Here is a 42,552-nt window from a genome sequence, read left to right on the forward strand (position 1 = left end):
GTAGGGGCCGGACCACCGTTTGGTCGGCTTGGCATTGCGCCTGAGCTCGCGGCTGATCGTCGATGCTGATCTCTCAAGCCGCGCCGCTATGCTTCGCACCGATAGCCCTTCCCGGTGGAGAAGGTCGACCGTCATTCGCTCCCGCAACGAGAGCTGAGAGTAATGTTGTCCCATCGCAGCAACACCTTACCAGGTGTTGCACTTCAATCGTGAGTCCAAGGAGGACCTCAGGACGAGAAATCCCCCCGGCCCCTATCAAGCTCCCTGAAACAACAGAGTCCGATATCCCCCCCTCGCCCCTTCCGGCCCGAGGTCCTCGCCTTCGCAAGGATGACAATTTATATATATGGATCAGCGGGATAGGCCGCGCGCGAGCTTCGCTCCGGCATCGCGCGCCGCAATCGCCCGCCCCAATGGAGGGCGAAACCGAGCGCCCACACGCGACGCGTAACTCTTTGTTTCATATCAATTAACTGTCATCCTCGCGCAGGCGAGGACCTCAGGACGAGAAGTCGCTCCGGCCCCTATCAAGCTCCAAGAAACAACAGAGCCCGATATCGCCCCCTCGCCCCTTCCGGCCCGAGATCCTCTGCCTTCGCAGAGGAGGACAGCATGATGGGAGCGGGAGCCTCTTTCGCTCACCGACCGCGCGCCGGAAATGCAACGCAACTCTTTGTTTCATATCAATTAACTGTCATCCTCGCGCAGGCGAGGACCTCAGGACGAGAAATCGCTTCGGCCCATATCACGCTCCATGAAACAAGCGAACCCGATATCACCCCCTCGCCCCTTCCGGCCCGAGATCCTCTGCCTTCGCAGAGGAGGACAGCATGATGCGAGCGGGAGCCTCTTTCGCTCACCGACCGCGCGCCGGAAATGCAACGCAACTCTTTGTTTCATATCAATTTCCTGTCATCCTCTGCGAAAGCAGAGGACCTCAGGACGAGAAATCGCCCCGGCCCCTATCAGGTTCCATCCCCCTACCCCACCCGCACCGAATAGACGTTCCCCCGCCCCCGGTCGATCGGCAGCGGCAGCGTCAGATAGCCGTTCCTGGGGTCGCCGACATAGTCGAGATAGTCCTCGGCGAAGGCGTTCTCGGCCAGCACCGGGGCGCCGGGGGCAAGGTGCGGCTCGATCAGCTTCAACACCGGCAGGTAGAGCGACAGCGCGCCGTCGAGCAGCAGCATGTCCACCGGGCCGCCGACGTCGGCAAGCGTTTCCAGCGCGTCGCCCTCGCGAATCTCCACGAGGTCGCCCAGCTCGGCGGCGCCCAGGTGGAACTGCGCCCGCACCACCTTCGACGTCTCGACCTCGCTGCCGATCAGCCTGCCGCCGCCATTGTCGCGCAGCGCCGAGGCGAGATAGATGCTGGAAATGCCCATGGACGAGCCGAACTCGACGATCCGCCGCGCCCGGCAGGCCCGCGCCGTCATGTAGAGGAAGCGGCCGTAGGCGGGCGACACCGACAGGAAATTGCCGGACAGCCCCTGGCAGACGCCCCGGTAATCCGCCCGCTCCTCGGCCAGAAGGTTGGCGATCGCCTGCCCGGTGGGGGCCGTCGCGAAGGCCTTGGCCATCGCCTCCATCAGCCCGAGGTCGGAGGCCGCCGCGTCGCGGTGCAACCGGTCGAGCGCGCCGGTGACGGGGGTGTTGGTCAGGGCGTTCATGGCCATCCTTTCGGCTCTGAGGTCCGGATCGGTCCCGGCGGCATCGCCAACGGCCGGGCGGGTCTGGAAAAGGGAACTGCTGGAGCCAAATTAACCCGCGCCCGGCGTGGCGTCATTACGAAGCCCTGACAGATTATTATTCGATCTTGCCAAAGATGCCGCGCCGGACAATCCTTCCGGCATGCCCATACTCACCGAACAACGCCACACCACCGACTGGCTGGACCCCGACACCGTGCACCGGCCGGTGGTGATCTACGGCTTCGTCGCCGACCGGTTCAGCGACATCGAGCTGCCGCCGCACAGCCACGCCAAGGGGCAGTTCATCCTGGTGCAGGGCGGCGCGCTCACCTGCGAGGTCGACGCCGGGCTGTGGATCGTGCCGCCGCGCAGCGCCATCTGGATTCCCGGCGGCATGCGCCACGCCGTCCGGATGAGCGGCATGCTGGAAGGCTACAACGCCTTCGTCGATCCCGCGCTCGGCCTGGGCCTGCCGCCGGCCTGCTGCGCCGTGTCGGTCACCCCGCTGCTGCGCGAGCTGATGACACGCGGCGCCCGGCTGCCGCCGCTCTACGAGGAAGGCGGCGTCAACACGCGCCTGCTCGCCGTGCTGATCGACGAGATGGCCGCCGCCAGCGTGGAAGACCTCAACCTGCCCATGCCGGCCGACCCCGCCCTGCGCCGGCTGGCCGACGCCATGCTGGCCACCCCGGCCGACCGCGCACCGCTGGCCACCTGGGCCCGGCGCGCCGGCCTCAGCGAACGCACGCTGGCCCGCCGCATCGCCGCCGAAACCGGCCTCAGCTTCGGCCGCTGGCGCCAGCGCCTCTCCATCATGCTCGCCGTCCAATGGCTGGCCGACGGCACCCCCATCCAGCACGTCGCCGCCAACCTCGGCTACGAAAGCCTGCCCAGCTTCGTCACCATGTTCAGGAAGACGCTGGGCATGGCGCCGGGGCGGTACATGGCGGAGCGGTTCGGGTGAGGTAGGGGGATATTAGTCAGACGCTCTTGGGGTAAGGTCTATCACTACGACATCAATTCGGCGGCGTAGCTCTAAAGGCATCTGTTCAACTATCGCCTGCTTCAGCTCCCTCGGTGTGCGAAAAATTGTGTTTTTACGGCCCGCTACCAGTTCATCCGGACCGAACCAAAGCACCAGATAGATGCCTTGCTGCTCCGCGTCCCGATTGCTGGAGTATCGTGTACTCAGTTGTTCTGCAGCCGCAGTAAACAGCGCACTGTGCCACTGGCCTTTCACTTCTATTGTCAGAAGCCGCCTCTTGCGCTCGATCATGGCAAGAGCAGCGATATCGCAGCGATTGCCCCCAGCCATATGGAATTCTATCGCGTCAGCCATGTTGCTGGCACGCAGATGCGCACGCAGTTGGTCAACAATGAGACTGCGAGCAGTGTTCTCGTCCACTCGTGTCCCCGCTGGGTAGAACGTCCTGATCGTGTCCGTTTCGGATGTTCGGATTTGCGCCTCAACGTCTTGCAGCATTTCGACCGCAGCGGCGCGCATGTCCTCAACGCTGGCAATGCCTTGCTTCTCTAGTAACGCCGAAATTTCGGAAGGTGAAGGCGCTCGGAAATGCTGTAGCGCGTGACGCCGCGCCGCTACTGCGCGAACGCCGATAAGGTCGGCGCGGTACGCGATGAACCGGTCGTCCTCCAATAACTTGTCAAGGATAGGCAGGGCTTCGTCGGGCGGACCACGACTGATACGGCCGGGGATCTCGCGCAAGTAGCGATACGCCCGCTCCTCCTTCGGACTGTCGCTCCCATATGAATCCGGTAGATCTACCGGAGGCCATTCATCAACGAAAGCCTCCAGTATCTGATAGTTCTTCCGGGGTGATAGGGGAGGCGAGTCGGCGCCATCTTCGCTGCCAAACCGATCCATGCGCGCGGCAATCAAAAGCAAGCTATCTCGATTTTGCTTTAGGATGTTCCACGCAACATCACCTTCCAGAAAAATAAAAGCGTTGAGCAGCCAGAACTCACGACGATGAATGTCGCGTTCCAGAGCACCACTTGGAAGTGGCGCCGCATGCTTGAGCAGACGTTCCCGAACTATCGAGAGAAGCTCATCGCGTGGCGCGTGACTGGCAGCGATTTCAAAGAGCGAGGTTTCGGCATGATAGGGCATGTCGGGATAGCTTCGGAGCCATGCCGTTGAGAGCTTAGCACTAATTCCCTGAAACGCCCCTTTGTAGGTGAGCCACCCGACGTTCGTTGGGGAGTCGGGCTCGTCGTCCCTGAGGGTTGGTTCGATGTACCGCTTCGCGAACGTTTCGATATCACTCGCTGTCGTGAAGATTAGACGGTCTATTTCAGCCTCGAAGGCCTCCGCCTCGCCCTCAGCCATACCCACAATGTTCCCAGCCTGCGTTTTGGCGGCCTCCAGTATTCTTTGCTGGATGCCGTCCAAGTTCCCCTTCTCTCGATAATGCAAGAGGCAATGAGCATACAGCGCCATGGCAACACCGCCCCACTTATGCGCCGCCAAGCTTTCAAGCGAAGGCACATGCTCGTTTAGGAACGGAAGGCAGTTCCGCAGGGCTTTATGCGCAATCTCAACATCGCCCACAAAGTCCGCCAGTTTATCTGGCTCGTAGAGATAGCGATGCGCAATGTGCTGCAGCCACCACCAATGCTGTCCAGCTTCGATAGCCGCGCGGTTTTGGCGCAGACTCTCAAGCCGACTGGCCTCTTGCTCTGCAGCAAGTTTTTGGTGGCGTTTACGGCGTCCCTCCCAACTGTCGCGGGTGCGGCGCCAATATGCCTTGGCAATACGATCTCGTGACGCCCAGACCCGCATGAAATCAGAATTGTTGTTGGCTTGAGCGCGCATAGTTTTCCGGTGTGCGTCCGGGCCGCGGTGCTGATTATATGGAGAGTGTGGGCGCCATAGCGCATCCCACAATAATGTGTTGCCTTCCGAGAAAGCGTCCGCGATCGCGGCGTCGATATCTTCTAGCTCGTACCGAACTCCCGAGTGTGTGCGGTCGGCATAGAAAAGATGGTCTAGTCTTTCGGCGATGTCGCTAGAGGTCGCCCCAAGAAATGCCACTTTCTGAATAGCGCGACGAAGCTTGTGATCCTTCCTTAGCACCGCAACCGCCGCGCTGGCATCAGCTTCGATGTGACGCGTGAAACGAAGGTCCTTAACCCAGCTCCACACGCGCCTAGCATCATATGGGCCCGGCACTGTCGTAAAGTATCGGTCTAGTAGACCGCCAACGACCTTACTGATGCCATCCCGACAGTGACATCTGTATTCATGCCGTGGCATGCACGTGCAACTGATGTCTGAGGTGATCGCGTCGAGTAGCATTCCAATATCATGGAACTTAAGCTCCCGCAGCAAGTGCTTGATGAAGTATCTGGACATCCCATCGCGCCGAGCTGCGGTATCAGCTTTCGGAAATAGTGCAGCGCAAGCACGAAGCAAAGCCAGCAGGCGGCCTTCCCCCACAACGTCGCCGGATTTCGCTTCTACATACTCAGCAAGGGCTTGGAGCGCGGCTGGGTCGCCTTGTGCGATCAGCGTCTCGAAATGCTCTCCAACCGTATAAGTGGATATCTGGACAAGCAGCCGCATAGAGAAAATCCGGCTGTATGAGTCCGTGGTTGGATCCAACAAGATGGCTTCCAGCTCCGGAACCAGAGATGCAATGGCCGAAGTACCGTTTAGTAGATCAAGAACCAGCGTCCGGAGATTATAGGACCCTCCCACGGCTAGTATAGGACGGAGAGCGTCCACAACATCTTCTGAGAAAAAGTTGCCGACGTTGAATGAGCGCCAATAGTCACCACGTCGGAAATAAGGATCGGTCTCAGCCACTTCTTGTAGTTTACGTATCAGGTGAATCTTGTTGGCCGTGTGAAGTTGCGCAGGGTCTCCGTTCGACAGAACCGCGTATGGATCGAGGTCAATTGCCGCACGTTGCACTCTGTCGCCTCCCAGAGCGGCCATCCAGCCAAGCATACCTCTCAGTTCGTCTCGGACGACGCCGTTTGGCGCAATAATCGCAAAGCAGCGACGCAAGGAAAGACCGCTTCCCGCGTCGGCGATATGTTCCGTCAGGTAGTTCGCGCCCAAGTATTCCGCTAATATTCGATGGAATGGTTCATGCTCATTTGCATCGCCAGCGGGGCGAAACAGCTTCGAATCAAGCAGATGGTCTAGTCCGCCTTCAACCTCGCCGTCCACGATGTCGACGTAAGGGAACTCGCGATCGTCGATTTTCTCGACACGAGAGACGCCAGAAGCACCAGAGAGCAAAAGTCGCGCGAAAACGCTACCGGCTTGACGAACCAAGGTTGCCGCCTCCGGCCTGCCGCGCATTGATTGACTTTCGTTGCTTTCTTGAGCGAGCCTTCGCGCGGCGTCGGAGTACGCCCGCTGTTTACTGTCAAAGCGGCGATTGTTTTCTATATATCCGTAGCCGAAAAATTGGAGAAATTCTGGGTTGGAAAGCAAGGGATTAAGGTCACAACGACTTGCCTCCCGTACAAAATCGTCAAAGTCCTCCTCTGGGAACACATAAGCGAAAAGCGCTCTTTGTTCGTCTAGATTGAAGGCGTCGAGATGCACCGTCTTGGGCTTTGTGCCGAAGCACTCTTCAACATACTTAGATCGTGATTTTTCCCACTCACCCGATCTGCTGGAGAAAATCACCAACCCATCCGCATGTGCCTGGGCTTTCTCCACGATGTCATTCAGTGCTTCTCCCCCAATCTTCGCCACTTCATCCATGGCGTCGATCACAAGCGGACCCCGCTTCGGGGTATAGTGAGTGTTACGGAATCTGCTAGCACGAACCCATTTGGCTCCCAGGGAGGTCGCCATGCTACGCATGACGCGCGTCTTCCCAGCGCCGGGTTCCGCGAGAACAATAATGGGGCCGCTCTGAAGCAGTAGCTCCGCTTCAGTCAAAACCTTATCACCAAGGCGAAAACGACGCTTGATATAGAACTCAGACATCGTCACTGCATATACCATACGCCTTCGCGTACCCTAAGGCTGTTGGACAAGTATCCACCCGTTTAGCGCGTCCCTCTAACATGTTGCGTTCGGATTTTGTGGCTTTCCACCACAGTGAGACGTCGAGTGGACGCGCGTCAGTAACCCATGCGAGAACATTACGTTTTCTGGTGCTGAGTGCTGGAGTTTGACAATCAAGAGCAGCAGTCAGTCTCGCTGTCGCTTCGACAATGCGCGCTACGCCACTGCCTTCGCCACCATGTCCGGATGCAAGCCGATCACCCTCACATAGGCGATGGCGAAGTCTGGCGCGGTTGCCCTTGCCTGTTCCCAGTCGCGCAGGGTGCCGACGGGGACACGGAAGCGGTTGGCGAATTCGGCTTGGGTGAGGCCGAGGCCGGTGCGCGTCTTGCGGATCAGGCGGGCGCGCTGGGCTCGGTCCAAGGCCTCGACCGTCACGTCGAAATCCTCGGCGTCGGTGGGATCAGCAGGCAGCGCGATAGGATCGTTCTTCACCTTTGTTGCTCCTTCTCACCGAGATGAAACGCGGCAGGTCGTCCCGCCAGACAAAGACGCCGGTGAACAGCTTTCCCTCGACGATCCCCACCACCTTGAACCGCTCCTCACCGTCGATCTCGCGGATGGAAGGGATGATCAGGTGGTCGTCGTCCTCGAAGATGCGATCGCCAAAGGCCAGCGGCAACTGATGCTTCGCGCGATTGGTCGCGTCTTTGGCTGGATCGAACCGTTCCGACGTCATAGATGGGAAGTATACGGGATTTCCGTATAGGCTGCAATGGGAGTTGGTGGGAGCCCGATATCGGCGCTGCGCCTCTTTCGGCCTGAGGTCCTCTGCCTTCGCAGAGGAGGACAGTTTGATGGGGGCGGCGAGGCGCTGGCGCGCTGGAGATTGATATCGGCGTTGCGCTCTTTTCTGCCTGAGGTCCTCGCCTGCGCGAGGATGACAGCGTGATAGGAACAGGAGACCGGACGTCGAGCGAAGAGCTCTACGCTAAACCTATGTTATATATAAATTTCCTGTCATCCTCGCGAAGGCGAGGACCTCGGACAGAATGGGGCGATTGGCTGATATAGGGCGGCACTGGTGCGGTGGGCTGGGCGAGGCTTCCGCCCCTACGCCCCCTCACGCCCCCCCCTACGCCCCCACCTTCCCGCTCGCCGCACTAAACGACGCGATCACCGCCTCCGCCAGCATCACAAACCGGGCCGACGGCCCATCCGGCCCCACGCTCCTCCGGTTCACCCTCGCCCCCTCCAGCAAGAGGCTCAGCGTGTCGGCCAGCTTCTCGGCTTCGGCGATCCCCGCCTCCCTGCACAGCCCCACCAGCTTTTCGCGCTGGTCGTGCTTGAAGGTTTCCACCACAAGGCGGGCGGGGTGGTCGGGTTCGGGGAGTTCGAAGGCGGCGGTGACGAGGTCGCAGCCGCCGGCTTCCATGCTGGCGTAGGAGGCGACGGCGCGCACCCAGGCGTGCAGTTGCGCCAGGGGGTCGCCGGGGTGGTTGGTTTCGAGGTCGCGCCAGAAGGGGGCGGCGGTGCGGGCCGTTTCGCGCAGGCACTCGGCGATCAGCTCGTCCTTGGAGCCGAAGTGGCGGTAGAGCGTCATCTTGTTGGTGCCCGCTTCCTCGGCGATGGCGTCGACGCCGACGCCGCGGATGCCGTGCTTGCGGAACAGAAGCTGCGCCGTGTCGATGATCCGCTCGCGCGGCCTCTTCACGCACCCGCTCACCATTTCGTCATTATCCATCATGCCAAGGCGCCTTGACGCCCATGTTACCGATCTGTAACGTCCGGGGTGTTACTGACAGGTAACACCCCCTTCCCAACGCGTCAAGGCCAGCCCCCACCGGGTGCGGCAACGACCCCCTACGCATTTAGTCCAGGCATCGGGCCGAAAAGTGGCCTTCCGGTTTTCGGACCAACCCGATGCCAAACGAAGAACCAAGCATCGGGCCGAAAAGTGGTCCCCGGTTTTCGGACCAGCCCGATGCCAAACGAAGAACCAAGCATCGGGCCAAAAAGTGGCCTTCCGGTTTTCGGACCAACCCGATGCCCAGCAAAGTCTACCCCTACCGACCGCCCGGCGCGCAGGAGACCTGCCATGAAGCACGAACTCACCCTGGACGAACTCCTCCGCGATCCGCTGGTGCTCACCGTCATGCGGGCCGACCGGGTTCACCCCGAGCGGCTGCGCCGCGAGCTGCGCGCGGTGGGCGATCGCTACCTCAACGGCGGCAGGGACGAGACGGTTCCCTGCTGGATGGCGGCCGCCACCGGTCGCGGCGAGGCCTGCGCATGGTAAACTTCTTCACCGGACGGCCGATCTTCGCCTCGGCCATCGCCATCATCATGGTTCTGGCCGGCGCCATCTGCTACGTGCTGCTGCCCGTCGCCCAGTTTCCGGAGATATCGCCGCCGCAGGTGGTGGTGTCCGCCCACTACCCCGGCGCCGGCGCCCAGGTGGTGGCCGACACGGTGACCACCCCGCTGGAACAGCAGATCAACGGCGTCGAGGGCATGACCTACATGTCCTCGTCGAGCTCCAACGACGGCTCGTCGACCATCACCGTCACCTTCGACGTCGGCTACCCCATCAACACCGCCGCCGTCGACGTGCAGAACCGCGTGTCGCAGGCGGCCTCCTCGCTGCCGGCCATCGTCAACCAGACGGGCGTGTCGGTGAGGAAGCAGAACCCCAACTTCGTCCTCATCGTCAACCTCACCTCGCCCGACGGCTCGGTCGATCCGGTGGCGCTCAGCAACTACGCCGCCCTGCAGATCCTCGATCCGCTGAAGCGGGTGCCCGGCGTCGGCGACGTGCAGGTGTTCGGCGAGCGGCGCTATTCCATGCGCGTCTGGCTCGACCCCGACAAGCTCGCCAACCTCGGCCTCACCGCCGTCGATGCGCAAGCGGCGATTGCCGAACAGAACGTGCAGGTGGCCGCCGGCAAGATCGGCCAGGCGCCCGCCCCCGCCGGCACCGCCTTCGAAATGCAGGTCAACGCCGTCGGCCGTCTTTCCAGCCCCGAGGAGTTCGGCGACATCGTGCTGCGCGCCGATGGGCCGAGCGGCGCCGTGGTGCGCCTGAAGGATGTCGCCCGCATCGAGCTGGGCGCGCTGCAATATTCCTCCTCCGCCTTCTTCGGCAAGGACCCCACGGTGGCGCTCGGCGTGTTCCAGATGCCCGGCTCCAACGCGCTCGACCTGCAGGCCGGCGTCAAGGCCAGGATGGAGGAGCTGTCCAAGCGCTTCCCGGCCGGCATCGCCTACGCCATCCACTACGACACCACCACCTTCGTGCAGGCGTCGATGGACGACGTGTTGAAGACGCTGGGCGAGGCGCTGGTGCTGGTCATCGCCGTGGTGTTCGTCTTCCTGCAAAGCTGGCGCACCACCGTCATCCCGGCCATCGCCATTCCGGTGTCGCTGATCGGCACGCTGGTGGTGATGGAGCTTCTGGGCTTCTCGCTCAACATGCTCTCGCTGCTCGGCATGGTGCTCGCCATCGGCCTCGTGGTCGACGACGCCATCGTGGTGGTGGAGAACGTCGAGCGGCAGATCGAGGCCGGCCTCAAGCCGCTCGCCGCCACGCGCAAGGCGATGAGCGAGGTCACCGGCCCCATCATCGCCACCACGGCGGTGCTGATGGCGGTGTTCATCCCCGTCGCCTTCATTCCCGGCGTCACCGGCCAGCTCTACAACCAGTTCGCGCTCACCGTGGCGATCTCGGTCGGCATATCCGCCTTCAACTCGCTGACGCTGAGCCCCGCCCTGTCGGCCGCCTTCCTGCGCCACCAGGGGCCGGTGCGCTTCCCGCCCTTCCGCTGGTTCAACGCGGCCTTCGGCGCCATGTCGCATGCCTATGCCGCCAGCGTCGGCGTGCTGGTGAAGGCGCGCTATCTGGTGCTCGCCCTGTTCGTCGTCACCATCGGCGCCACCTATTGGCTGTGGAGCCGCACGCCCTCCACCTTCCTGCCGGTGGAAGACCAGGGCTATTTCTTCGTGGTGGTTCAGTTGCCCGACGGCGCCTCGCTGGAACGCACCAACGCCGTGGCCGAACAGGTGCGCGACATCCTGGAAAAGACGCCGGGCATCGAGATCGTCGGCGCCATCTCCGGCCTCAACTTCCTGACGTCGGCGGCGCAGTCCAACGCGGCGGTGGAGTTCGCCATCCTGAAGCCGTGGGAAGAGCGCGGGCCCGAGCAGCACGCCTCGCGCATCGTCGAGGAAGTCCGGCCCAAGCTGATGGCCATCCCCGACGCCTTCGCCCTCAGTTTCGATCCGCCGTCCATCCCCGGCCTCGGCGCCACGGGCGGCTTCGAGTTCCAGGTGAAGGACCTGACGGGACAGGGCAGCCAGGCGCTGAACGACGCCACGCAGGGCCTGCTCGCCGCCGCCCGCCAGCAGCCCGAACTCAACGCCCACCAGCTGTTCTCAAGCTTCGGCACCTCGACGCCGCAGTTCGTCTACGACCTCGACCGCAACAAGGCCAAGCTCCTCGGCCTCAGCCTGCCGGATATCTTCAACACCTTGCAGATCTATCTCGGCTCGCTCTACGTCAACGACTTCAACCTGTTCGGCCGCACCTTCCGCGTGACGCTGCAGGCCGACCAGGACGCCCGCTCCTCGGCCACCAACCTGACGCGCCTCTATGTGAGGAATGCCAGCGGCGGCATGGTGCCGCTCTCCACCCTGGGTGAACTGAAGCCCACCGTGGGTCCGGAAACCGTGCCGCACTACAACTCCAACGCCTCGGCGCTGATCAACGGCGGCCCGGCCCCCGGCTTCTCGTCGGGCCAGGCGATCGCCGCCATGGAGCGGGTGGCGAACGAAACGCTGCCGCGCGACTTCGGCTACGAGTGGACGGGCATCACCTTCCAGGAGCTGAAGGCCGGATCGGCGGCGACGGCGGTGTTCATCCTCGCCATCGTCTTCGTCTTCCTCATCCTCGCCGCCCAGTACGAAAGCTGGACCATGCCCTTCGTGGTGCTGCTCACCGTGCCGCTCGCCCTGTTCGGCGCGCTCGGGGCGATCCAGTGGCGCGGCATGCAGATCGACGTCTACTCGCAGATCGGCTTCGTCATGCTGATCGGCCTTGCCGCCAAGAACGCCATCCTGATCGTCGAGTTCGCCCGCCGGCGGCGCGACGACGGGCTCGGCATCGTCGAGGCGGCCACCGAGGCCGCGCGCCTGCGCCTCCGCCCCATCCTGATGACGGCGCTGGCCTTCATCTTGGGAGCGGTGCCCTTGATGCTGGCCACCGGGGCGGGCGCCGCCAGCCGGCAGTCGCTCGGCACCACGGTGGTGGGCGGCATGCTGGCGGCCACCGTGCTCACCATGGTCTTCACCCCCGTGTTCTACGTGGTGATCGAGCGCCTGCGCGAGCGGTGGAACCCCGCCGCCGTCGAGCGCGACGCCGCCCACTTCCATCACGCCCATCATCCCGTGGCCGCCAACGAGGCCGACGACATCGACCTGTCCAAGGCCGCCGAGTGATACCGAGATGCATTGAAAATGCCTCTCGGTATTCGGCTTGCCGATTTCTCATACCACTGACGCAAATGAGAAATCGGCAAAGATTTCAATGAGCGGATGCGTCAGCATCTTCGCGAATTGGTTTGACCGGAGTTTCCGCCATGTCCTTGCTCAAGAGACGCCCCTTTGCCTCCCTCCTGACACTGGCCGTTCTGGCCGGCGGCGCCAGCCTGTTCCACCCGGCGGTGCGGACCTACGTCGAGGCGCGCCTGCCCCTTGGCGACCTCCTCGCCCCCCCGGCGGCCGCCACCCCCGCCGCCCCGGCCATGCAGGCCATGCCGGTGCCCGTCGAGAAGGTGGCCAAGCGCACGCTGCCGGTCTATCTCGACTATCCCGCCCGCACCGAGGCCATCCAGTCGGTGTCGCTGCAGGCCAAGGTCACCGGCTACCTGAAGGAGCGCGTGGTGGCCGACGGCGCCGACGTCAAAGCCGGCGACGTGCTCTATGTCATCGACGACCGCGACGCCCGCACGGCGCTCGCCGAGGCCCAGGCGCAGCTCGAGCGCGACACCGCCCAGGGCGACTATCTCCGCTCCAGCCTCAAGCGCGGCGAGGAGCTGTCGCAGAAGGGCTTCCTGGCGAAAGACGGCTTCGACCAGCGGACGAGTTCGCTGCGCCAGGCCGAGGCGGCCATCGCCATCGCCAGGGCAGCCGTCGAGGCGGCCGAGCTCGACATCGAGCGGTCCACCATCCGCGCCCCCTTCGCCGGCCGCGTCGGTCGCAGCGCGGCGTCGGTGGGCACGCTCGTCACCTCCGGCCAGACGGTGCTCAACACGCTGGTGCAGCTCGACCCCGTCTACGTCGCCTTCAACCCGGCCGAAAAGGAGCTAGCCGCCATCAAGGCCGCGCTCGGCAAGGGCGAGGTGACGGCCGAAATCACCCTGCCCGGCCAGCAAGGCAGCAAGCCCTACGCCGGCAAGCTCACCTTCATCGACAACCGCCTCGACGCCTCCACCGGCACGGTCGCCGCCCGCGCCACCATCGCCAACACCGCCTTCGACCTGTTGCCCGGCCAATACGTCCACCTGCGCCTCTCCGTCGGCAGCCAGCCCGACATGCTGATGGCCCCGCAAGTGGCCCTCGGCTCCAGCCAGCTCGGCAAATTCGTCTACGTCGTCGGCAAGGACAGCATGGTGGAACAGCGCATGGTGGAGGTGGGCCGCACCGACGGCAACCAGATCGCCATCCTGTCAGGCCTCACGGAGAAGGACCTGATCATCTCCGGCAACCTCCAGAAGATCTGGCCGGGGGTGCCGGTGCAGCCCCTGCCGACCCCGGAAAAGCTCGCCTCGCGGTAGTCCCGCCGACACCCCGCGAGCGACATCCGCCGCCGGTTCGAAAGAGCCGGCGGCGGTGGTGTGTTTGGGGGGCGGTATCCTTCATGGGTGTTGCAAGGGCGGCCGATAGTGCCCGCGCGCCTCTTCCTGCCCGAGGTCCTCGCTTTCGCAAGGATGACAGCGTGATGGAAGCGGGAGAAAGCTGGATAGGGCGGCGAGCCGAAATGGAAAGCGAGGCTACGTCCAGTGATACGACGCACTATCAACCTGAAACATATATATAAATTGTCATCCTTGCGCAGGCGAGGACCTCGGGCAGAAAGAGGCAATCGGCCGATATAGCGTTCCCCTTCCCTCCATATAGATCCGTCATCCTCGCGCAGGCGAGGACCTCAGGCAGGATGGGGCGACCCGCCAATATAGCGCGCCCTCTTCCCTCCATATAGATCCGTCATCCTTGCGCAGGCGAGGACCTCAGGCAGAAAGGGGCGATCGGCCGATATAGGTCTCCCCCTTCCCCACCTCCCGCATTGCTGGCGCACCACCCGTCAAGCGTGCTACGCCTTGCCAAGGAATTGAGTGACGCCACCATCCGGAGTGGACGCTTGACGATGACGACGGTGACAGGGCCCGCGACGAAGCTTCCCGCCTATTGCAAGTGGCTCGGCCTCTATTACGTGCTCGTCGGGATCCTGATGGTTCTCCCCGTCTTCCTGAACGCCGCCCACATCCAATGGCTGCCCTCTCCATCTTTTGCCATCACGATAAAAATGGTCGCTCTCGTTGTAGCCCTTGCGACCTCGCTGTCCTGCTGGCTGATGTTCCGGCATATCGGCAGAATCCGGCAAGTCGACAGGGATGGCCAAGGCACACCGGCCGTCCTTCTATCGTGCCTTTTCCTTGCGGTTTGCGGATACTACTCGACAATCACGACAGTCCCCCTGGCCGCCGCCACACTCGCTGGCGACGACATGGAAATGACGTTCGTGGTCAAGGACGTAAAGCCCTACCCGATCAAGCGGTGCGGATATGCCGTCGAACTTGAGTACCTGTCGCCGCACTACGGCACGCTCTGCAACTTCCCGCCCGAGTTTACCGATAGCCTCAGCCCCGGCACGCAGATCGTCGTGACCGGACGCGGAACCTCGTGGGGCCTGTTCGTTGAAAGCGCCCGAAGACTGTAAGCGGCATTGAGAAAAACCAGAGCGCGCCGCGCTATCCGCTTGTGCCCCATATATATAACTGTCCTCCTCTGCCCTCGCAGAGGATGACAGCGGATGGAAAAGTAAAGGGTGTCTCGCTACAAACGCAAAGTTTGCAGTTTAGTCTGGCCCGATTGCTTCCAAGGGACTCGAAAGCCACCTTCAGCTATTCGCGCTTGGCCGAGTACCAGTGGCCACCAAAGAACCAACTGCGCCGCTTTCAGCCAATACTTCTTTTCTGACCACTGTTTGTCCAGAACAAACACTGTGTGCCCGGCTCGGCGGAGTGCTGCCCTCTCCGCGTCGTTGTTCTTCGTGAAACGATCGATAGAAACAATGACCCAAGCTCCGTCGAGCGAGGTGATCCAGTGGATATCAGGCGTGTTCGGCGCAAACCGATCCCTTAGGTGGATGACTTCTGAGACATCAGGCTCTGTAGACGACAACTCCCGCATGGCGTGGGCCATGTGTGGAGACAGGTTATTGTCGAAAAAGACCTTCAAGCTGCCAGCCGCTCCTCAAATCGTATCGCAGCCTCGACCTGCCGTGGATCGATATCGAAGATTCTAGCGACTGCGTTCTTGTCGTCATCCTCGGCTTTATACGCAGCATAGAGCGTGTCCGTCGGTATTCCAGCGCCGCTGAGAATAGGGGCGCCAAACTGGATCGCCGGGTCCAGGACCACCGCCTTTCCCTTATCAGGGAACCACCTGCGGGCAGCATCGCCTTCGTAGTCGATCCCGGCATATAGAGACGGTGTGACAATCTCGGAGAAGACGTACTGCCTACCGGCAGGTTCTATTAGGTGCGTACCGCCAGCAGCATCGATCGCTTCAGCGAAGATGCGCTTCCCATCGGTGAGAAAGCGCCTCATGGTTAAGGGATACTCACCACCGAATCTCTCGCGAGCAGCGTCTGCAGTTGCACGAATGACGCTGACATGAACCCCGTGTTTGACAAAAGCATTCACTAACCTGAGCTCAAGTAGATCTCGAAAACCAATTGTGGGCTCAGGAAGATCTTCATCCGCAAGCTGCGTACGCCAAAGCGGCTGTGAAATCCGACTCTCGCCACGATATTTCCTGCCGTACCCCAGCAGCCAACGGCGAACAGAGCGTGGATTCGCCCCGACAAGCCGTGAGGCTTGCGGCAAGCTATACAGGCCAGTTCCAATAAGCGAGGTATCAGCGGTCATTTCAGCTTTCGAGCCCAAATTCGGAAAAGAAGCATCAATGGGCTAGCTTCCATATGGGGGGGATCGCAAGCCCGATGCAATAGGCGAAACGGGTTGGCATGCTCACGATCAATTCAGAGGGGAACACGCGAGGCCAATACCCCGTCAGCGTTCCCGGCGGTTAGCCTCCCCTCCCTCAAGAACGCCACGAACCGCCCCCGGAACACCCCCACCGCCTCGTCCCCGCAGCTCAGCCCCGCGTCGATCTCGATCCGCGCCTTCTTCCGGCTCTCCAGCGTCTTCACGAACCCCGGCCAATCGGCTTCGGCGCTCACCGCGCCCGTCGCCACGAACTCCCCTCGTATCGGCCGCAGATACTCCATCGCGTTGGAGTGGATGACGATCTCGGACGGCAGGCCGGCGTCGATCAGGCGGACGTGCAGCGTCGACCAAGCCGCGAGAATGCAAAGGGTCGAGGCGCTGCCGCCGAAGCCGGTGCCCTTGGGATTGATGTTGGGGGCGAGCGGGGCGGACAGCGTGACGGTGTCCGAGGTGACGGCGCGCACCGACATGCCCATGGCCTTGGTAAGCGGGATCTGCTGGTGCAGATAGATTTCCAGATCGTCTCGTTCCATCGCGTGGCCGCTCCAGCGCATCTGCCCTGACAGGGCAAGGCGGGAGCAAGCTATCCCAACGGCGGCGCCTCTTCCTGCCTGAGGTCCTCTGCCTTCGCAGAGGAGGACAGCTTTATATATAGGAAACAGCGGGATAGTGCGTCGTTCTCTGGATAGAGCGTCGCGCATCGGATGGCGCAACGCTCTTCGGCTGGTCTCCTGTTCCCATCATACTGTCCTCCTCTGCGAAGACAGAGGACCTCAGGCAGGAAGAAGCAATAGGCCGATATGGGGCTCCTCCACCACGGAACCATCGTCGCCACCGCGCGCCCCTGTTTTCCACCGCCGATATGTGCTATGCATACGGCATCATGCGACGCGGCCTCGTGTCGTGATGCGCCCTGCCCACACCAACACGTGGTCCCCCAGATGTTCATGTCCACATTCTTCCCGCTGATCTGACCGACTGACAGTCGTGCCGGCGCGCTTGCGCCATTCGGATCAAGACGGCCCCACTGATATGGCGGCCGAAGGAATGAGTGTGTTCAATGCCTTCTAGCAATCCTATCGGCCTGACCTCCGGTCAGGTCCAGAGCTTCATTGACGACGGTTTCGTCAGGATCGACAACGCCTTCAGCACGGACCTTGCACGGCAATGCAGGGACGAGCTATGGGCGGAGATCGGCCTGTCGCCGAGCGAGCCCGAGACGTGGGTCCGCCCCGTCATTCGGGTGGCGTCGAAATCCTCGCGCCCCTTCGTGGACGTCGCCAACACGCCCCAGCTCGTGAAAGCCTACGACCAGTTGGTCGGCGAGGGTCGCTGGCGCGCGCCCATGGGCTTGGGAACCTTCCCCATCCGCTTTCCCTCGCCGGACGCCCCCGGCGATGACGGCTGGCATGTGGACATGAGCTTCGGCGACAGCCCGGACTTCATGGAGTGGCGGGCCAATGTGAAGAGCAGCGGACGCGCCTTGCTGATGCTGTTCCTGTTCTCCGATGTCGGCCCCAACGACGCGCCGACCCGGATCCGGAAAGGCTCGCACGCCGTCATCGCGCGCGAGCTGCTGCCCCATGGCGAAAGGGGCGCGACGCTGAGGCAGTTGTCGGCGGACGGCTACGCCTCCACGGAAGGCTGCGAGGAGGAACTGGCGACCGGGGCGGCAGGCACCGTCTTCCTGTGCCACCCGTTCGTCGTCCATGCGGCGCAACCGCATCGGGGCAAGGAGCCGCGCTTCATGGCCCAGCCGCCGCTGCTGCCGAGGGGCGAGTTCGATCCCGCCCTGCCGCCCTCCCCGGTGCAGATCGCCATCCGCCGGGCCTGCGGGCTGACCTTCCCCGAGGTGGGAACGCCGGGGTAAGCCAGGTCGCCTCGCGCCGAGGCGCGGACATCCGCAAGCACCATCCGCCGCCGGTTCGAAAGGGCCGGCGGCGGTGGCGTGTTGGGGGGCCTTCGGCCCTGTCGTTGGGGAGCCCGATATTGCCCTCCGCGCCTCATTCTGCCTGAGGTCCTCGCCTGCGCGAGGATGACAGAAAATTGATAGAAAACAATGATTTGCTCATGCTTTCAGTACACTTCCGGAACGAAGGCTCCCCACCCGCATCATGCTGCCATCCTTGAGCAGGCCGCTTGAGCTCGCGCACGAAATCAGGGTCCACCTCAAGCCGGAAATGGCGATCGGCCGATATAAGGCTCCACCTCCCTCTATATAGATTTGTCATCCTCGCGCAGGCCGCTTGAATTCGCGAGCGAATTCAAGGTGTACCTCAGGCAGGAGGAGGCTCGCCGCCGATATAGGGCTCCCCTTCCCTCCTCACTCCACCACTCGCAGCAGTTGACAAATCCCGCCCCCGCGCTAGCCTCCCTCCATGGCCACCACGCTCTCCCTCTCGACGTCCTCGACCACCGCCGCGCGGCGGTTGGTTGCGTCATGAGCTAGCGTGGCTTCAGACGAGACCGATCGACCCGCCGGATGCGAGCGGGTCTTTTTGTGCCTGCCGCGTCCCGCCCGATGGAGGACGACAGCATGCAGAAGGATCGCATCGACGCCGCGTTGGCGGCCGGCCGCAAATGCCTTGCCACCCGCTTCACGGGCGCATCGCACCTGTTCGTGGCCGGCTCGATCCTGCGCGGCGACGGCAACGCCTTCTCCGACATCGACATGGTCGTCCTCTATCCCAGGCTCGAGCGGGCATGGCGGGAGTCCTTCCATCTCGACGGCTTTCCCATCGAGGCCTTCGTGCAGGATCCCGAAACGCTCGCCTACTTCTTGCAGAACGACGCCGAGCGCGGCGTTCCCGTCATGGTCGACATGGTGGCGAACGGCGTCATCCTCGGTGACGCGCCGGCCGAGGCCGCCGTCCTGCAGCAACGCGCGCGGCAGGTGCTCGCCACCGGGCCGAAGCCGCTCGCCGGCGCGCCGCTCGATGCCCTGCGCTACACCCTGACCGACCTTGCCGACGACCTGCGCGCCGAACGCCCGCCCGCCGAGATCGCCGCCACCGCCGCGCAGCTTTACCCGCGCCTGATCGACCTGATGTTGCTCGGGCGTGGCCATTGGACCGGCAACGGCAAATGGGGCCCTCGCCTGCTCCATCGGCTCGACCCGCGCCTTGCCGAGGCGGCCACCGAGGCGTTCAAGGGCGCGGTGCTCGGCAAGCCGGCCGCGCTGCTGTCGCTGACCGATCGGGAGCTGGCCCGCCACGGCGGCGGCTGTTTCGACGGCTACCGATCCGATGCGGCCATGAGCGCGCGGCTGCCCTCCGGCGACGTCCCCCATTGACGGCGCGGCGTTTCATCACGATAGGTCGGGGCGAACAGGCGGGCACCGCCACACCCACGACAGGAGCGAACCGTGAGCCAACCGACCTTAGAAGACGCCATGGAGCAGGTTTACGCCTCCCTGCAGGCGGACAACTCCGATCTCGACCTGCACATCGCCGCGCTCAAGGCGGCGCTGGCCGAGGCGGGCGTGAAGGAAGCCGTCTTCGATCCGACCCGGCTCCCGCAGGGCAACCGCTCCGGCCGCAAGCTGATGCAGGCCTACTTCCGCCAGCGCGGCGTGACGGTGACGTTCGCCAGCGCCTGAGCGCGTCCGGACATGGCGCTTCCGGCGCCGGCTCCATCCCAATGCATGCAGCGGCGGCTCCCTTCGGCCGTCGTCACTCCGCCGGTCGCGCGCGATACCGCAGATGGATCAGCGGATAGGGCCGCCCCTGTCCGTCGAGCGGCGAGCGGCCGGTCGCCTCGAAGCCGATGCGCCGATAGAACCCGGCGGCGTCGAGGTTCTGCTCGTTCACGTCGGTGGTCAGGGCTGGATGGTCGGCGAGCGCCGCTTGCACAAGGGCCTTGCCGATGCCCTTGCCGCGCTGGTCCGGATCGACGAACAGCGCTTCGAGATGCCCGTCCTGCAGGACCATGAAGCCCTGCGGCGTGTCGGACGCATCGACGGCCAGCACGAAGCTCACCTCGGGAAAGAAGGCGGCAACCTCGCGCTCGATGGCCGCCCTGTCCTCGGGCAGGAGGAAATCGTGGGTGGCGTCGACGGCCCGGCGCCAGATGTCGAGGATGCGGTCGACATCGCGACCGGACGATGGGCGAAGCTTGAACATGCCGCTTCTTACCGTCTCGGCCATCGATCCGCCACGGCCATTCGTTTCCGGCAGATGAGGCCGCCGCCTCTGTCGACATGAGGGATCTCGGGCAAGCCGCCGACATGCCCTCACCCCGCCCGATACACGCATAAGACCGCACTCGCGCGCGCCGCAACCCTGATAACATCAGGGCGGGAGGATCGGTCTCATGATGCTGACGACGGGGCAACTGCGCGACACGCTCGCCACCGTGCTCGATCTGGTGGAGCGGGAGGGGAGCTTCGACTACCGCCTGATCGGCACCGCCGCCGACCTGCTGCGCGGCGTGCCGCTGCAGCCGGCCGACGTGGATTTCCTGGTCAGGACGCGCGCCGAGATCGACACCTTCGCCCGGGCGCTCGCCGCCTTCCGCTGCCTGACGCCGCCGACATGGCTGGACTGCGGCGGGCAATATTACGCCGCCTACGAGGTGGACGGCGTCGAGGTCGACGCCAGCACGGTGGAGACGCCCACCGAATCCGGCTTCATCGAGGCCCGGGGCAGCGGCCCGTGGACGCATTTCCGCGAGATCGAGATGGGCGAGAGAAGCATCAAGGCGGTGGCGCCCGAACTGAGGCTGGCCACCGAACTTTCCCGCGACCGCCAGGACAAGGCGGCCCTCATCGCCCGCTGGCTGCACGACCACGGCCACGACGCCGCGCTTCTGACCAACGCCCTCGACGCCCACGGCATCGCCGCCGACGCACGTGCGCCGGTGCTGGCGATCATCGCCGGCTGAGGGGCGGGCCGCGAAACCCGGACCTCGCCGCCGCGCCAATCGACCGCCGCTCTCAGGCGCAATCGGCCAGCCTGGCGGCGAACATCGCCTCTCCGATCGCCCGCGCCTTGTCGAGCAAGGCATCCGGAGCGCCTTCATCCGACAGAAGCAGCAGGTTCGACGACGCCACCGGTGCGCCGCAATAGTCGAAGATGCCATGCTCGATCTGCGCCTTCATCGCCTCGGCATAGCCGTGCCGGTCGTAGGTGCGCCGGCCAGCGCCGCCGATGGCGATCAGGTGGACCGGCAGGCGGCCCAACTTCTTCACGATGCCCCGGCCCGGCCTGTCGTCATAGGCCCAGCCGTTGGTGAACACCCGGTCGATCCATCCCTTCATGAGGGCGGGCATCGACCACCAGTAGACCGGATAGACCAGCGCCAGCGCATCGGACCGGTCGAGCCGGGCCTGTTCGGCCACCACCTCCGGTGAGGGATCGGCCTCGCGCAGGAGAACGGCGGCGTCCCGCGCGGTGAAGCGCGGATCGAAACCCTCCGCCGCGAGGTCGACGATCTCGAAACTGTGCCGGTCGCAGGACGCGACCAGCCCTTCCGACACCTTGCGCGCGATCGCCTGCGTCAGCGACCCGCGAACGGGATTGGAAACGACGATGGTGGCGTGCATGACATTTCTCCTGCCGGGTCGATTGCGCGGCGCTGGTTGCGGCTATATACTTTAGGTAAGTTACCTTTGGTATATAGTGGATGTCAATGGCCCTGCCTCCAGCCGCGCCGCCCAAGCGCATTCGCCTCAGCCGCGCGGAGCGGCTGCGTCATCTCATCGACATCTCCTGGCGGGTCGTTCGCGAGGAAGGCACCGATGCGCTCACTCTGCCTCGGCTCGCTCAGGTGGCGGGCGTGGCAAAGCCGGTGGTCTACGACCATTTCGGCACCCGCAACGGCTTGCTGGCAAAGCTCTATCAGGATTTCGACCTGCGGCAGACCGCCGTGATCGACGCGGCGCTCGCCGTCAGCGGACCGACCCTCACGGACAAGGCCACGGTCATTGCCGCGTCCTATGTCGACTGCGTGCTGACGCAGGGCCGCGAGATGCCGGGCATTCTCTCCGCGCTGGCCGGCTCGCCGGAACTGGAGCGGATCAAGAAGGATTACCAGCTCGCCTTCATCGAAAAGTGCCGAGAGATCCTCGCGCCCTTCGCTGGCGGGCGGGGCATGGGCAACGCAGGTTTCTGGGCCATGCTCGGCGCGGCCGACGCGCTGTCCCAAGCCGCAGCCTCGGCCGACATAATGCCGGAGGAAGCAAAGGCGGAGCTTTCCGAGATCATCATGTCGATGACCGGCCGCCAGTCCTGAGCCGGGCGCGGCATCGGGCTGGAACCTCGGCCGGCAGTGCATCCGCCGTCGCCTTGTGGAGGGCGCCCGATATCAGCTCCATGCTCTTTGCGGCCCGAGGTCCTGCGCCTCACGCGCAGGATGACGATTTATATAGAGAGAACAGCGGGATAATCCGCCCACGAGCCCCGCGCCCTGATTGCCTGCCCTTATGGAAGGCGCAACGTCGCGCGCCGGGCGCATCGCCATACCCCTTTGTTTTATATCAATACATTGTCATCCTCGCGCAGGCCGCTTGAATTCGCGCGCGAATTCAAGGTGGACCTCAGGCAGGATGGAACGATCGGCCCATATAGGCCTCCCCTTCACCTCCGCCGCAGCCGCCCGCTCAGCCTGAAGCCGTCGCGCAGACTGAGGGACAGGAGGAAGAGGTTGGTCGCCCCGGCCACCAGCTCGATCGCCTGCACGGCGTAGAAGCTCACGTCGAACGCGCCGCCGCGCGCCTTCATGGCAAGGAACAGCGCGGCGGGCACCAGGATCAACACCCCGTTGGCGGCGATGATCGGCATGCGCCGGAGCTTGACGCCGATCAGCCCGCCGCGCCGCCCTCGCGCCAGCTTGAGGCCCGACGCCCCCGTGGCCATCAGCGCAGGGATCAGCAGCAGGAAGCCCCAGGGAATGGCGGTCTTCACCAGGGTTACCGTCTCGGGCGTGCCGGCGAGTTCGGACACCGCCGTCGACAGCCAGAAGGCGGCGATGGTCAGCATGGCCAGCGTTCCGGCCAGCGGGTGGATCAGTGTCTTCATGGTCGGTCACCCCGGACAGTCGACCCCTCGCCGCCTTGCATCGGTGGCGCCGAGGCCGTATCGTCATCAGGATGCATATTTGACATCATAATGTCAATTCGGATCGATGATGCCAATGACCGAGCACAGCCGCACGCCCGCCGGAGACGCCCTCACCGGGCTGATCCTCACCCTGTTCCGGGCCAACAACCTGACGCTGACCTGGGGCGACCGCATGGTGGCGCCGCTGGGCCTGACCAGCGCCCGCTGGCAGATGCTGGGCGCCATCGCCTATGCCCGCCGGCCGCGCCCCGTGGCCTGGCTGGCGCGCGACCTCGGCGCCAACCGGCAGAACGTGCAGCGCATCGTCAACGAGCTGGAAAAGGACGGCCTCGTCGCCTTCGAGCCCAACCCGCATCACAAGCGGGCCCACCTCGTGGTGCTCACCGACAAGGGGCGGCAGGCCTACGAGAAGGCGCTGCGCCTCTACACGCCCCGCGCCGCCGCCCTGGCCGACGGCCTCGCCACGGAAGACATCGCCACCGCCCGCCGCGTGCTGGATACGCTCAGGGCAAGGCTGGAAGCGGAGGACGAGGGAACCGAGCGGTAGCGGTCAATCCTAATGCAGTTCCAGCAAAAGTGGGTGCCGGTTTTGCATCGGCTTAAAACGGGAGAAGAGCGTCGACCGGGAGAAGCCGGCCGCGCGAGGCGCCGCCTCTGGTTCTCCACTGTCCAAAACTCAGCCTCAGGCCCCATCCGGATTAATGCTCATGCACAAAACGGATAGGATGTGCCTTCAGCACGCACAACCTTAACCAACCATCAACCTTAATTTGTAACCAATTGTTCGACGGGGTTCGCTGCTGGACCGGTCGACGCGAGCGCCAAGTCGATGACGGAAAGGCGCGGACCCGACGGTCCCGGCAGTCATCGGCCACCCAGGAAGGGGAAATTCATGCGTCTCGCTTTTGCGGCCACGGTCGCAGCTCTCACGGTGTCGACGGCATCGGCCGCCGATATGGACGTGCTTCGGCCCAGTATTTCCGAGCAGCCGGCAACCACGCGGACCATCGACTGGACCGGCATGCAGTTCGGCGTCACCGGCGGCGGCGACCTGACGCGTGCCGATGGCACCCTGTTCTTCAATGATACGAAAGACTTGCCCGGGGTGCATGTCAGCGTGTTCGCCGGCTACCAGGAGCAGGTCAACAACATCGTGCTCGGGTTGGAAGGCGACTTGTCCTATAACGGAGACAACGGCAAGACCTTAAACACGTTCGATGAGACCAACACCTATATCGGAACGGACCGGTACAGCACCGATTGGTCTGGCTCCATTCGCGGCCGCGTCGGTTATGCCTTCGACAACCTGCTGCTCTACACGACGGCCGGTTACGTGACGACGCGCGTCGTCGACGAATACAAGAGAGCCTCGAAGAGCGGCACCCTACACCACTACATGCAAGGCCTGACGGTCGGCGCCGGTGCCGATTATGCGTTCACCGAGAGCCTCTTCGGGCGTGCCGAATACCGCTACAACAAGTTCTTCGAGCGGCAGTTCGGCAACTGGGAAGCGGAACTCTCCCAGCATGTCGTCAGCGTCGGCGTCGGCATGAAGTTCTGAGCCGGGCCACTTTTCGAGACAGCGTCGCAACCGGTCGGAACCATCCGGCCGGTTTTCTCGTTGCAGGAGCCTCGGCCGGTGACGCGTCCGCCCTCGCCATGTGGAGCGGGCCCGACATTACCCTCCCCGCCCCTTCCTACCGCCCACCGTCGCAGCCCCCTACCCCTGCCGCACCACCGCGCCAATCGCGTTCGTCACCAGCCGCGCGGCGGTCAGCGCCGAGAGGTTGCCGACGTCGGCGGAGGGGGCGAGTTCGACGATGTCGAAGCCGGCGATCCAGGCGCGGCGGCCCACGCCGGCGATCAGGTCGATGGTTTCGGTGTAGGTGAGGCCGCCGGGGCTCGGCGCCGCCACGCCGGGCATGATGCCGGGGTCGAGCCCGTCGCAATCGAGCGTGATCACCACCCGCGCGTCCTCGGGAATGAGCCTGAGCGCCGCCTCCACCCCAGCGGCGTGGATCTCGCGCGCCGTCACCAGGTGGCTGCCGAAGCGCCGCGCCGCCTCGATCTCCTCGGCCCGCGCGCTGCCGACGCCGCGCATGCCCACCTGCACGATGCCCCGAACGTGGGCCATCTCGCTCGCCCGGCGCATCGGGCTGGAATAGCCGTGGCGCTCGCCCAGGATCTCGTCGCGCCAGTCGATGTGGGCGTCGATCTGCAACACCCAGATCGGGCCCCGAACCTCGGCATACCCGGCGAAGCCGGCCAGGAAGGGGATCACCACGGAATCGTCGCCGCCCAACAGGATCGGCACGGCGGACTCGTCGAGCACCTCCGCCGTCTGCGCGGCGATGGCGGCGCGGTTGCCGGCGCCATCCTCGGCGGCGGTCGCCACGTCGCCGATGTCGACGCAGGACACCGGCTCGTCGCCGAACAGCGGCCCGCCGAGATCGAAGTCCCAGTGGCCGACCAGCGGCGCGTCGTCGCGGCTCGCCGCGCGGATGGCCGCCGCCGCCGTGACCGAGCGGCTGGGCCGGCCGGCATAGGCGCTGCCATGGCCGGCGCCGAAGATCATCGCCCGCGGCCGCCTCTCGGCGAGGTGGCTGGGCAGGCCGAGGAAGGATGTGGTGTCGGTCATGTGTCGATACCTGAAATCAGAGACGCCGCGCTCCAAGGCCCGAGCGTCAGGAGGCCTGCGGCAACTCGAGCCACGTTAATGCGGGATGCCGGCCTTGGAAGAGGTGGCCGGCAATGTCCGGAACGATATCCAGCCCCGCGTCACCGTTCATGAAGGCAACGAAGGCGGTGCGCGTCTCGGGCTCAGCCAGGACAAAGGCGGTCATTCCGGGGTTGGATCCCCAATGAAAGAACGCCCCGTCTTCCGGTTCCAGCCCCCAACCAAGCCCCCAGGACACGCCTGGTTCGGTTTCGATGGGGCCTGGGCCCAAGGCTTCGAACCGGCCTCGCGGCGTCGGAACCTGCGGTTCCAGCCACAGGCCGGCGGTGCTTGCCGACAGCAATCGCCCCTCCATCGCCGCGACGACGAAGTTGCCATAGTCGGAAGCGGTCGTATGCAGGGAAAAGGCGGCATTCGCCCGGCTCGGCTTGAATTTTGACAGAACCTTTCCCTCTCCGTCATGACCGCAGGCGGCAGCTTCACTGAACACGTCGAGCCAGACGAAACTGGACCTCTCCATGCCGAGCGGGTCGAGAACCAGCCTCCGAACAAGAAGTTCCAGCGGTTCACCGGTCAGCCGTTCGAGCGCGGATTGCAGGTAGACGAAACCTTCGCCCGAATAGCTGAAGCGAGAGCCGGGCGGGAAGTGGGTGCGCAAGGGAAGGTCATCGCGACGCCAGTTCGGCAAGCCCGTCGTGTGGGAGAGAACATGCCGCGCGGTGATCCGCGCCGAGGCAGGATCGTCGGCAACGATCGGCCCGGCAAACCGCGACAACGGCTCGTCCAGATCGAGCGTTCCGGCATCGACGAGCCGAAGCGCGGCGCAGGCGACGAGCGGTTTGCTGAGCGAGGCGGCTTCGAACACGGTCTCGCCGTCCACCGGCTCCCGCGTCTGCGTGCTGCGAACGCCCAGCGACAGCATGTCGCGCGTCCCGTTCCGGATGGCGAACAGCGATAGCCCCGGCACCCGAGCGCGCGTCATGAGGTCCTGGAGCCGGGTTTCAAAAGCTGCCATGTCCGCCCTCAATCCGAAACCGTCGGCACCGCTCATGGGCGCCTCATTCTGCGGAACACACCGGGATAATCCAGCACCAGGCCGGCCGCGTCCACCTCGATCTCGGCGGAAAAGCCGCTGTCGAGCCCCTCGTAGCGATAGCGGCCGGGGCCGTCGAGCCGCGTGTAGCGCTGCATGACGCGCCTCGGACGGAGGCCGCCGTCGCCTTCGGGCAGCGGCACGTAGGCGACGGCGATGTCGCGGCTTTCGCCGATCGCCAGCCCCAGCCGCCGGATCGGCAGCGTGTTGGTGGCCGGGGTGACGCGGATGTCGACGTCGACGCAGCCCTGAAGGCTGGGCAGCGAGCGCCCGCCGACGGCGTCGCGCCAGCCGCCCTCGCCATCGGCCAGCAGATGCAGCGCCGGCCCGCCGACGAAGGCGACGCGAACGTCGCGGGTGCGGAAGGCGGCATCGGCGCGCACCAGATAATGCCCGCCATAGAGCCCTTCGTGCGTGCCCGCCACCACGCCTTCCAGCATGAGGCCGGTCTCGTCGAGGCGATAGGCGCAGTGCTCCAACCCCTCGCCGTCCCACTCCCGCCAGCAAACGGTGGTTGTCATCGGCGCCCCCTGCGATTGCGCGGCGAATCCTAGGCGCTGGCGGGGGTGGCGTAAAGCGCCGCGCGGCACCATTGGTCGCATCGGCGGGCGCCGAAACCCGGCCGAAGCTCGAGTGTCAAGAAACGATGGAGACCGGATCAAGGCCCCGTGCGGACCGGCCCCGGACCTTGTCGAGGGACCGTTTGCGGTTGCGTGAGCCCCGGTGATCTCACATAGTCCCGGCCCGTTGGCGGACCGGGGGGCGCCGGACGGACTCGCGGGCGGAATGGTGGGCAAAGAGGCACGTGGACAACAATCTTGTTCTCATCGTCGAGGATGAGCCGGCCATCGCGCGGATCCTCGAAGGCTATCTGCTGCGCGACGGCTACCGCACGGTGCAGGCCGCCGACGGCGAAACGGCGCTGCAGCACCACGCGCTGCTGAAGCCCGACATCGTGCTCCTCGACGCGCGCATTCCCAAGCTGGACGGCCTCGCCGTGCTGGCCCGCCTGCGCCAGACCAGCTCGACGCCGGTGATCATGGTCACCGCGCTCGCCGACGATCTCGACCGGCTGAGCGGCCTGCACCTCGGCGCCGACGACTACATCGTCAAGCCGTTCAACCCGCAGGAGGTGGTGGCGCGGGTGAAGGCCGTCCTGCGCCGGACCACAGGCGAGCGCAAGGACAGCGTGCGCCGCTTCCGCGACATCGAGGTGGATTTCGGCAGCTACGCCGTGGTCGTCAACCAGGGCGGAAAGCGCGTTCCCCTGTCGCTGACGCTCAGCGAGTTCAGGATCCTCGCCCACATGATCCGCCACCCCACCCAGGCCTTCGGGCGGGCGGAAATCCTCGACGCCTGCCTGCCCGAGAGCGACGCGCTGGTGCGCACCGTCGACACCCACATTTCCAACCTGCGCCGCAAGCTGGAAGACCTGGGGCAAACCGGCTTCTTCACCGCCGTGCGCGGCGTCGGCTACCGCTTTTCCGATCCGCAATGACCATGCCCAGGCGCCTGCCGCTCGCCACGCTGACCGCCACCGTCATCGCCACCATGCTGCTGCTCAGCGTCGGTCTCGCCTACATCGGCGTCACCTGGTACGCGACCTATCTCGATGAGAGCATCACCGGCGGCCTCGCGCCCGAGGCCGCCGCCGCCTACAAGGCCATCAACGAAGGCCGCGCCCCGGACGGACAGGCCGTCGTCGCCCTCGTCGAGCACCTCAACGCCCTCGATGAGGAAACCGACCTCAAGATCCAGCTCGCCGCCCTGGTCTGCGGGCTGGTGTCGGCCCTGGTCTGCGCCGTCATCGGCATCTATCTGGCCCGGCGCATCGCCCGCCCGCTCGAGGATCTCACCGCCGCCGCCGACGCGCTGAAGAGCGGCGACTTCTCGGTCCGCGTCGCCACGTCCTCCAGCGGCACGCGGGAGGTGTCGAGCCTCGTCGACACCTTCAACGCCCTCGCCACCGGCCTCGACAGCATGGAGAAGCGCCTGCGCTTCAACAACATGGCGGTCGCCCACGAACTGCGCACGCCGCTGACCATCCTGCAAGGCGGCTTGCAGGGCATGGTGGACGGCGTTTTCCCGCTGGAACGCCAGAGCATTTCCGATCTTCTGCTGCAGGTCGAGGGCCTCGGCCGCATCGTCGAGGACCTGCGCACCCTGTCGCTGGCCATCGGCCAGAAACTGGTGATGCAGCGCCAGCCCCTCGACGTGGCCGAAGTGGTCCAGGCGGTCATCGCCGTGGCCGGGCCGATGCTGGACGAAGCCGGGCTCAAGGTCGAAACCGACCTGCGGCCGGCCCGGATCTCCGCCGACCCGTCGCGGGTGCGTCAGGCCGTGCTGGCCCTGCTGGACAACGCCCGCCGCTATGCCGGGGCCGGCGGCTGGCTGCGCTGCGAAACCGAGCGGCTGGCCGACGGCGGCGTGGTCGTCCGCATTCTCGACCGTGGCCCCGGCTTCCCCGAGGACATGGACGCGGTCGCCGTCAACCCGTTCTGGCGCGGCGATCCGTCGCGCTCGCGCGCCACCGGCGGCACCGGGCTGGGCCTGTCGGTGGTCGAGGCCATCGCCGCCGCCCATGGCGGCCACCTCGCCCTGGCGAACCGGCCGGACGGCGGGGCGATGGTCGCCATCCACCTCTGTCCGGACGGTGGCCCGCCGACCGGCTGTCAGCAGAACAGCTCGCCGACGCCGTAGAACTGCGCCTTGCTGGCGGCGCGCCGGTCGTGCCCGCCGATCCGCGAGTAGGGCACCGTGAAGCCGAAGCCGTCGTCCGGCTCGCCGGAGCGTTCCGACCAGAAGCCGTCCACGTCCGACATCATCATGGATTGCCGCCGGGCGCGCCGGTAGCGGATGGGGTGCCGTGCGCGCGACACGGCGTGGAAATGCCGGGCGCGCCCCTCGGCCGCCAGCCCCTGGAGCACCATGAGAACGGCCTCCTTCGGGCGCAGGCCGGACAGGTCGCGGGTCGCCTCGATGATCAGGCGCTTGGCGTTGCGCGGCCCTTGCATGCTGCCCACCACGAAGGTGTAGCGTTGCCCGAGATCCTCGTAGACGAGGGTGAACCGCACCGTGCAGAGCGTCGCCCCGTCGCGGATGCGGACCAGCCGGACGGCAAACGCCCCCTCGTGGCGGCCGCCGCAGCGGTCGGCCAGCATGATGAGGCAGCGATAGGCGTCGCCGCGCCCCGGCACCTCGCCCATGACCAGCGTCTCGCCCTGCCACAGCCGCACCATGCTGTCCCGCGACAGGATCTTGTCGGCAATGGTGAAATGGCCGGTGAGCAGGCCCAGCCGCTGCGTCCCGCTCAGCCCGAGGGCCAGAAACTTCATCAGCGGCTTCTGCAACAGGTCGTCGTGGGGCAGCGGATAGCCCCGCGACGCCACCACGCCCGCCAGCCATCGCCACCAGCCCAGGGTCGCCCTCGGGTAGACGAGAAAGCGGAGCCACAACAGCAGGCCGCGCTTCCAGCTCAGCCGGGCGAAGGCGGTCAGGATCCGGCAGGCGATGGCCCATCGGGGGTTGGCGAGCCCCGCCGGGCGGTACGGCTCGCAGGCCAGCGGCTCTTGCGCCGAAAGGATCTTGTCCAAGTGCATGTGCAGGTTTCCAGTGCGTGTGCCCCGCGCTGCTCTGCATCGGCAGTGTCAAGACTTGGCCAAGATCGCATCCCCCTTTCGTGGGGGCGCACCGGCCGTCGCACGGGACGGCGCACCGCGAGGACGGCGGAAAGCGGCCGGCGCGAGCCGAGGCGATTTCCGGCTACCGCATTGTTTCATATCGCTGAATTTTCGCTCCACGGAGGCGGCATCCTCGGCGTGGAGACGCGTGCGACCGGCATCGCCCGTCGTGGCCGCGTCGGCCCACGGGGCACGCGCGCCCCACAACCGCCACAAGAAGCGGCAGGATCGCCGCGGGGGCTCACCACACGATCATCACGACACGAGGCATTGATGCGCGACATTCTTTTCCCGACCCGCCGAACGTTGCTCGGCGCCGCCGCCACCGCCGGCCTCGGCCTGATGCTGGCCGGCAAGGCCCTGGCGGCCGACGACCCGTTCGCCGCCCTGGAGGCGCGGAGCGGCGGCCGCATCGGCGTCGCCGCGCTCGACAAGGCCACCGGCGCCCGCCTGAGCCGCCGCGCCGACGAGCGCTTCGCCATGTGCTCGACGTTCAAGATGGTGGCCGCCGCCGCCGTGCTCGCCGCCGTCGACAGGGGCGAACTCAAGCTCGACACGAAAATCCCCTACGGCAAGGCCGACCTTCTCAGCTACGCCCCGGTCGCCGCCGAGCACGTCGCCGAAGGCGCCCTCAGCCTGGAGGCGCTCTGCCGCGCCGCCGTCGCCGTCAGCGACAACACCGCCGCCAACCTGATCCTGAAGGAAATCGGCGGCCCGGCCGGCTGGACGGCCTACGCCCGCACCCTGGGCGACGCCACCTCGCGCCTCGACCGCAACGAACCGACGCTCAACACCGCCCGAGAGGGCGACCCGCGCGACACCACCACGCCCGAGGCGATGATGGGCAACGTCGACGCCCTGCTGCTCGGCGACGCCCTGTCCGACGCCTCGCGCAAGCGCCTGGAAGACTGGATGCTGGCCGGCACCGTCACCGGCCCGCTGATCAAGGCCGGCGTGCCCAAGACCTGGCAGGTGGCCGACAAGTCCGGCTCCGGCGGCAACGCCACCCGCAACGACGTCGGCATCATCTACCGCCCCGACAAGGCCCCCATCCTGGCCGCGATCTACACCACCGGCTCCAAGCTCGACCCGGACGGCCGCAACAAGCTGATCGCCGACGCCGCCACCCTCATCGCCACCCGCTTCGGCGGCTAGCGCGTCCCCGAAAGCGAGGGGAGCCCCACCCCCTCGCCCCACGCCATCCCCAAGCGAGGCGGGGTGACCGCCCGATGACAGCGAGAAACCGACCAACCCGCCGACGGCAACAGCAAGCCAAGCGCCGGTTAAGCGCCTGTTCCATATCAATTTCCTGTCATCCAGGCGAAGGCCAGGACCTCGGGCAGAACGGGGCACAACGCCGATATCAACCGCCTGCATCAAGCAAGCGCGAACATGGCGGACGCGGAACGAGAGCCCGATACCAACCGCCCGCCCCATCCTGCCCGAGGTCCTGCGCCTCACGCGCAGGATGACGATTTATATAGAGGAATCAGTTGGATAACCCGCGATCCGCGATGAGGAGCGCATCGTGCTGCCATATACGGAGGGGGGGGAAACCTCAAAGGCGAGGCAATACGCTCTATCCAATTGTTCCATTTATATAAATTGTCATCCTGGCGAAGGCCAGGACCTCAGGACGAGAAGGCGCGTCGGCCGATATCAACCGCCTGCATCAAGCAAGCGCGAGCATGGCGGACGCGAAACGGGAGCCCGATACCAACCGCCCGCCCCATCCTGCCCGAGGTCCTGCGCCTCACGCGCAGGATGACGATTCATTGATATAAAACAACAAGATAACGTAGAGCCACTCCCCCACCGAACGACCTCCCGTCACTATAAGGCCGTCATCCTGGCGAAGGCCAGGACCTCAGGACGAGAACGCGTGTCGGCCGATATCAACCGCCAATCACGACATGATCGTCTCGAAGAGATCGTCCCACTCCGGGTTCATCTCTTCGATCAGCCTGATCTTCCAGGCACGTTTCCAGAACTTCAGACGCTTCTCGCGATGAATGGCCTCGGTGATGTCGCCACAATCCTCGTACCAAACGAGCCGCGTGCAGTTGTAGCTGTCGGTGAAGCCTCGATGGATGTGATTGCGATGCTCCCAGATGCGGCCCTCCAAGTCGGCGGTGACGCCGACGTAGAGCACGCCCTGCGGCTTGTTGGTGACGATATATACGCAACCGGACTTCATGCTGCGAGCATCATGGAAATGGGAAGGCTGCGCAACTCTAGGATTTACGTCGCCCGATATCAACCGCTCGCTCCATTCTGCCCGAGGTCCTGCGCCTAAAGCGCAGGATGACGGCCTTATGGTGAGGGGAGATCGTTCGGCGCAGGAAGGCTGCCTACGCTATATACTTGTTTTATATCAATTAATTGTCATCCTGCGCTTTAGGCGCAGGACCTCGGGAAGGTAGAGCGCGGCGGCCCATATCAAGCTCCCTGAACCAAGGGCGCCCGATATCAACCCCACCGCCCCATCCTGCCTGAGGTCCTCGCCTGCGCAAGGATGACAATTTATATAGAGGAATCAGTTGGATAACCCGCACCCCACCTTGGGAAGCGCATTGCACCGCCATATACGGAGGGGGAAACCTCAGAGGCGAGGCGAGGCGATACGCTCTATCCAATTGTTCCATTTATATAAATTGTCATCCTTGCGCAGGCGAGGACCTCGGGCAGGATGAATCTCGACGCCGATATTGCGCTCCAGCAACACAAGGGAGCTCGGTACGACCCTCGCTCCCCTCTCACCCTGAGATCCACCTTGAATTTGCGCGCGAATTCAAGGTGTACCTCAGGCAGGATGAAACTCGACGCCCCTATCGCGCTCCCTCCCCCTCCCCTCATGCCATCACGCGCTCCGCCCCCTCCATCGACGCCACGGCATCCACCCCGGCCGGCAGCCGCATCGGGCAACTCGGGTCCGTCGCCGCGCGCCACACCGCTTCGGCCACGTCGCCGGCGTGCGTCACCTGATCGGCCGGGTAGGTGCGCCACTCGGCGAACACGCCCTCGGCGATCTCCGAATAGGCCTCGGGGATGCCGAAGGGCATGTGCTTGCGGTGGTTCTGGCCGAAGGCGGTCTCCGGCGCGCGGCCGGGCAGCACGATGCGCGCGCGGACGCCGAGCGGCTCCACCTCCAGCGCCAGGCACTCGGTGAAGGCGTTCACCGCCGCCTTGCTGGCGGTGTAGACCGACAGAAGGTGCAGCGGCGCCGCCGTCACCGTCGACGTCACGTTGACGATGACGCCGGCCTTTCGCTGGCGGAACTGCGGCAGCACCGCCTTGGCCATGGCGATGGTGCCGAGCGTGTTGGTCTCGAACACCCGGCGCGCCGCCTCCATCGGAATGCCCTCCAGCGCGTTGAGCAGGCCGACGCCGGCATTGTTGACCAGCACGTCGACCGGCCCCGCCGCCTCAAGACAGGCGGCGATGCTCCCGGCGTCCGTCACGTCGAGCGGCAAGACCTTGAGCCGCTCGGAGGCCGGCAGGATGTCCGCGCGCGGCTCGCGCATGGTGGCGACGACGCTCCAGCCGCGTTCGAGGAACAGGCGGGCGGTCTCGAGCCCGAAGCCCGAGGAGCAGCCGGTGATCAGAACCGTTGTCATGGGATGTCCTTTCGTGTTGCGATCGATTGAGAATAGATCGCAAAGTCGGGACGTGCTACGATGCATAGTCCGCATTTCTTTTGCAGAAGTCCCGATATGACCGACCCCCTCGCCGAAGTCGTCACCCTGTTGCAGCCCAGTGCCTCCTTCTCCAAGCTGGCCAGCACCGCCGGTCCCTGGCGCGTGACGCGTTCGGATGCCGGCCGCCCCTTCTACTGCGCCATGCTGGAGGGCCGCTGCCGCCTCGTCGTCGACGATCGGCCGCCGATCGTTCTCGAACCGGGCGATTTCCTGCTGCTGCCCTCGGCCAACGATTTCAGCATGTCCAGCCTCGAACCGCCGCCGGAGGGCGAGCCGACCCCGCACCTGGAAGTGGGCCCGCGCCACTACCGGCATGGGCGACCGGACGGGCCGGCCGACGCGCGCATGGCGGTCGGCTATTGCGCCTTCGGCTCGCCCGACGCCGCGCTGCTGCTGTCGCTGCTGCCGAGCCTCATCCATGTGCGCGGCCAGCCCCGGCTCGCCACCCTGGTGGAGATGGTCGACGAGGAGGCCCGCGCCGACCGCCCGGCCCGCGACGTCATCCTCGCCCACCTTCTGCAGATCATGCTGATCGAGGCGCTGCGCGCCGACAGCGGCGCCGCCGCCCGGCCCGGCCTGATCCGCGGCCTCGCCGACGAACGCCTCGCCGTCGCCCTCCGCCGCATGCACGAGGCGCCGACGCGGCCGTGGACGGTGCCCGAGCTTGCCCGCGAGGCCGGCCTCTCGCGCACCGTGTTCTTCGAGCGCTTCCGCCGCGTCGTCGGCCTCACGCCCATGGACTACCTGCTGGCCTGGCGCATGGCGCTCGCCAAGGACCTGCTGCGCCGGGGCACGGCCGGCATCGCCGAAGTGGCCGAACGCACCGGCTACGCCTCCGCCAGCACCTTCACCATCGCCTTCTCAAGGCACGTGGGGGTGCCGCCGGCCCGGTATGCGCGCGGCGCGGCGGCCTAATCCACATACACCAATGTGTAGACGTAGGATTTCGAGCCTTTCCGGCTGACCCAGTCGCCTTCCGGGGGATGGTCGGCTTGCTGGTGGGGAAGCGTGTTCCACGACCGTCCCAGGCATGTGTCGCTGGCGTCATCCCAGGCGACCCAGCCCCAGTCCGGGCGATGGACGATCCACAGGTCCTGGTCCTGCCGCCTGTAGGCAACGGACCCGTCGCCAAGCCGTTCGTGCACGAAGGTGTAGACGAGATCGTCACTCTGGCGCCGCAGCTCAAATCGCGTCCGACTGCCGATTGTCCCGACCATCACCCGCCTCCCCGGCCTCACGGCGCATCATTCCACAACCGAATCCGAACGGAAATCCGACCATGCGCTTAACCGCCACGGCGCCAGTGGCCGCGACGATGCTATGCTGCCGCCGCAAGCAACGGAGGATCGCCCATGACCGACCAGCCGACGCCCTCCGCCCTCATCGACCTGAAGCTCGAAAGCCTCGGCGACTGGCGGGCCGAAACGCTGAAGCGCATCCGCGCCCTGATCCACGAGGCCGACCCCGACGTGGTCGAAGCCGTGAAATGGATCAAACCCTCCAACCCCCAAGGCGTCCCCACCTGGGAACACGCCGGCATCCTCTGCACCGGCGAGACCTACAAGGCGTACGTCAAACTCACCTTCGCCCACGGCGCCGCCTTGGAAGACCCAGCGGGCCTCTTCAACGCCGGGCTTGGCGGGGGGATGCGGCGCGCGATCGATATCCGGGAGGGGGAGATGGTGGATGAGGAGGCGTTCAGGGAGTTGGTAAGGGCGGCGGTGGGGTGGAATGTGGGGAAGCAGGCGAGGAGGTAGGCCGACGTTGCAGCGATGGCGGCAGGTAGCGGCGTCGGCATAAGCCGGAAGAACTGTTTACTCGCCTAGCCTACAGCGCTAGCGAAGAATATGTTGCCGCAAGGAAGCCGGCTTCGCTGAAGTCACGCAACCCGTCCGCCATCTTTACTTCGTTATTCACCTAATTCTCCATCCCAGGGAGACATGCCTTGGTCGCTGCATCCACTCTTCTCGGTGCCGCTGGCGAGCATTACGTGATGTCGCTGTTGCTGCGTCACGGTTTCATCGCCGCGTTGGCGCCTGTCGGTGTGCCCAACTGCGATATCGTGGTGACGGACGACATAGGCGACCGGCTCTGCGCCGTGCAGGTCAAGACACGAGTCGATAAGGGCAGCGACGGCGGCTGGCACATGAGCAAAAAGCACGAGTCGATAAGCTCCCCAAGACTATTCTATTGCTTTCTCGATTTCGGGGCATCCCTGACAGCCCCGCCAGCGTGTTTCGTTGTGCCAAGCGAAGTGGTCGCCGATGTGATCAGCCGATCGCACCAAGCTTGGCTGAAAACTCCTGGAGCAAAGGGGCAAGAGCGCAACGACACTGATTTTCGTCGCTTCCTGCCTGACTTCGAACGCCAGGGGCTGATGATCGGCTGCGGCCCGGGCTGGCTTGAGCCATATCGCGAGGCGTGGCAGACCCTTGCTGGGCGGACATAGGACCACTCGCATAGCCCCGAACCAATAAAGACCGCCCGCAGCAAGACCGCCCCCTTTCAGTCATTGCAGTCATGCCGCTTCCGCACTGCATCTCGAAGATCAGGAGATCTCGTCATGACCCGCCATGACGTCCGGTTCGCCGGGCTTTCGACCCTGGATCGCCAGACCGTATCCCCCCTGCCGAAACGCGGAGAGGGAGACCGGGTGGAGCTGCACGTCCGCCGTCGTAGCGGGCGCAGCGAAACGCTGGCGCTGCCGGCCGCCGCCGCCGACGCGGTGGAGACGTTGATCGACCGCTTGCTGAGTGGCGAGCGCGTGGCGGTCCTCACCGAGGATCAGGAGCTGAGCCCGACCGAAGCCTCCGCCATTCTCGGCATATCGCGGCCGCTCGTCGTGCTGCGCATGGATCGCGGCGACCTGCCGTTTCGCTACGTCGGCAAGCACCGCCGCGCCCGGTTGAAGGACGTGCTCGCGCTGAAGACGCAGCTCGACACCCGGCAGAAGGCCATGGACGCCCTTGCCGAAGACACGGAGGACCTTACCGTCAACCATGGCCTCTGAACCGCCGGTCGCGGTCTACAAGCCATCGATCGCCATCGCGCGGCTGTCGCTCAGTATCGCCTGTGGGTTCGCAATATGACTCCGACAGGCGCCCCATCCTCCGGATTCACGGCGACGACGACACGGGTCTTCGGTTCTTTCAGTGTTTTGACGGCATCAAGGAACGACGTCCCCGCCGGCATTGGCCGAAAGCCATCGGTGATCGCAGGATCGTTCAAGATGTCCTCGACGGCGTGGTCGTTCAGGTCGATCAATCCGCCCGTTTCCTGGGCCTTGGTCGTCATGTAAAGCGCAAGCTGCTGATGCGTGAACGCCCCGACAACGCTGCCCTTCTCCATGCAAATGAATGCTGCGTTTGCTTGCGTCTCTTCTCTCGCAAGGTGAACCAGCTTCGATGTCGGCTCGACGATTTCGAACCTTGGATCGGCCCTGCTCGCCAACGTGACAGGCGCGGATCCCGCCAGATTCGGCCGGGTGCGCATCGCGACGCTTACGGTTGAATGATGCCGCATCCAATCGGCCGTGACTTGGCAGCGCAGTTCCACCAGTTTGATGATTTTCGAATGCAGGTCGGGGACGTTCATGTCCAGAATGGGCTCATGATGCGCGACCCTGTTTCGGAAACGGTTGATCTCTTTCACAAGCAACTGGATTTCACGTCGCCCCTCGCCGTGGGCAAGACCTGGGAAGGCGATATTGGCCTTTGTTCGCCAAAGATCCGCGTAATCGTTGCGAAACAGATTGGACCAGAAATCGAAGGTAAGCTCCGCGATCACTTTGCCGCGCGCAGTTGACTGAGCTCGTTTCACTGCCTTGTCCAGGGCATCCAAGCTTTCCTGCGTCAGGACCGTATTGCGAAACTTTGCATCCTGATGCCAGGCATCCCCAAAGAGCTGAAGCAGAACGCCATCCACCGCGTTGCGCAAGGTCACTTCCGCAACGCTCAGGGGGAACAGGAACGCTTTCGCCAGCCTTGCGTTATAGAGGTACAGAGCGAAAGCGAAGGCTTCATTTCCGCTGGCTTTCGCAAGGTAGGTTGCGAACCTTGGCTCAGAAATCGACGCCTTGAGTGAAGCAATCGCCGCCGCATCGTAAGGGTATGGAACTTGACTTTCGGCCATCGCGCCGGTACATATCCTTCAGAGCAGTCGAACTGGCCCCACTGGCTTTTGCTATGCGCCGTCGACATCAGATTAGAGCACCAGGTCGGGCGAGCCCCACCTGGTGTTTTTCTTTGTGACGTCAGAACCTCCTGATTTCAACCGTTTTGTCTCTCAACCCTCGATAAACCTTTGCGTATCGTCCTCGTGGGCGCTTACGCCCCTCACCCTCGTTCCGTTTGATCTGGCCGCATCCCGCTCAAGCGGGTTTCGGCCTGACCGGCCCGTGCCCGGTCGGGTGCTTCCGCCAGGTTCCGCCCGAAAGGTCGAAACCCGGCGGAACCGGGATCACAACCTCACCCGGTAATGGATCTTCATCTGCCTCGGGCTGTCCGACGGGTGCGGCCCCACGTGGTAGACCTTGCCGCCCACCCTCTCGATGACCAGCCTTGAGGCCATGTTCTCCGGATTGCAGAGGATGTGGAGCGTCTTCAGGCGCTTGGTTCCGGCGAACTCCATCAGCGCCCTGAGCGCGGCGGTCGCGTAGCCCTTGCCCTGTTTCCACGGCACCACGGAGAAGCCGATGTGGCCGGGAATGCCGGCCGGCACGGCGCCGGTGGCGGGTATGTAGCGGAGGTCCGCCTTGCTGGCGAACGCGCCGTCGGAAATCCAGAAGGCGTGGTTGACCAACGCCGTCGGTGAAGGGTTTCGCGCCGGGGCGGGGTCGTTCAGGAGCCTGTCGAGATAGCCGGCCCGGTTGGCCCTCAGCGCCTCGAGTTCCGCCGCGACATAGGCGGCGTTACCCGTGCGCCTCGGGTCGGGCGACCAGCCTCTTTCGAGAGCGTCCTCATAGCCGCCGAGCGCGTCAAGCGTCGGCGCCACCAGAACCGGGGTTGTCGCCAAGGTGGTCATTGCGACGGGTCCTCTTTGCCACAGCAAATATGATTGTATCTAAACCAACTATGCAAACCTGGGCTTGTCTGCTTCATAGGTATCGGCCGAGAGGGAGTCGGCGGATATGGCGATGGCGGGGATCGCATTCGGGGGGATTTTTCGTGGCTAAACTCGGCTTCACCGGCCTCGCATTGGCCGGCTGTCTCGCGCTGGCGTCGTGCAACTCGACGGGCGGGTTACGCCTTCCGTCCGCCTTCGATTATCCGGAAGCCAACGCATACGTCGATTGCATGGTGGCTCAAACCAGAAAGCGGACTTTGGCCAAGGGACGGCAGTTGAAGAACGACGACGTGCTTGACCTAAGCGTCGGCGGCTGGACGGCATGCCAGCCGATCGAGAACACGTTCAGGTCGAAAGCCAGGGCCAGCGGCCTGTCCGACAACAACATGACCAATGTGATTGTGGAGCTGCGAACCAAGGCTGGGGACCGCGCCTTGGACGAGTTCCTTCGCATTCGTCTGGCGCAGCTCAAGGCTGAGGGCAAGATCCGTTGATGCGAGGCCGTGCGCCACGGCAGCTGCGGCGACCGTGAGGATCATTTCGGAGGGAATCTCGTGGCTAAACTCGGCTTCACCGACCTTACGTTGGCCGGCTGCTTCACAATCGCGTTGTGCGTTACGTCGCCCGGAACCGCGTTGGCGTCCGCCTTCAAATATCCGGAAGCCCAGACCTACGTGGATTGTGCCGTCGACCACGCGCGAAAGCGGGCTTTTGACAATCCGCAATGGTTCAAGAACGACGATCTCGACGTGCCGATCAGTGGCGGCGAAAGCGACTGTGAGGCGGAGCAAGTGCTCTTCCAGATACGCGCGAGAGCGGATGACGTGCACTTCCACGAGATCGCGGCCTTTCTGTCGGAGCTTCACGACAGGGTCTGGCGCCTCGCCTGGGACGAGGTCGTTCGCGTCCGCCAGGAGCGGCTGAAGGCCATGGGGGCGATCCGCTGACGCGCCGAAAGCAGCCACAACGCAGCCGACTTTCGCCCCGTCGCAAACCCTTCCCGCCCCAGACGCTGAACCGAAGGTTTCAGCGTCACAGGAATGAAAACAGTCGCCCCTCGACATCGCCGAGGAAGGCGAGCAGTGCCTCGGTCACGTCCTCCGGCCGCTCCTGTTGCAGCCAGTGGCCGGCGTCGGGGATCACATGGGATCCGCGAAGGTCGGGCACCAGCTCGGGCATGGCGGCGATGATCTCGGCCATGCCTGGGATGGAAAGGCCCGTGTCGCGCTCGCCGATCAGGAACAGCGCCGGCACGCCCACCCTGGCGCCGGCCATCGCTTGCTGAAGCTCGAAGTTGCGGTCGAGATTGCGATAGTAGTTGAGCGCGCCGGTGAAGCCGCTGGCCGCGAAGGCCGCCGCCATCCGGTCGAGCTCGGCCTCGGGCAGCCAGGCGGGCAGCGCGGGCGGCGCGGGCAGGTCGGCGAGAAGGCCCACGCCCCGCCGCACCATGCCGAAGGGGTTGGGCGTGCCGTCGCCCGGAAGGCGCGGTCCGGCCTCGCCGCTCGCCGCGTTTAGGATCTTGAGAAGCGTCAGGCGCGGGTCGCGGGCGAACTCGGCGTCGGCCAGCCCCGGCTCGTTGAAATAGAGCGTGTAGAACAGCGCCTCCCCGCTCCTCGGAAAGATCCGCGACGGCGGCAGCGGCGGCAGGCCCATCATCGGCACGCCCAGCGCCGCCACGGCGCGGAAGCGGTCGGGCCGCATCAGGGCCGCCTGCCAGGCGACGGTGGCGCCCCAGTCGTGGCCGACGATCACCGCCCGGTCCTCGCCGAGCGCGTCCATCAGCGCCACCATGTCGCCGACGGCGTGCACCACGGTGTACTGGTCCGTCCCCTCAGGCGCGTGGCTGCCGCCATAGCCGCGCATGTCGGGCGCCACCGCCCGATAGCCGGCCGAAGCCAGCGCCGCCACCTGATGACGCCATGCACGCCCCGTCTCGGGAAAGCCGTGGCAGAGCAGCACCAACGGCCCCTCGCCGGCCTCGAGGAAGTGCATGGCGATGGTCCGCGTGTCGATCAGCGTCTCGCGCATGATGGGACTCCTTCCGTTGCGTAACAAATGGTGTTACGGAAAGCGACCGCTGTCAATATGGAGCGGTTCCAGCAAAAGTGGGAACCGGTTTTGCGTCCGGAACTGCGTCTTAACAAAGAGATAGAGCTTTCCCGGTGAAACCGGAAAAGCTATGACGTAACCTCAATTGTTGCGGAAAGGACCGTGGATGCGAAGCGACGGCCGGCTGGCGCGCATGCTGCACGTTCTCGTCCACATGGCGCTGCTCGGCGGCCGGGAGACCTCCGAGCGCATCGCCGAGATGCTGAACACCAACCCGGTGGTGGTGCGCCGCACCCTCGGCGCCCTGCGCGATCACGGCATCGTCGCCTCCGAAGGCGGGCGCGGCGGCGGCTGGAAGCTGGCGAAGAGCCTTGAGGAGATCACGGTTCTCGACGTGCAGCGGGCGCTCGGCGCCGGGCCGATCCTGCCGGCCGCCACCTCCAGCGATCACCCCTCCTGCCCGGTGGAGCGCGCCTCCAATGCCGTGCTCGTCGCCGCCCATGCCGCGGCCGAAGCGCGCCTCGTCGAGATCTACGGCGCCACCCCGCTCTCCGACATCGCCCGCGCCGCCATGGAGCGGGCGAAGGGCGAGGCGTGAAGGTCCCGAGGGCCGACAATCGGATGGCGGTGCGCGTCCTCATAGGCCGCCGTGGTCCGCGCGTGCACGGAATGCGGCCTCAAAGGAAGTATTCGCGCGATAGCCGATTGATCCCTATGTATAAATGGTCATCCTTGCGCAGGCCTCTTGAATTCGCGCGCGAATTCAAGGTGGACCTCAGGAAGAGAAAGCGCATCGGCCCCCTATCACGCTCCATGAAACGAGGGGAGACCGATATCAGCCCCTCGCCCCGTCCTGCCCGAGGTCCTCGCCTGCGCAAGGATGACAATTTATATAGAGGAAACAGTGGGATAAGCGGCGCGCGAACTCGTCCAGCGCATCGCCTGCCTTAATAGCAAGCGACAACCTCGCAGCCCACGCACAACGCTCTATCTATTTGTTTCATATCAATTAACTGTCATCATCTGCGAAGGCAGAGGATGGATTCACGTTTGAAGCGCAACAGTGAGGAAGTCTTTGAATACCTCGGCCGGGGTGCTGTAGCCAAGGATCTTTCGTGGGCAGTCGTTGTATTGGTCCATGATGCGATCGATTTCGCTCGGAGGAATGGCTTGGAGATCTGTGGTGCTGGGTAGCTGGCGACGCATGCGGCCGATGGCGTTTTCGATGCCACCCTTCTGCCAGGGCTTGTGTGGATCACAGA

Annotated in this window: 45 protein-coding genes; 22 read left to right on the top strand and 23 right to left on the bottom strand. The window is 64.8% G+C overall.

Annotated elements, in window-relative coordinates:
- Positions 1–174, bottom strand: a 174-nt coding sequence (locus tag QQZ18_RS05930; RefSeq protein WP_446728615.1) for a helix-turn-helix domain-containing protein, incomplete at its 3' end; no start/stop codon positions are given.
- Positions 175–980: 806 nt separating this feature from the next.
- The gene (locus QQZ18_RS05935; RefSeq protein ID WP_284539053.1) at positions 981–1,670 is read right to left on the bottom strand and encodes an O-methyltransferase; all 690 of its coding nucleotides are present in this window, start codon (positions 1,668–1,670) and stop codon (positions 981–983) included.
- A gap of 181 nt (positions 1,671–1,851) precedes the next feature.
- Here QQZ18_RS05935 and QQZ18_RS05940 point away from each other — a divergent pair, with 181 nt between their 5' ends.
- Complete coding sequence (locus QQZ18_RS05940; protein WP_284539055.1) at positions 1,852–2,655, top strand: AraC family transcriptional regulator; 804 nt, start codon at positions 1,852–1,854, stop codon at positions 2,653–2,655.
- Between the two features lie 12 nt (positions 2,656–2,667).
- On the opposite strand, the gene QQZ18_RS05945 is transcribed toward QQZ18_RS05940, so the two are convergent.
- From QQZ18_RS05945 to QQZ18_RS05960, 4 genes are all read right to left on the bottom strand, one after another.
- A complete protein-coding gene (locus tag QQZ18_RS05945; protein ID WP_284539056.1) occupies positions 2,668–6,663 on the bottom strand; it encodes a hypothetical protein in 3,996 nt (1,331 codons plus the stop codon).
- A 237-nt stretch (positions 6,664–6,900) separates the two neighbouring features.
- Positions 6,901–7,179, bottom strand: coding sequence for a helix-turn-helix domain-containing protein (locus QQZ18_RS05950; RefSeq protein WP_284539058.1), 279 nt, complete (start codon positions 7,177–7,179; stop codon positions 6,901–6,903).
- Positions 7,148–7,366: a BrnT family toxin gene (locus tag QQZ18_RS05955; RefSeq protein WP_284539060.1), complete on the bottom strand. Its 219-nt coding sequence runs from the start codon at positions 7,364–7,366 to the stop codon at positions 7,148–7,150. The genes QQZ18_RS05950 and QQZ18_RS05955 overlap by 32 nt, the downstream gene beginning before the upstream one ends.
- 453 nt (positions 7,367–7,819) lie before the next feature.
- Positions 7,820–8,431 carry a TetR/AcrR family transcriptional regulator gene (locus QQZ18_RS05960; RefSeq protein ID WP_284539066.1) on the bottom strand — a complete coding sequence of 204 codons (612 nt, stop codon included), beginning with the start codon at positions 8,429–8,431 and terminating at the stop codon, positions 7,820–7,822.
- A 351-nt stretch (positions 8,432–8,782) separates the two neighbouring features.
- Between QQZ18_RS05960 and QQZ18_RS05965 the strand changes: the two genes are divergently transcribed.
- From QQZ18_RS05965 to QQZ18_RS05980, 4 genes are all read left to right on the top strand, one after another.
- Positions 8,783–8,983: a hypothetical protein gene (locus tag QQZ18_RS05965; RefSeq protein ID WP_284539068.1), complete on the top strand. Its 201-nt coding sequence runs from the start codon at positions 8,783–8,785 to the stop codon at positions 8,981–8,983.
- Entirely contained in the window at positions 8,977–12,177 is a 3,201-nt protein-coding gene (locus tag QQZ18_RS05970; RefSeq protein WP_284539070.1) for an efflux RND transporter permease subunit, read from the top strand. The genes QQZ18_RS05965 and QQZ18_RS05970 overlap by 7 nt, the downstream gene beginning before the upstream one ends.
- A 140-nt stretch (positions 12,178–12,317) precedes the next feature.
- The gene (locus QQZ18_RS05975; protein ID WP_284539072.1) at positions 12,318–13,514 is read left to right on the top strand and encodes an efflux RND transporter periplasmic adaptor subunit; all 1,197 of its coding nucleotides are present in this window, start codon (positions 12,318–12,320) and stop codon (positions 13,512–13,514) included.
- A gap of 584 nt (positions 13,515–14,098) precedes the next feature.
- Positions 14,099–14,677, top strand: a complete 579-nt coding sequence (locus tag QQZ18_RS05980) for a hypothetical protein (protein ID WP_284539074.1) — start codon at positions 14,099–14,101, stop codon at positions 14,675–14,677.
- 116 nt (positions 14,678–14,793) lie between these two features.
- Here the strand turns inward: QQZ18_RS05980 and QQZ18_RS05985 are convergent, their stop codons facing one another.
- From QQZ18_RS05985 to QQZ18_RS05995, 3 genes are all read right to left on the bottom strand, one after another.
- Entirely contained in the window at positions 14,794–15,198 is a 405-nt protein-coding gene (locus QQZ18_RS05985; RefSeq protein WP_284539076.1) for a PIN-like domain-containing protein, read from the bottom strand.
- Positions 15,195–15,890, bottom strand: coding sequence for a DUF433 domain-containing protein (locus QQZ18_RS05990; RefSeq protein ID WP_284539077.1), 696 nt, complete (start codon positions 15,888–15,890; stop codon positions 15,195–15,197). Before QQZ18_RS05990 ends, QQZ18_RS05985 begins: the two co-directional genes overlap by 4 nt.
- Before the next feature lie 113 nt (positions 15,891–16,003).
- Entirely contained in the window at positions 16,004–16,504 is a 501-nt protein-coding gene (locus QQZ18_RS05995; RefSeq protein ID WP_284539079.1) for a thioesterase domain-containing protein, read from the bottom strand.
- Between the two features lie 527 nt (positions 16,505–17,031).
- On the opposite strand from QQZ18_RS05995, the gene QQZ18_RS06000 reads away from it, so the two are divergent.
- From QQZ18_RS06000 to QQZ18_RS06010, 3 genes are all read left to right on the top strand, one after another.
- Positions 17,032–17,841 (top strand): phytanoyl-CoA dioxygenase family protein, encoded by an 810-nt coding sequence (locus QQZ18_RS06000; protein WP_284539081.1) that lies wholly within the window; start codon positions 17,032–17,034, stop codon positions 17,839–17,841.
- Positions 17,842–18,507: 666 nt separating this feature from the next.
- Positions 18,508–19,263, top strand: a complete 756-nt coding sequence (locus tag QQZ18_RS06005; protein WP_284539084.1) for a nucleotidyltransferase domain-containing protein — start codon at positions 18,508–18,510, stop codon at positions 19,261–19,263.
- A 72-nt stretch (positions 19,264–19,335) separates the two neighbouring features.
- Positions 19,336–19,569 carry a hypothetical protein gene (locus QQZ18_RS06010; protein WP_284539086.1) on the top strand — a complete coding sequence of 78 codons (234 nt, stop codon included), beginning with the start codon at positions 19,336–19,338 and terminating at the stop codon, positions 19,567–19,569.
- Positions 19,570–19,642: 73 nt separating this feature from the next.
- Here the strand turns inward: QQZ18_RS06010 and QQZ18_RS06015 are convergent, their stop codons facing one another.
- Positions 19,643–20,092: an acetyltransferase gene (locus QQZ18_RS06015; RefSeq protein WP_284539088.1), complete on the bottom strand. Its 450-nt coding sequence runs from the start codon at positions 20,090–20,092 to the stop codon at positions 19,643–19,645.
- A 190-nt stretch (positions 20,093–20,282) separates the two neighbouring features.
- Between QQZ18_RS06015 and QQZ18_RS06020 the strand changes: the two genes are divergently transcribed.
- Positions 20,283–20,852 (top strand): hypothetical protein, encoded by a 570-nt coding sequence (locus tag QQZ18_RS06020; protein WP_284539089.1) that lies wholly within the window; start codon positions 20,283–20,285, stop codon positions 20,850–20,852.
- A 52-nt stretch (positions 20,853–20,904) separates the two neighbouring features.
- Here QQZ18_RS06020 and QQZ18_RS06025 read toward each other — a convergent pair whose 3' ends face one another.
- Positions 20,905–21,513 (bottom strand): NAD(P)H-dependent oxidoreductase, encoded by a 609-nt coding sequence (locus tag QQZ18_RS06025; RefSeq protein WP_284539091.1) that lies wholly within the window; start codon positions 21,511–21,513, stop codon positions 20,905–20,907.
- A gap of 86 nt (positions 21,514–21,599) precedes the next feature.
- On the opposite strand from QQZ18_RS06025, the gene QQZ18_RS06030 reads away from it, so the two are divergent.
- Entirely contained in the window at positions 21,600–22,202 is a 603-nt protein-coding gene (locus QQZ18_RS06030) for a TetR/AcrR family transcriptional regulator (RefSeq protein WP_284539093.1), read from the top strand.
- A 344-nt stretch (positions 22,203–22,546) separates the two neighbouring features.
- On the opposite strand, the gene QQZ18_RS06035 is transcribed toward QQZ18_RS06030, so the two are convergent.
- Entirely contained in the window at positions 22,547–22,987 is a 441-nt protein-coding gene (locus QQZ18_RS06035; RefSeq protein WP_284539095.1) for a hypothetical protein, read from the bottom strand.
- A 115-nt stretch (positions 22,988–23,102) separates the two neighbouring features.
- Here QQZ18_RS06035 and QQZ18_RS06040 point away from each other — a divergent pair, with 115 nt between their 5' ends.
- Both QQZ18_RS06040 and QQZ18_RS06045 read left to right on the top strand, forming a co-directional pair.
- The gene (locus QQZ18_RS06040; RefSeq protein ID WP_284539097.1) at positions 23,103–23,576 is read left to right on the top strand and encodes a MarR family winged helix-turn-helix transcriptional regulator; all 474 of its coding nucleotides are present in this window, start codon (positions 23,103–23,105) and stop codon (positions 23,574–23,576) included.
- A gap of 345 nt (positions 23,577–23,921) precedes the next feature.
- The gene (locus tag QQZ18_RS06045; RefSeq protein ID WP_284539098.1) at positions 23,922–24,590 is read left to right on the top strand and encodes an outer membrane protein; all 669 of its coding nucleotides are present in this window, start codon (positions 23,922–23,924) and stop codon (positions 24,588–24,590) included.
- A gap of 159 nt (positions 24,591–24,749) precedes the next feature.
- Here the strand turns inward: QQZ18_RS06045 and QQZ18_RS06050 are convergent, their stop codons facing one another.
- The 3 genes from QQZ18_RS06050 to QQZ18_RS06060 are packed head-to-tail and all read right to left on the bottom strand — an operon-like array spanning position 24,750 to position 27,320.
- Complete coding sequence (locus QQZ18_RS06050) at positions 24,750–25,667, bottom strand: arginase family protein (RefSeq protein WP_284539100.1); 918 nt, start codon at positions 25,665–25,667, stop codon at positions 24,750–24,752.
- Between the two features lie 46 nt (positions 25,668–25,713).
- Positions 25,714–26,721: a serine hydrolase domain-containing protein gene (locus tag QQZ18_RS06055; protein ID WP_284539102.1), complete on the bottom strand. Its 1,008-nt coding sequence runs from the start codon at positions 26,719–26,721 to the stop codon at positions 25,714–25,716.
- A gap of 32 nt (positions 26,722–26,753) precedes the next feature.
- Entirely contained in the window at positions 26,754–27,320 is a 567-nt protein-coding gene (locus tag QQZ18_RS06060) for a putative glycolipid-binding domain-containing protein (protein ID WP_284539104.1), read from the bottom strand.
- 284 nt (positions 27,321–27,604) lie between these two features.
- Between QQZ18_RS06060 and QQZ18_RS06065 the strand changes: the two genes are divergently transcribed.
- Entirely contained in the window at positions 27,605–28,297 is a 693-nt protein-coding gene (locus tag QQZ18_RS06065; protein ID WP_284539106.1) for a response regulator, read from the top strand.
- Complete coding sequence (locus tag QQZ18_RS06070; RefSeq protein ID WP_284539108.1) at positions 28,294–29,499, top strand: ATP-binding protein; 1,206 nt, start codon at positions 28,294–28,296, stop codon at positions 29,497–29,499. The genes QQZ18_RS06065 and QQZ18_RS06070 overlap by 4 nt, the downstream gene beginning before the upstream one ends.
- Here QQZ18_RS06070 and QQZ18_RS06075 read toward each other — a convergent pair.
- Positions 29,472–30,398: a DUF535 family protein gene (locus QQZ18_RS06075; RefSeq protein ID WP_284539110.1), complete on the bottom strand. Its 927-nt coding sequence runs from the start codon at positions 30,396–30,398 to the stop codon at positions 29,472–29,474. The genes QQZ18_RS06070 and QQZ18_RS06075 overlap by 28 nt on opposite strands.
- Positions 30,399–30,752: 354 nt before the next feature.
- On the opposite strand from QQZ18_RS06075, the gene bla reads away from it, so the two are divergent.
- A complete protein-coding gene (gene bla / locus QQZ18_RS06080; protein ID WP_284539112.1) occupies positions 30,753–31,634 on the top strand; it encodes a class A beta-lactamase in 882 nt (293 codons plus the stop codon).
- 751 nt (positions 31,635–32,385) lie between these two features.
- Here the strand turns inward: bla and QQZ18_RS06085 are convergent.
- Both QQZ18_RS06085 and QQZ18_RS06090 read right to left on the bottom strand, forming a co-directional pair.
- Positions 32,386–32,676, bottom strand: a complete 291-nt coding sequence (locus QQZ18_RS06085) for a GIY-YIG nuclease family protein (RefSeq protein ID WP_284539114.1) — start codon at positions 32,674–32,676, stop codon at positions 32,386–32,388.
- Positions 32,677–33,331: 655 nt separating this feature from the next.
- Positions 33,332–34,096: an SDR family oxidoreductase gene (locus QQZ18_RS06090; RefSeq protein WP_284539116.1), complete on the bottom strand. Its 765-nt coding sequence runs from the start codon at positions 34,094–34,096 to the stop codon at positions 33,332–33,334.
- Between the two features lie 96 nt (positions 34,097–34,192).
- Here QQZ18_RS06090 and QQZ18_RS06095 point away from each other — a divergent pair, with 96 nt between their 5' ends.
- On the top strand, positions 34,193–35,092 hold the full coding sequence (locus QQZ18_RS06095; RefSeq protein WP_284539118.1) for an AraC family transcriptional regulator: 900 nt from the start codon (positions 34,193–34,195) through the stop codon (positions 35,090–35,092).
- Here the strand turns inward: QQZ18_RS06095 and QQZ18_RS06100 are convergent.
- Positions 35,089–35,394, bottom strand: coding sequence for a hypothetical protein (locus tag QQZ18_RS06100; RefSeq protein ID WP_284539120.1), 306 nt, complete (start codon positions 35,392–35,394; stop codon positions 35,089–35,091). The genes QQZ18_RS06095 and QQZ18_RS06100 overlap by 4 nt on opposite strands.
- Before the next feature lie 135 nt (positions 35,395–35,529).
- Here QQZ18_RS06100 and QQZ18_RS06105 point away from each other — a divergent pair, with 135 nt between their 5' ends.
- From QQZ18_RS06105 to QQZ18_RS06115, 3 genes are all read left to right on the top strand, one after another.
- Positions 35,530–35,934, top strand: coding sequence for a DUF1801 domain-containing protein (locus QQZ18_RS06105; RefSeq protein WP_284539122.1), 405 nt, complete (start codon positions 35,530–35,532; stop codon positions 35,932–35,934).
- 188 nt (positions 35,935–36,122) lie between these two features.
- Positions 36,123–36,626 (top strand): hypothetical protein, encoded by a 504-nt coding sequence (locus QQZ18_RS06110; protein WP_284539124.1) that lies wholly within the window; start codon positions 36,123–36,125, stop codon positions 36,624–36,626.
- 114 nt (positions 36,627–36,740) lie between these two features.
- Positions 36,741–37,187 (top strand): helix-turn-helix domain-containing protein, encoded by a 447-nt coding sequence (locus tag QQZ18_RS06115; RefSeq protein WP_284539126.1) that lies wholly within the window; start codon positions 36,741–36,743, stop codon positions 37,185–37,187.
- A gap of 50 nt (positions 37,188–37,237) precedes the next feature.
- Here QQZ18_RS06115 and QQZ18_RS06120 read toward each other — a convergent pair whose 3' ends face one another.
- Positions 37,238–38,308: a hypothetical protein gene (locus QQZ18_RS06120; RefSeq protein WP_284539128.1), complete on the bottom strand. Its 1,071-nt coding sequence runs from the start codon at positions 38,306–38,308 to the stop codon at positions 37,238–37,240.
- 327 nt (positions 38,309–38,635) lie between these two features.
- A complete protein-coding gene (locus QQZ18_RS06125) occupies positions 38,636–39,199 on the bottom strand; it encodes a GNAT family N-acetyltransferase (RefSeq protein WP_284539130.1) in 564 nt (187 codons plus the stop codon).
- Between the two features lie 143 nt (positions 39,200–39,342).
- Between QQZ18_RS06125 and QQZ18_RS06130 the strand changes: the two genes are divergently transcribed.
- Entirely contained in the window at positions 39,343–39,735 is a 393-nt protein-coding gene (locus tag QQZ18_RS06130) for a hypothetical protein (protein ID WP_284539132.1), read from the top strand.
- Positions 39,736–39,795: 60 nt separating this feature from the next.
- Positions 39,796–40,188 (top strand): hypothetical protein, encoded by a 393-nt coding sequence (locus tag QQZ18_RS06135; protein WP_284539134.1) that lies wholly within the window; start codon positions 39,796–39,798, stop codon positions 40,186–40,188.
- Between the two features lie 85 nt (positions 40,189–40,273).
- On the opposite strand, the gene QQZ18_RS06140 is transcribed toward QQZ18_RS06135, so the two are convergent.
- Positions 40,274–41,269 (bottom strand): alpha/beta fold hydrolase, encoded by a 996-nt coding sequence (locus QQZ18_RS06140; RefSeq protein WP_284539137.1) that lies wholly within the window; start codon positions 41,267–41,269, stop codon positions 40,274–40,276.
- 187 nt (positions 41,270–41,456) lie between these two features.
- On the opposite strand from QQZ18_RS06140, the gene QQZ18_RS06145 reads away from it, so the two are divergent.
- Entirely contained in the window at positions 41,457–41,888 is a 432-nt protein-coding gene (locus QQZ18_RS06145; RefSeq protein ID WP_284539139.1) for an RrF2 family transcriptional regulator, read from the top strand.
- A 446-nt stretch (positions 41,889–42,334) separates the two neighbouring features.
- On the opposite strand, the gene QQZ18_RS06150 is transcribed toward QQZ18_RS06145, so the two are convergent.
- The coding region (locus tag QQZ18_RS06150; RefSeq protein ID WP_446728614.1) for a transposase at positions 42,335–42,552 on the bottom strand (218 nt) is incomplete at its 5' end.

Source organism: Pleomorphomonas sp. T1.2MG-36 (assembly GCF_950100655.1).
GTDB lineage: Bacteria > Pseudomonadota > Alphaproteobacteria > Rhizobiales > Pleomorphomonadaceae > Pleomorphomonas.

Coding starts and splice junctions, on each gene's coding strand:
- QQZ18_RS05990 (WP_284539077.1), bottom strand. CDS start 15,890: ATGACCGCTGATACCTCGCTTATTGGAACTGGCCTGTATAGCTTGCCG.
- QQZ18_RS06100 (WP_284539120.1), bottom strand. CDS start 35,394: ATGGTCGGGACAATCGGCAGTCGGACGCGATTTGAGCTGCGGCGCCAG.
- QQZ18_RS05965 (WP_284539068.1), top strand. CDS start 8,783: ATGAAGCACGAACTCACCCTGGACGAACTCCTCCGCGATCCGCTGGTG.
- QQZ18_RS06145 (WP_284539139.1), top strand. CDS start 41,457: ATGCGAAGCGACGGCCGGCTGGCGCGCATGCTGCACGTTCTCGTCCAC.
- QQZ18_RS06015 (WP_284539088.1), bottom strand. CDS start 20,092: ATGTTCAAGCTTCGCCCATCGTCCGGTCGCGATGTCGACCGCATCCTC.
- QQZ18_RS06060 (WP_284539104.1), bottom strand. CDS start 27,320: ATGACAACCACCGTTTGCTGGCGGGAGTGGGACGGCGAGGGGTTGGAG.
- QQZ18_RS06090 (WP_284539116.1), bottom strand. CDS start 34,096: ATGACAACGGTTCTGATCACCGGCTGCTCCTCGGGCTTCGGGCTCGAG.
- QQZ18_RS06115 (WP_284539126.1), top strand. CDS start 36,741: ATGACCCGCCATGACGTCCGGTTCGCCGGGCTTTCGACCCTGGATCGC.
- QQZ18_RS05975 (WP_284539072.1), top strand. CDS start 12,318: ATGTCCTTGCTCAAGAGACGCCCCTTTGCCTCCCTCCTGACACTGGCC.
- QQZ18_RS06005 (WP_284539084.1), top strand. CDS start 18,508: ATGCAGAAGGATCGCATCGACGCCGCGTTGGCGGCCGGCCGCAAATGC.
- QQZ18_RS06105 (WP_284539122.1), top strand. CDS start 35,530: ATGACCGACCAGCCGACGCCCTCCGCCCTCATCGACCTGAAGCTCGAA.
- QQZ18_RS06055 (WP_284539102.1), bottom strand. CDS start 26,721: ATGGCAGCTTTTGAAACCCGGCTCCAGGACCTCATGACGCGCGCTCGG.
- QQZ18_RS06025 (WP_284539091.1), bottom strand. CDS start 21,513: ATGCACGCCACCATCGTCGTTTCCAATCCCGTTCGCGGGTCGCTGACG.
- QQZ18_RS06075 (WP_284539110.1), bottom strand. CDS start 30,398: ATGCACTTGGACAAGATCCTTTCGGCGCAAGAGCCGCTGGCCTGCGAG.
- QQZ18_RS06020 (WP_284539089.1), top strand. CDS start 20,283: ATGATGCTGACGACGGGGCAACTGCGCGACACGCTCGCCACCGTGCTC.
- QQZ18_RS06140 (WP_284539137.1), bottom strand. CDS start 41,269: ATGCGCGAGACGCTGATCGACACGCGGACCATCGCCATGCACTTCCTC.
- QQZ18_RS06040 (WP_284539097.1), top strand. CDS start 23,103: ATGACCGAGCACAGCCGCACGCCCGCCGGAGACGCCCTCACCGGGCTG.
- QQZ18_RS06030 (WP_284539093.1), top strand. CDS start 21,600: ATGGCCCTGCCTCCAGCCGCGCCGCCCAAGCGCATTCGCCTCAGCCGC.
- QQZ18_RS06035 (WP_284539095.1), bottom strand. CDS start 22,987: ATGAAGACACTGATCCACCCGCTGGCCGGAACGCTGGCCATGCTGACC.
- QQZ18_RS05940 (WP_284539055.1), top strand. CDS start 1,852: ATGCCCATACTCACCGAACAACGCCACACCACCGACTGGCTGGACCCC.
- QQZ18_RS06125 (WP_284539130.1), bottom strand. CDS start 39,199: ATGACCACCTTGGCGACAACCCCGGTTCTGGTGGCGCCGACGCTTGAC.
- QQZ18_RS06120 (WP_284539128.1), bottom strand. CDS start 38,308: ATGGCCGAAAGTCAAGTTCCATACCCTTACGATGCGGCGGCGATTGCT.
- QQZ18_RS05970 (WP_284539070.1), top strand. CDS start 8,977: ATGGTAAACTTCTTCACCGGACGGCCGATCTTCGCCTCGGCCATCGCC.
- bla (WP_284539112.1), top strand. CDS start 30,753: ATGCGCGACATTCTTTTCCCGACCCGCCGAACGTTGCTCGGCGCCGCC.
- QQZ18_RS06000 (WP_284539081.1), top strand. CDS start 17,032: ATGCCTTCTAGCAATCCTATCGGCCTGACCTCCGGTCAGGTCCAGAGC.
- QQZ18_RS05945 (WP_284539056.1), bottom strand. CDS start 6,663: ATGTCTGAGTTCTATATCAAGCGTCGTTTTCGCCTTGGTGATAAGGTT.
- QQZ18_RS05960 (WP_284539066.1), bottom strand. CDS start 8,431: ATGATGGATAATGACGAAATGGTGAGCGGGTGCGTGAAGAGGCCGCGC.
- QQZ18_RS06045 (WP_284539098.1), top strand. CDS start 23,922: ATGCGTCTCGCTTTTGCGGCCACGGTCGCAGCTCTCACGGTGTCGACG.
- QQZ18_RS05935 (WP_284539053.1), bottom strand. CDS start 1,670: ATGAACGCCCTGACCAACACCCCCGTCACCGGCGCGCTCGACCGGTTG.
- QQZ18_RS06050 (WP_284539100.1), bottom strand. CDS start 25,667: ATGACCGACACCACATCCTTCCTCGGCCTGCCCAGCCACCTCGCCGAG.
- QQZ18_RS06085 (WP_284539114.1), bottom strand. CDS start 32,676: ATGAAGTCCGGTTGCGTATATATCGTCACCAACAAGCCGCAGGGCGTG.
- QQZ18_RS05995 (WP_284539079.1), bottom strand. CDS start 16,504: ATGGAACGAGACGATCTGGAAATCTATCTGCACCAGCAGATCCCGCTT.
- QQZ18_RS06070 (WP_284539108.1), top strand. CDS start 28,294: ATGACCATGCCCAGGCGCCTGCCGCTCGCCACGCTGACCGCCACCGTC.
- QQZ18_RS06095 (WP_284539118.1), top strand. CDS start 34,193: ATGACCGACCCCCTCGCCGAAGTCGTCACCCTGTTGCAGCCCAGTGCC.